The sequence below is a fragment of the Rheinheimera sp. WS51 genome (assembly GCF_050936095.1).
Taxonomy (GTDB): Bacteria; Pseudomonadota; Gammaproteobacteria; order Enterobacterales; family Alteromonadaceae; genus Alishewanella.
On the sequence record NZ_JBOTRC010000002.1, the window covers coordinates 173,015 to 230,685 of the forward strand.

56 protein-coding genes, 1 pseudogene and 1 riboswitch (2 of these 58 running past the window's edge) are annotated in these 57,671 nt (G+C 40.5%); of the genes and pseudogenes, 33 read left to right on the forward strand and 24 right to left on the reverse strand.

What is annotated here, in order from left to right; all coding sequences use genetic code 11:
* From tyrR to ACRCA4_RS04640, 7 genes are all read left to right on the forward strand, one after another.
* A protein-coding gene (gene tyrR / locus ACRCA4_RS04610; protein WP_433184826.1) for a transcriptional regulator TyrR crosses the window boundary here: on the forward strand, positions 1 to 254 show its 3' end. Its footprint begins 1,309 nt before the window's first position; only the last 254 of its 1,563 coding nucleotides appear in the window; its start codon lies off the left edge, out of view; it ends in the stop codon at positions 252 to 254.
* 213 nt (positions 255 to 467) lie between these two features.
* Positions 468 to 1,541: a 4-hydroxyphenylpyruvate dioxygenase gene (gene hppD, locus ACRCA4_RS04615; protein WP_433184829.1), complete on the forward strand. Its 1,074-nt coding sequence runs from the start codon at positions 468 to 470 to the stop codon at positions 1,539 to 1,541.
* Complete coding sequence (locus ACRCA4_RS04620; protein WP_433184832.1) at positions 1,534 to 2,667, forward strand: homogentisate 1,2-dioxygenase; 1,134 nt, start codon at positions 1,534 to 1,536, stop codon at positions 2,665 to 2,667. The genes hppD and ACRCA4_RS04620 overlap by 8 nt, the downstream gene beginning before the upstream one ends.
* Before the next feature lie 21 nt (positions 2,668 to 2,688).
* Complete coding sequence (locus ACRCA4_RS04625) at positions 2,689 to 3,708, forward strand: fumarylacetoacetate hydrolase family protein (protein WP_433184835.1); 1,020 nt, start codon at positions 2,689 to 2,691, stop codon at positions 3,706 to 3,708.
* Between the two features lie 117 nt (positions 3,709 to 3,825).
* The gene (gene maiA, locus ACRCA4_RS04630) at positions 3,826 to 4,464 is read left to right on the forward strand and encodes a maleylacetoacetate isomerase (RefSeq protein ID WP_433184838.1); all 639 of its coding nucleotides are present in this window, start codon (positions 3,826 to 3,828) and stop codon (positions 4,462 to 4,464) included.
* Positions 4,465 to 4,686: 222 nt separating this feature from the next.
* Positions 4,687 to 5,634: a chemotaxis protein CheV gene (locus tag ACRCA4_RS04635; RefSeq protein ID WP_433184841.1), complete on the forward strand. Its 948-nt coding sequence runs from the start codon at positions 4,687 to 4,689 to the stop codon at positions 5,632 to 5,634.
* Positions 5,624 to 5,839, forward strand: coding sequence for a hypothetical protein (locus ACRCA4_RS04640; RefSeq protein WP_433184844.1), 216 nt, complete (start codon positions 5,624 to 5,626; stop codon positions 5,837 to 5,839). Before ACRCA4_RS04635 ends, ACRCA4_RS04640 begins: the two co-directional genes overlap by 11 nt.
* A 14-nt stretch (positions 5,840 to 5,853) precedes the next feature.
* On the opposite strand, the gene ACRCA4_RS04645 is transcribed toward ACRCA4_RS04640, so the two are convergent.
* The 3 genes from ACRCA4_RS04645 to gloB form a co-directional block, all read right to left on the reverse strand.
* Positions 5,854 to 6,333: a hypothetical protein gene (locus ACRCA4_RS04645; protein ID WP_433184846.1), complete on the reverse strand. Its 480-nt coding sequence runs from the start codon at positions 6,331 to 6,333 to the stop codon at positions 5,854 to 5,856.
* A 26-nt stretch (positions 6,334 to 6,359) separates the two neighbouring features.
* A complete protein-coding gene (locus ACRCA4_RS04650; RefSeq protein ID WP_433184849.1) occupies positions 6,360 to 7,952 on the reverse strand; it encodes a LysM peptidoglycan-binding domain-containing protein in 1,593 nt (530 codons plus the stop codon).
* A 61-nt stretch (positions 7,953 to 8,013) separates the two neighbouring features.
* Entirely contained in the window at positions 8,014 to 8,775 is a 762-nt protein-coding gene (gene gloB / locus ACRCA4_RS04655; protein ID WP_433184852.1) for a hydroxyacylglutathione hydrolase, read from the reverse strand.
* Positions 8,776 to 8,814: 39 nt separating this feature from the next.
* On the opposite strand from gloB, the gene ACRCA4_RS04660 reads away from it, so the two are divergent.
* Complete coding sequence (locus ACRCA4_RS04660) at positions 8,815 to 9,582, forward strand: class I SAM-dependent methyltransferase (RefSeq protein ID WP_433184855.1); 768 nt, start codon at positions 8,815 to 8,817, stop codon at positions 9,580 to 9,582.
* Positions 9,583 to 9,822: 240 nt separating this feature from the next.
* Here the strand turns inward: ACRCA4_RS04660 and ACRCA4_RS04665 are convergent, their stop codons facing one another.
* Positions 9,823 to 10,353 carry a DUF2058 domain-containing protein gene (locus ACRCA4_RS04665; RefSeq protein ID WP_433184857.1) on the reverse strand — a complete coding sequence of 177 codons (531 nt, stop codon included), beginning with the start codon at positions 10,351 to 10,353 and terminating at the stop codon, positions 9,823 to 9,825.
* Between the two features lie 155 nt (positions 10,354 to 10,508).
* On the opposite strand from ACRCA4_RS04665, the gene ACRCA4_RS04670 reads away from it, so the two are divergent.
* The 3 genes from ACRCA4_RS04670 to ACRCA4_RS04680 all read left to right on the forward strand — a co-directional run bounded on the left by ACRCA4_RS04670 (position 10,509) and on the right by ACRCA4_RS04680 (position 13,268).
* Entirely contained in the window at positions 10,509 to 11,822 is a 1,314-nt protein-coding gene (locus ACRCA4_RS04670; RefSeq protein ID WP_433184860.1) for a DEAD/DEAH box helicase, read from the forward strand.
* Positions 11,823 to 12,085: 263 nt separating this feature from the next.
* Positions 12,086 to 12,298 carry a cold-shock protein gene (locus ACRCA4_RS04675; protein WP_433184863.1) on the forward strand — a complete coding sequence of 71 codons (213 nt, stop codon included), beginning with the start codon at positions 12,086 to 12,088 and terminating at the stop codon, positions 12,296 to 12,298.
* 250 nt (positions 12,299 to 12,548) lie between these two features.
* Positions 12,549 to 13,268, forward strand: a complete 720-nt coding sequence (locus ACRCA4_RS04680) for a DsbA family protein (RefSeq protein WP_433184866.1) — start codon at positions 12,549 to 12,551, stop codon at positions 13,266 to 13,268.
* A 99-nt stretch (positions 13,269 to 13,367) separates the two neighbouring features.
* Here ACRCA4_RS04680 and dinB read toward each other — a convergent pair whose 3' ends face one another.
* Positions 13,368 to 14,432, reverse strand: coding sequence for a DNA polymerase IV (gene dinB / locus ACRCA4_RS04685; protein WP_433184869.1), 1,065 nt, complete (start codon positions 14,430 to 14,432; stop codon positions 13,368 to 13,370).
* A 261-nt stretch (positions 14,433 to 14,693) separates the two neighbouring features.
* On the opposite strand from dinB, the gene glyA reads away from it, so the two are divergent.
* The 10 genes from glyA to ACRCA4_RS04735 all read left to right on the forward strand — a co-directional run bounded on the left by glyA (position 14,694) and on the right by ACRCA4_RS04735 (position 24,926).
* Entirely contained in the window at positions 14,694 to 15,947 is a 1,254-nt protein-coding gene (gene glyA, locus ACRCA4_RS04690; protein ID WP_433184871.1) for a serine hydroxymethyltransferase, read from the forward strand.
* Positions 15,948 to 16,011: 64 nt separating this feature from the next.
* Complete coding sequence (gene nrdR / locus ACRCA4_RS04695) at positions 16,012 to 16,467, forward strand: transcriptional regulator NrdR (RefSeq protein WP_433184874.1); 456 nt, start codon at positions 16,012 to 16,014, stop codon at positions 16,465 to 16,467.
* Positions 16,467 to 17,585, forward strand: a complete 1,119-nt coding sequence (gene ribD / locus ACRCA4_RS04700) for a bifunctional diaminohydroxyphosphoribosylaminopyrimidine deaminase/5-amino-6-(5-phosphoribosylamino)uracil reductase RibD (RefSeq protein ID WP_433184877.1) — start codon at positions 16,467 to 16,469, stop codon at positions 17,583 to 17,585. Before nrdR ends, ribD begins: the two co-directional genes overlap by 1 nt.
* A 48-nt stretch (positions 17,586 to 17,633) precedes the next feature.
* Positions 17,634 to 18,284 (forward strand): riboflavin synthase, encoded by a 651-nt coding sequence (locus ACRCA4_RS04705; RefSeq protein WP_433184880.1) that lies wholly within the window; start codon positions 17,634 to 17,636, stop codon positions 18,282 to 18,284.
* A 10-nt stretch (positions 18,285 to 18,294) separates the two neighbouring features.
* On the forward strand, positions 18,295 to 19,404 hold the full coding sequence (gene ribBA, locus ACRCA4_RS04710) for a bifunctional 3,4-dihydroxy-2-butanone-4-phosphate synthase/GTP cyclohydrolase II (RefSeq protein ID WP_433184883.1): 1,110 nt from the start codon (positions 18,295 to 18,297) through the stop codon (positions 19,402 to 19,404).
* 77 nt (positions 19,405 to 19,481) lie between these two features.
* Positions 19,482 to 19,946 carry a 6,7-dimethyl-8-ribityllumazine synthase gene (ribH, locus tag ACRCA4_RS04715; protein ID WP_433184886.1) on the forward strand — a complete coding sequence of 155 codons (465 nt, stop codon included), beginning with the start codon at positions 19,482 to 19,484 and terminating at the stop codon, positions 19,944 to 19,946.
* 17 nt (positions 19,947 to 19,963) lie between these two features.
* Positions 19,964 to 20,377, forward strand: coding sequence for a transcription antitermination factor NusB (gene nusB, locus ACRCA4_RS04720; RefSeq protein ID WP_433184889.1), 414 nt, complete (start codon positions 19,964 to 19,966; stop codon positions 20,375 to 20,377).
* A gap of 34 nt (positions 20,378 to 20,411) precedes the next feature.
* Positions 20,412 to 21,374: a thiamine-phosphate kinase gene (gene thiL, locus ACRCA4_RS04725; RefSeq protein ID WP_433184892.1), complete on the forward strand. Its 963-nt coding sequence runs from the start codon at positions 20,412 to 20,414 to the stop codon at positions 21,372 to 21,374.
* On the forward strand, positions 21,371 to 21,850 hold the full coding sequence (locus tag ACRCA4_RS04730) for a phosphatidylglycerophosphatase A family protein (RefSeq protein WP_433184895.1): 480 nt from the start codon (positions 21,371 to 21,373) through the stop codon (positions 21,848 to 21,850). The genes thiL and ACRCA4_RS04730 overlap by 4 nt, the downstream gene beginning before the upstream one ends.
* Positions 21,851 to 21,872: 22 nt before the next feature.
* Positions 21,873 to 24,926 (forward strand): ligand-binding sensor domain-containing protein, encoded by a 3,054-nt coding sequence (locus tag ACRCA4_RS04735; protein ID WP_433184897.1) that lies wholly within the window; start codon positions 21,873 to 21,875, stop codon positions 24,924 to 24,926.
* 70 nt (positions 24,927 to 24,996) lie between these two features.
* On the opposite strand, the gene dxs is transcribed toward ACRCA4_RS04735, so the two are convergent.
* From dxs to xseB, 3 genes are read right to left on the reverse strand one after another with little or no spacing between them, the layout of a single operon-like run.
* The gene (gene dxs, locus ACRCA4_RS04740; protein ID WP_433184900.1) at positions 24,997 to 26,859 is read right to left on the reverse strand and encodes a 1-deoxy-D-xylulose-5-phosphate synthase; all 1,863 of its coding nucleotides are present in this window, start codon (positions 26,857 to 26,859) and stop codon (positions 24,997 to 24,999) included.
* 14 nt (positions 26,860 to 26,873) lie between these two features.
* On the reverse strand, positions 26,874 to 27,761 hold the full coding sequence (gene ispA / locus ACRCA4_RS04745) for a (2E,6E)-farnesyl diphosphate synthase (RefSeq protein ID WP_433184902.1): 888 nt from the start codon (positions 27,759 to 27,761) through the stop codon (positions 26,874 to 26,876).
* A gap of 1 nt (position 27,762) precedes the next feature.
* Positions 27,763 to 28,008, reverse strand: coding sequence for an exodeoxyribonuclease VII small subunit (xseB, locus tag ACRCA4_RS04750; RefSeq protein ID WP_433184905.1), 246 nt, complete (start codon positions 28,006 to 28,008; stop codon positions 27,763 to 27,765).
* Between the two features lie 195 nt (positions 28,009 to 28,203).
* Between xseB and pomA the strand changes: the two genes are divergently transcribed.
* From pomA to thiI, 3 genes are all read left to right on the forward strand, one after another.
* Entirely contained in the window at positions 28,204 to 28,971 is a 768-nt protein-coding gene (gene pomA / locus ACRCA4_RS04755; protein ID WP_433184908.1) for a flagellar motor protein PomA, read from the forward strand.
* A gap of 3 nt (positions 28,972 to 28,974) precedes the next feature.
* Entirely contained in the window at positions 28,975 to 29,907 is a 933-nt protein-coding gene (locus ACRCA4_RS04760) for a flagellar motor protein MotB (protein ID WP_433184911.1), read from the forward strand.
* Between the two features lie 87 nt (positions 29,908 to 29,994).
* Positions 29,995 to 31,452: a tRNA uracil 4-sulfurtransferase ThiI gene (thiI, locus tag ACRCA4_RS04765; protein ID WP_433184914.1), complete on the forward strand. Its 1,458-nt coding sequence runs from the start codon at positions 29,995 to 29,997 to the stop codon at positions 31,450 to 31,452.
* 8 nt (positions 31,453 to 31,460) lie between these two features.
* On the opposite strand, the gene ACRCA4_RS04770 is transcribed toward thiI, so the two are convergent.
* Positions 31,461 to 32,378, reverse strand: coding sequence for a ketopantoate reductase family protein (locus tag ACRCA4_RS04770; RefSeq protein ID WP_433184916.1), 918 nt, complete (start codon positions 32,376 to 32,378; stop codon positions 31,461 to 31,463).
* Positions 32,345 to 32,701 carry a VanZ family protein gene (locus tag ACRCA4_RS04775; RefSeq protein WP_433184919.1) on the reverse strand — a complete coding sequence of 119 codons (357 nt, stop codon included), beginning with the start codon at positions 32,699 to 32,701 and terminating at the stop codon, positions 32,345 to 32,347. Before ACRCA4_RS04775 ends, ACRCA4_RS04770 begins: the two co-directional genes overlap by 34 nt.
* Before the next feature lie 118 nt (positions 32,702 to 32,819).
* Between ACRCA4_RS04775 and ACRCA4_RS04780 the strand changes: the two genes are divergently transcribed.
* Positions 32,820 to 33,302 (forward strand): YajQ family cyclic di-GMP-binding protein, encoded by a 483-nt coding sequence (locus ACRCA4_RS04780; protein ID WP_433184922.1) that lies wholly within the window; start codon positions 32,820 to 32,822, stop codon positions 33,300 to 33,302.
* An 86-nt stretch (positions 33,303 to 33,388) separates the two neighbouring features.
* Positions 33,389 to 33,574: riboswitch (cobalamin riboswitch) on the forward strand.
* 35 nt (positions 33,575 to 33,609) lie between these two features.
* Complete coding sequence (locus ACRCA4_RS04785; protein ID WP_433184925.1) at positions 33,610 to 35,382, forward strand: TonB-dependent receptor domain-containing protein; 1,773 nt, start codon at positions 33,610 to 33,612, stop codon at positions 35,380 to 35,382.
* A gap of 114 nt (positions 35,383 to 35,496) precedes the next feature.
* Here ACRCA4_RS04785 and msrA read toward each other — a convergent pair whose 3' ends face one another.
* The 3 genes and pseudogenes from msrA to ACRCA4_RS04800 all read right to left on the reverse strand — a co-directional run bounded on the left by msrA (position 35,497) and on the right by ACRCA4_RS04800 (position 40,212).
* Positions 35,497 to 36,033 carry a peptide-methionine (S)-S-oxide reductase MsrA gene (gene msrA / locus ACRCA4_RS04790; RefSeq protein ID WP_433184927.1) on the reverse strand — a complete coding sequence of 179 codons (537 nt, stop codon included), beginning with the start codon at positions 36,031 to 36,033 and terminating at the stop codon, positions 35,497 to 35,499.
* A gap of 150 nt (positions 36,034 to 36,183) precedes the next feature.
* Positions 36,184 to 39,312 (reverse strand): efflux RND transporter permease subunit, encoded by a 3,129-nt coding sequence (locus ACRCA4_RS04795; protein ID WP_433184930.1) that lies wholly within the window; start codon positions 39,310 to 39,312, stop codon positions 36,184 to 36,186.
* Position 39,313: 1 nt separating this feature from the next.
* Positions 39,314 to 40,212 (reverse strand): annotated as a pseudogene (locus ACRCA4_RS04800) (efflux RND transporter periplasmic adaptor subunit).
* A 359-nt stretch (positions 40,213 to 40,571) separates the two neighbouring features.
* Between ACRCA4_RS04800 and ACRCA4_RS04805 the strand changes: the two are divergent.
* The 4 genes from ACRCA4_RS04805 to ACRCA4_RS04820 all read left to right on the forward strand — a co-directional run bounded on the left by ACRCA4_RS04805 (position 40,572) and on the right by ACRCA4_RS04820 (position 44,293).
* Positions 40,572 to 41,231 (forward strand): DUF2982 domain-containing protein, encoded by a 660-nt coding sequence (locus ACRCA4_RS04805; RefSeq protein WP_433184933.1) that lies wholly within the window; start codon positions 40,572 to 40,574, stop codon positions 41,229 to 41,231.
* A 75-nt stretch (positions 41,232 to 41,306) separates the two neighbouring features.
* Entirely contained in the window at positions 41,307 to 41,642 is a 336-nt protein-coding gene (locus ACRCA4_RS04810) for a hypothetical protein (RefSeq protein WP_433184935.1), read from the forward strand.
* 123 nt (positions 41,643 to 41,765) lie between these two features.
* A complete protein-coding gene (locus tag ACRCA4_RS04815) occupies positions 41,766 to 43,421 on the forward strand; it encodes a FapA family protein (RefSeq protein ID WP_433184938.1) in 1,656 nt (551 codons plus the stop codon).
* Positions 43,422 to 43,525: 104 nt separating this feature from the next.
* Positions 43,526 to 44,293: a DUF2884 family protein gene (locus tag ACRCA4_RS04820; protein ID WP_433184941.1), complete on the forward strand. Its 768-nt coding sequence runs from the start codon at positions 43,526 to 43,528 to the stop codon at positions 44,291 to 44,293.
* 12 nt (positions 44,294 to 44,305) lie between these two features.
* Here ACRCA4_RS04820 and mgtE read toward each other — a convergent pair whose 3' ends face one another.
* The gene (mgtE, locus tag ACRCA4_RS04825) at positions 44,306 to 45,652 is read right to left on the reverse strand and encodes a magnesium transporter (protein ID WP_433184943.1); all 1,347 of its coding nucleotides are present in this window, start codon (positions 45,650 to 45,652) and stop codon (positions 44,306 to 44,308) included.
* 95 nt (positions 45,653 to 45,747) lie between these two features.
* Complete coding sequence (locus ACRCA4_RS04830) at positions 45,748 to 46,710, reverse strand: magnesium transporter CorA family protein (protein ID WP_433184945.1); 963 nt, start codon at positions 46,708 to 46,710, stop codon at positions 45,748 to 45,750.
* A 184-nt stretch (positions 46,711 to 46,894) separates the two neighbouring features.
* Here ACRCA4_RS04830 and ACRCA4_RS04835 point away from each other — a divergent pair, with 184 nt between their 5' ends.
* Positions 46,895 to 48,760, forward strand: a complete 1,866-nt coding sequence (locus ACRCA4_RS04835; RefSeq protein WP_433184948.1) for an FTR1 family protein — start codon at positions 46,895 to 46,897, stop codon at positions 48,758 to 48,760.
* 58 nt (positions 48,761 to 48,818) lie between these two features.
* Here the strand turns inward: ACRCA4_RS04835 and ACRCA4_RS04840 are convergent, their stop codons facing one another.
* From ACRCA4_RS04840 to ACRCA4_RS04880, 9 genes are all read right to left on the reverse strand, one after another.
* On the reverse strand, positions 48,819 to 49,955 hold the full coding sequence (locus ACRCA4_RS04840; protein WP_433184952.1) for a methyl-accepting chemotaxis protein: 1,137 nt from the start codon (positions 49,953 to 49,955) through the stop codon (positions 48,819 to 48,821).
* A 16-nt stretch (positions 49,956 to 49,971) separates the two neighbouring features.
* Entirely contained in the window at positions 49,972 to 51,459 is a 1,488-nt protein-coding gene (locus tag ACRCA4_RS04845) for a DUF885 domain-containing protein (RefSeq protein ID WP_433184954.1), read from the reverse strand.
* Between the two features lie 119 nt (positions 51,460 to 51,578).
* Positions 51,579 to 52,721: a radical SAM family heme chaperone HemW gene (gene hemW / locus ACRCA4_RS04850; protein WP_433184957.1), complete on the reverse strand. Its 1,143-nt coding sequence runs from the start codon at positions 52,719 to 52,721 to the stop codon at positions 51,579 to 51,581.
* A gap of 27 nt (positions 52,722 to 52,748) precedes the next feature.
* Positions 52,749 to 53,336: an RdgB/HAM1 family non-canonical purine NTP pyrophosphatase gene (gene rdgB / locus ACRCA4_RS04855; RefSeq protein ID WP_433184959.1), complete on the reverse strand. Its 588-nt coding sequence runs from the start codon at positions 53,334 to 53,336 to the stop codon at positions 52,749 to 52,751.
* 20 nt (positions 53,337 to 53,356) lie between these two features.
* Positions 53,357 to 53,782, reverse strand: coding sequence for a DUF4426 domain-containing protein (locus ACRCA4_RS04860; protein WP_433184962.1), 426 nt, complete (start codon positions 53,780 to 53,782; stop codon positions 53,357 to 53,359).
* A gap of 57 nt (positions 53,783 to 53,839) precedes the next feature.
* The gene (locus tag ACRCA4_RS04865; protein ID WP_433184965.1) at positions 53,840 to 54,133 is read right to left on the reverse strand and encodes a DUF167 family protein; all 294 of its coding nucleotides are present in this window, start codon (positions 54,131 to 54,133) and stop codon (positions 53,840 to 53,842) included.
* Entirely contained in the window at positions 54,133 to 54,672 is a 540-nt protein-coding gene (locus tag ACRCA4_RS04870) for a YggT family protein (protein ID WP_433184968.1), read from the reverse strand. The genes ACRCA4_RS04865 and ACRCA4_RS04870 overlap by 1 nt, the downstream gene beginning before the upstream one ends.
* 43 nt (positions 54,673 to 54,715) lie before the next feature.
* Complete coding sequence (gene proC, locus ACRCA4_RS04875; RefSeq protein WP_433184970.1) at positions 54,716 to 55,531, reverse strand: pyrroline-5-carboxylate reductase; 816 nt, start codon at positions 55,529 to 55,531, stop codon at positions 54,716 to 54,718.
* An 8-nt stretch (positions 55,532 to 55,539) separates the two neighbouring features.
* Entirely contained in the window at positions 55,540 to 56,238 is a 699-nt protein-coding gene (locus ACRCA4_RS04880; RefSeq protein ID WP_433184973.1) for a YggS family pyridoxal phosphate-dependent enzyme, read from the reverse strand.
* Between the two features lie 29 nt (positions 56,239 to 56,267).
* Between ACRCA4_RS04880 and ACRCA4_RS04885 the strand changes: the two genes are divergently transcribed.
* Positions 56,268 to 57,320, forward strand: a complete 1,053-nt coding sequence (locus ACRCA4_RS04885) for a type IV pilus twitching motility protein PilT (RefSeq protein ID WP_433184975.1) — start codon at positions 56,268 to 56,270, stop codon at positions 57,318 to 57,320.
* Between the two features lie 6 nt (positions 57,321 to 57,326).
* Positions 57,327 to 57,671, forward strand: partial view of a PilT/PilU family type 4a pilus ATPase gene (locus tag ACRCA4_RS04890; RefSeq protein WP_433184977.1) — the beginning only. It continues 780 nt past the right edge of the window; the window shows 345 of its 1,125 coding nt (coding positions 1–345); its start codon is at positions 57,327 to 57,329; its stop codon lies beyond the right edge, outside the window.

The following is a 57,671-nucleotide window of genomic DNA, read 5'->3' on the forward strand; positions in this document are numbered from 1 at the left end:
TGTTAGATGATGCAGAGTTAGATATAGAGCATTTACAGCTGCCAAGTTACAACAATGATTTTGGTTATTTAGAGCAAGATTTTGATGGCACCCTAGATGAAGCAGTTAAACGCTTTGAAGCAAACTTGCTGCGTAAGCTATTCCCAGCTTACCCAAGCTCGCGTCAATTAGCCAAAAAGTTAGGATTAAGCCACACAGCGGTCGCAAATAAACTTCGCGACTATGGCATAAACCGAAAGAGTGTAAAGATTTAAGTGCGTTCTGTCCGTTAATTTGTACTGTAAAAAGGCCGCTAAAGCGATTAGTTGGCCTTTTTTGTGGATACTAATGACTTAAGAGCTAATTTGTAATGTTTAGTTTACGTGATTGGCCTAAAAGCGCTAAAAAGTAACCTGAGGCTAATGGCTTCCTTTTTATTTTTGCTAGCGCATGATAGGCATATCGTAAACAGAAAATGGAAAAAAATAATGACGACTAATATAAATCCTTTAGGAACTGATGGTTTTGAATTTGTTGAATACACTGCAGCTGATGCTGGCGGCATTGAGAAGTTAAAGCAGTTGTTTCATTCATTAGGTTTTACAGAGGTAGCTAAGCACCGCTCTAAGCAAGCTTGGTTATATAAGCAAGGCGATATCAACTTTATTGTTAATGCTGAGCCTAATTCTCAAGCAGAAGGCTTTGCTGCTAAACATGGTCCTAGTGTTTGTGCTATGGCATTTAGAGTTGAAGATGCTGCTAGCGCGTTAAAGCATGCTTTAGCAAACGGGGCTAAAGAATATAAGAACCAAGTGGGTTCAATGGAGCTTAATATTCCTGCCGTTTATGGTATTGGTAGTAGCTTATTGTACTTTGTTGATCGCTATGGTGCGAACTCAATTTATGAAATCGACTTTAAATTCTATGAAAACTGGCAAGCTAAAATGGCTGAGCACAGTGCTGGCTTAGAAGTGCTTGATCACTTAACGCATAACGTTATGCGCGGCAATATGGCGGTGTGGGCTGGTTTCTATGAAAACATCGGTAACTTCCGTGAAATTCGTTATTTTGATATCGAAGGTAAATTAACCGGCTTAGTATCAAAAGCGATGACAGCGCCTTGTGGCAAAATTCGTATTCCAATTAATGAATCTTCAGATGATAAATCACAAATTGAAGAGTTTATCCGCGAATATAAGGGCGAAGGTATTCAACATATTGCACTTAGTACTGACGATATCTACAAAACAGTGCGTACCTTACGCGAGCGCGGTATGGAGTTTATGTATACTCCTGATACTTACTACAACAAGGTTAACGAGCGCGTAGAAGGCCACACTGAAGATTTAGATCAGTTACAGGAGCTGAAAATCTTAATCGACGGCGCACCGATGAAAGACGGTATCTTATTACAAATATTCACTCAAACCGTGATCGGCCCTGTTTTCTTTGAAATTATTCAACGTAAAGGTAACGAAGGTTTTGGTGAAGGCAACTTTAAAGCGTTATTTGAGTCTATTGAAGAAGACCAAATTAAGCGTGGAGTGATTTCAAATGCGTAAATGGGCATCTTTTCCGTTAAAGGAAGGCGATGTATCACGACAAGCACATGCTGATTTTCCGGAGCAAGCTATTTACGAGCGGGAAACCGGTCGTAGTGGCTTCTTTGGCCCAGCAACACACTTTCATCACCAACATGCGCCAACAGGTTGGGTTGACTGGCAGGGGCCATTACGGCCTCATCTGTTCAACTTTAATGATGTTGACAACAATACAACCAATTCGCCTTGGTCTGTGCCTAATTTATTGTCAAATGCCCATGTGAAAATGCGTACTTGGCGCTTAGATCAGGCTATGACTAAACTAGTGCGTAATGCCGACGGCGATGATTTGTTATTTATTCATGAAGGTAGTGCTGATCTTTATTGTGATTATGGCCATTTAACCGTTCGTGATGGTGACTATGTGGTTATTCCACGGTCAACTATGTGGCGCTTAGAGCCTAAAGAGCCAATGTTTATTTTGTTGATTGAAGCCACGAATGATAGCTATCAATTACCAGAAAAAGGCTTAGTGGGTAATCACGCTATTTTTGATCCTGCAATGTTAGATACGCCAAAAATTAATGCTGAGTTTAAAGCGCAATATAGCGAAAAAACTTGGCAAGTTGATGTGAAACGGCATGGTCAAATATCAACCATTACTTATCCATATAATCCGTTAGATGCAATTGGCTGGCATGGTGATTTGTCGGTAATGCGTATTAACTGGCGTGATATTAGGCCGTTAATGAGCCACCGTTATCATTTGCCGCCATCGGCACATACCACGTTTGTGGCGCAACGTTTTGTGGTTTGTACCTTTGTACCAAGACCAATTGAAAGTGATCCCGGTGCTTTAAAAGTGCCTTTTTATCATAACAATGACGATTATGATGAAGTGTTATTTTATCATGCTGGCGACTTTTTTAGCCGTGATAACATTGAAAAAGGCATGGTTAGCTTCCATCCTGCCGGCTTTACTCATGGTCCGCACCCTAAAGCTTTCGCCGCAGGCCAGCAATATAAGAAAAAGTTTACCGACGAAGTTGCTGTGATGTTAGATACCCGCGATGCGCTGGAAATGTCTGATGCCGCACTTGCGACAGAGAATCCAGAGTACATTAATAGCTGGAAAGTCGAAGGTTAAACATTTACTTAAGGAATTAGAATGAAATTAGCGAGTTTAAAAAATGGTAGCCGCGACGGTTGCTTAGTTGTTGTAAGTCGGGATTTAACGCGCTGTGTAGCTATCCCAGAAGTAGCGAACACTATGCAACAGCTAATTGATAATTGGGCTGAGTTAGCGCCTAAAGCTGAAACGGTTTACCAAGCATTAAACCAAGGCTCGGTTGAGAATAGTCAAGCCTTTAATGCGGCTGATTGTGAGTCTCCATTACCACGTGCTTACCAATGGGCGGACGGTAGTGCATACGTTAACCATGTTGAGTTAGTGCGTAAGGCACGTAATGCAGAAATGCCACCAAGCTTTTGGACTGATCCGCTAATGTATCAAGGTGGTTCAGATGACTTTATTGGCCCAAATGATGATATCTTAATTGAAAGCGAAAGCTATGGTATCGACTTTGAAGGTGAAGTCGCTGTTATTACAGACGATGTTGCTATGGCTTGCTCTGCTGAAGAAGCCTTAAGCAAAGTTCGTTTATTAATGTTAGTAAATGATGTGTCATTACGTGGCTTGATCCCGAATGAATTAGGCAAAGGTTTTGGTTTCTTCCATTCAAAACCGGCTTCAAGCTTTAGTCCAGTGGCGGTTACGCCAGACGAGTTAGGCGATAAATGGCAAGATGGCAAGGTTCACTTACCGTTATTATCAACCTATAACAAAGCATTATTTGGTAAGCCAGATGCGGGCGTTGATATGACATTCAACTTTGGCCAGTTAGTGGCTCATGCTGCTAAAACTCGTAACCTAAGTGCTGGCGCTATTGTTGGCTCAGGTACTGTTTCTAATAAACAAGGCACAGAGTTTGGTACTGCGGTAACTGAGGGCGGCGTAGGCTATAGCTGTATTGCTGAAATACGTATGATTGAAACCATTCGTGATGGTAAGCCAAGTACAGAGTTTATGAAGTTTGGTGATACTATTCGCTTAGAAATGTTAAATGAACAAGGCGAAAGTATTTTTGGTGCCATTGACCAAAAAGTGGTTCAGTACCGAGCTAAATAAATTAAAATTAAGCTACTAAGCGCTAAGCCGCCTTTTAAAAAGCTGTCTGTATGACAGCTTTTTTATAGGTGATTTTAGCTAAACGAGTCTTAAAAAATTTAATAAAGAGGCATTAATATGAAACTCTATGGTTATTGGCGTTCATCAGCAGCATATCGAGTGCGTATAGCGTTAAACTTAAAGCAGCTTAGTTATGACAATATACCGGTTCATCTTGTCAAAAATGGCGGTGAACAACACAGTGCAGATTATAAAGCACTTAATCCTGCTGAGTTAGTGCCAACCTTGCTAGATAATGATCTTAGTTTAAATCAGTCATTAGCGATTATTGAGTATTTAGAACAACAATATCCAGAGCCAAGTGTATTACCTGCTGATGCAGCGACTAAAGCACAAGCAAGAGCCTTAGCCTTAGATATTGCGTGTGATATCCACCCATTGAATAACTTGCGTGTATTGCAATACTTAACCGGGCCTTTAGCTTTGTCTGATAAGCAAAAGCAAGCTTGGATAATTCACTGGCTAGAAGTAGGCTTTAGTAGCTTTGAACAACGTTTAGCGGCTGTTAGTGGAAAATTCTGTGTTGGTGATACAGTGACGCTGGCCGATATTTGTTTAGTACCACAGGTGTATAATGCTAAACGATTTGGCTTAGATATGTCTTTATATCCACGTATTAATGCAATTGTAGAGCAATGCCAACAATTAGACGCATTTAAGTTAGCCGCTCCTGAAGCGCAGCCTGATGCTCAGTAAATATTAGCTTCAGTAGCAACTTTTACAAGGCTGCTAATCCAGCCTTGTTTAATTTAGCTATTATTATAATAATCCCCTTGCTGGGTAAAGCGGCATTGTCTTCAGTTATAGAATTACTGGTTAAAATAAAATTATTGAAAATAAAATCTAGTTATTTATCTCCTTTTTATGTCTGCTCTGGTAATCTGTTTAAATGATAAGTTGATTTAAAGGTATTTAGTTATGAGCAATATGATGAGCTCGGTTAATCAACGTACTAACTTGGTTGGTAATAATCGTTTAGAGTTACTGCTATTTCGATTACATGGTACCCAACTCTTTGGTATTAACGTCTTTAAAGTGCGTGAAGTGCTTCAGTGCCCTGATTTAACAGAAATGCCAGGTGCCAGCCCACATGTTCGAGGAATTGCACATTTACGCGGTGTACCCGTAATGGTGATTGATCTCAATCAAGCTGTAGGTGGCAAACGAATTGAAGATTTATCAACGGCTTTTATTTTAGTGACCGAATATAACCGTCATACACAAGGTTTTTTAGTCAATGGCGTTGACCGAATTGTTAATATGAAGTGGGACCAAATTTTACCACCACCGAAAGGGGCGGGAGCCTCGCATTACTTAACAGCGGTTACAGAAATAGAGAAAAAGTTAGTACAAATTATTGATGTTGAAAAAATATTTTCTGAAATTAGTCCGGTAGATGAGGAAGTCAGTGAGAAAGTAAGAACTCATACAGTTGATCGTGATATTACCAGTATTACTGTTCTTGTAGTTGACGACTCCGCTGTGGCTCGAAATCAAGTTAAACGTGCTTTAACTAGTGCTGGCCTTAGCGTTGAACTAGTTAATGATGGCCGTTCAGCATTAAATTGGCTGCAAAATAAAGCCGCTGAATTAGAGGGTAATCTTGCAGATATCGTCCCTATTGTGATTTCAGATATTGAAATGCCAGAAATGGATGGTTACACCTTAACTGCTGAAATTAAAGCCGATCCTGATTTAAAAGCGATCCATGTGGTATTACATTCATCGTTAAGCGGTATTTTTAATCAGGCTATGGTTAAAAAAGTAGGAGCTGATGACTTTATTGCTAAATTTCATCCTGATGAACTCGTATCTGCTGTACAAAAATGGCTAGTGAATATAGAGGGTGACACAAATGAAGTTTAAAATGCCGAAGCGATTTATTAACCGGTTATTGGTTTTTGCTGGGCTGTTTGGCATTGTATTTCAGTTAGTGGCTTTTGTTTTTGCTTGGTATAAAGGAATGAATTTGCAAGCTAGCTGGATACTGACTTTAGCGGGGCCTTTATTATGTATTTTATCTGGCATAACGCCTGCGTTACAGTTACAAAAAGAGCCTGAAACTAAATAGGATAATTAAGGACACTAGCGTCGCGGTTTATACATTCCTTCAACGCGGATCTCTTTGATGCCCTGTTCGGTAAAGTAAAAATTTATCTGGCCAGGGCCGCGACTAAACTGAAACCGTTCATTATTAACCTGTAGAATATATTTACCTCTGGCTTGGCTTTTATCATCTTTAAAGAGTTGAATTTTATGTTGCTCTAGGTTGAAATCAAAACCTGTTATAGGTTGATTAATAAAGTCGGGCACCCAAACAAACTCTTCATTTTGTAAAATTAATACCAGAGAGTACTTTTTAGGTACTGATGGCACATTGATGCTTTGTCTACCAACAATAAACCGATAAAAACCATCTTGACGAAAATAGCTAAAACCAAAATCGAAACTTTCAGTTCGGCCGTTAGTTAAAACGACCGACCCTGTGCCATCAAGATCAAATTGAGCCATAACAGGCATTGAGGTGAAAAATAATAGAAGTAAACAATAGCGTATAACAAACATTATTTTCCCCTTACTGTTTTACTTATTTAGGCTTGAGTCACTTCAACCACTAACTTTAACTTTTGGCCAGGTTGAATGTAACTGCTTTTATTAATTTGATTCCACTTTACAATGTCAGCAATGCTGATACTAAAACGCTGAGCTATCCGGGCTAAAGAGTCACCTTTACGTACTTTATAAGTCACAGTACGCGTTTTATTGCTAACCATAGTGTCACCAGTTTGCATAATGACAATTTTCTGGCCTAATTTAAGGGTACTATTTTTATTAATGCCGTTCCACTTTGCTATATCATCTACGCTAACTTTATATTCGCGGCTTAAATCCCACAGGCTATCGCCTTGTTTAATACTGTATTCAATTTTATGCTTTAGATCTGATGGACTATCAGTATAGCTGGTTTTAGCGATGGCCGTGTCATCATTAGCCGCCGCTGTTGTAGGAATAAGTAGGTGTTGGCCTAAACGTATAGTATGGCCCTTTAGCTTATTAATGCGCTGAATGGCTGTAACAGCCGTATTATGCTGCTGGGCTATTTTGCCTAAAGTGTCACCCTTTACCACAGTATAGCGCTGCCAGCGTAGCCTATCTTTTTCTGCTGTAGAGGCTAACTTTTGTTGAAATTTTTGCTGGCTATCCAAAGGTAAAACCAAGGTATGAGCGCGATCAGGATCGGTTGCCCATTGCTTAAAACCCGGGTTTAAAGACTGTAACTGAGAAACACTGATGCCAGCCATTTCTGCAGCTATAGTTAAATCAATTTGGCTATCTACTTCAACTAAGGCTAATTGTGGCTCATTAGGAATAAACTTCCAAACAAGATCAAAATCATCTGGTCGTTGTAAAATGTCCACTAAAGCCAGTAGTTTAGGCACATAAGCAGTAGTTTCTGCAGGTAAGTCTAGTGACCAAAAATCGGTAGGTAAGCGGCGTTTCTTGTTGCGTTTAATTGCACGTAGAATACGGCCTTCACCGGAATTATAAGCAGCAATTGCATTTAGCCAATCGCCTTCTAGGGTGTCATGTAAATAGGTTAAATAATCTAAAGCCGCGTTAGTAGAGGCTATAACATCACGACGGCCGTCATACCAAAAATTCTGGGTTAAACCAAAGCGTTTGCCTGTAGCAGGCATAAATTGCCACATGCCTGCTGCTGCAGCATGAGAGTAGGCGTAAGGGTCAAACGCACTTTCAACTATGGGTAATAATGCTAGCTCTAATGGCATATTTCGTTTTTCAAGCTCTTGCACTATATAGTATAAAAAAGGCTGAGCACGGGTAGAAATACGATCAAGATAAGATTGACTTGCGCTATATAAATTTCGTTGTTCTACTATTGGCCGAGTTTGCGGTACGTTAAATGTTAATTGCATTTGAATGCGTTGCCATAAATCTTCTAATTCGGCAGCATCGGGTTGCTCAACATCTGGTGGCATTCCACTTAACCACAATTGATTAGCAATTTGCTCAGCACTGGCAGCATGACGTAAAAAGTCTTGTGTTGGCTGCTTTTTGACGGTGTTTTTTGGCGCGGCAACTGGATCAGTTGTAGTGTGGTTTTGACTGACACAGCCGGCTAACAATACGACACCTGCCAATGTTGATATTTTTTTAAACATGACTTCTTTCCGAGTTTAAAATATAAAGATTACCGACAGGCCATTTTTTGGCTATCTAGCATTAAAATGTATCTTTTGCAGCTCTAATTTTGCTAAATAAATCTAATGCAGAATTAGCTTGCCACTGTTGTTGTAACTTTTTGTTTTCACAACGTAAAAATGGGTTTATTTTCTTCTCGATCGCCATGCTGGAGGGTAGCGTAGGCAGTTGTTTGTGCCTTAACTCCTCACAAGTTTGACGATAATTGGTTGCGGTGATGTTATCAGGTTCAGCGTAAGCGGCAAATGCTAAATTTGCTAAGGTATATTCATGAGTACAATAGATCTGAGTTTCATCAGGTAATGCAGCTAGAGTATTTAATGAATTTAGCATCTGTTTTGGAGTACCTTCAAATAACCTGCCGCAACCGGCGCTGAACAAAGTATCACCACAAAACAAAATGGGTGCTGAATAAAAGGCAATATGGCCTAAAGTATGACCTGGTACCCTTATAACAGAAAAGTTAAGCTGCATATTTTCGATAATCACGGTATCGTTATGCTGAACTAACTCGGTTAAGCCGCTAATTTTGTCTTGTTCAGCACTTGGGCCAATTACCCGCACATTTGGCCAGTCTTGACGTAGAGTGGCGATACCACCGGTGTGGTCATGGTGATGGTGGGTAACCAAAATAGCTGTTAGTTGTTTATTATGCAGCTGTAAAAAAGCTTGAACCGGTTTGGCATCACCAGGATCGACAACGATACAAAAATCATTGTCAGGCTGGCATAAAGCCCAAATATAATTATCCTGAAATGCCATAATAGGGGTAATAGAATACATAAGGCTCACCAAGCTTATTAAATTGAGTGTTAATTTAACATGAAACCAGCACTAAATGAAAAAGATAGCGGTTTACCCACTGATTGGCAGCAGTTTGGCCAAGGGAAGCTTTTGGCAGATAAAATAAATGCATTATTACAGCCTTGGTGGCAAAGGATTTTTGGCTACTATTTATTAAAAGTTGGCGATTTAAGCAGTGCTTTAGATACTAAAGACTGCAAAGTTCAGCATCAAATAACCTTAGGTAATGGCAACAAAGCATCTTATATTCACGCTCATGCCGATGCCTTGCCCATTAGGGCATTAAGTGTCGATGCTGTATTACTTGCCCATAGTTTAGAATTTAATGCCGATCCTCATCATGTTGTTCGCGAAGCGCATCGCGTGCTTATGCCTGATGGGTATTTATTATTAACCGGTATTAACCCTATTAGTATGGTTGGGGCTTTAAGTGCAATTCCTTGGTTACAGGAGAAATATCCGTGGAATGGTCGTTTTTTCTCAGTCGCGAGGGTTAAAGATTGGCTGCACTTAGTCGGTTTTGAAGTCTTGTCAGAACAGCGTTTTTTTTGCTCAACCATGTTAAAAGCCAAAAAGAATGCCGAAAAGCCTGCGCTAAATAAGACCGATACTCTTATACAAGCTTGGGTTGAAAAGTATTTATCGTGGTTTGGCGCAAGTTATTTACTCGTCGCCAGAAAACGTGAACTCCCTTTAACGCCCATTCGACCGAAATGGCAACTTACACCGCAATATGCAAATCAGGTGAAAGGGGTAAGCGCAAGGCAGGGTAGTACTAATCAGTAAATCTTTATATCAGTAACAGTCGAGTTTTATATCAAGGGAGTAGCGAGGTAGAAGGGAGTAGCGAGGTAGCCGCTATAAGAACAGTGCCAAAAAACTAGCAATAAGCCAAGGGAATAGAGACTTTAAGATGGGCATCATTTACTTTTACTTTTTTATAAGCCGTTAAATATTGCGACATCGTTGTAGGCTAATAATCAGCGAATAACGGCTTATTACAGGGAAACTAAGATAAATAATCCATTACCACATTAAATCGTCTGGAACTTGGAATTCCGCGTAAGGATCATCTTCTTCTGGTTGTTGCTGCTTAACATTTAATAGCACAATACTTTCTGGCTGGCGCTGACTAATTTTTTCAGCCACGGCAGCGGGTACCAGTACATAGTTATCATCTTGTTTAGCAATAGCCACTAAGCCACGGCTTAATTCATCATGTAGCTTAGCATTAACATATAACCGCTTAACTAAAGTGCCATCGGTAAAATTATAAGCCACTTCACCTTTAGCGTTAATGGAATGGGTTTCTATTAATTGCTTAACTTGCGCTGCTATTGCTTTTTGCTGTAATAAAGCTTGTTTTTCTTGGTTAAGTTGGCGGTCGCGTTCAACTTGTTGCTGGCGCTTTTGTTCAGCGAGTAAACTTGCTTCGTTTACTACGGCTTTTTTACCCGCTTGCACTTTTTGTTTATGTTTATCTTTTTTAATAGCTTTTAATTTTTTAGCATCAGCTAAACCGGCTTTAAGTAGCTGATCTTTTAATGCATTACTCATGAGAATTCCTATTTAAGTAAGCGGTTAATTTAGCGAAACATGCATAGTATAACTGCTATAGTAACCCAAACTACGAATAAGGATAAATCAAACTAACCGATTTAGAGCAGTATCGGTTATCATATAGCTGTAAAATTAAGGATACGAGGTCCACTTTGCCATTTAAAGATTTATCGTTAGACCCAAGACTGTTGCGCTCGGTGCAACATTTAGGTTTTGTAAAACCAACAGAAATACAAACTGAAGCTATACCGGCTGTAATGGTAGGGCGTGATTTAATCGTGTCATCTAAAACTGGCTCAGGTAAAACCTTAGCTTATTTATTACCAATGATGCAGCGACTATTAAAAAGCAGAGCCTTAACTAAACGCGATGCCAGAGCGTTAATTTTAGCGCCGACCAGAGAGCTAGCAAAACAGGTATATGCTCAATTACGTTTGTTTGTTGCCAATACGCCTATTTCTTCTGTACTGATAGTCGGGGGCGAAAACTTTAATGATCAAGAAAAATTATTAAAGCGTCAGCCAGATGTCATAGTAGCAACCCCTGGTCGTTTTGTTGATCATCTTGAGCATAAATCGGTTTTTATTAACGGCTTAGAAATGCTGATCTTAGATGAAGCTGATCGCATGTTAGACCTTGGTTTTTTAGATCAATTAACGCAGATTAATAAAGCCGCTGATCATCGCTTACGCCAAACATTAATGTTTTCTGCTACGTTAGATCATGCTCAGGTAAATGAGTTAGCTTTGGGCTTATTGCGAAACCCGTTTAGGGTGGCAATTGGCGCCGGTTATGAGCAACACCAAGATATTACCCAACGCTATTATTATGCCGACCACTTAGTGCATAAAGAAGCTTTGTTAAAACACTTTTTAACGGCTGAGCCTATTGATCAAATGATTATCTTTACGGCGACTCGGTCTGATACTGAGCGTTTAGCCGAGTTTTGTCAGCAACTGGGTATTTCTGCCGTAGGCTTAAGTGGCAAGCTAAATCAAAGTGCCCGCAATAGCGTGATGCAAGCATTTATAACAGGCAAGTATAAAGTCTTAGTCACCACAGATTTAGCCGCCCGCGGTTTAGATTTATTAAGCGTATCGCATGTTGTTAATTTTGACTTACCTAAACATGCTGAAGAATATGTTCACCGCATAGGTCGTACTGGGCGTGCAGGGGCTAAAGGCCAAGCAATTTCCTTAGTGGGGCCTAAAGATATTGCTAGTTTACGCCAGATTGAAGCGTTTTTGCGTTTAGAAACGGAGTTTAGCCAAGTGGTGGGCTTAGAAGCCAAATTTGATGGCAAAGAAAAGCCTAAAGCTCAGGTTAAGAAGCCGGTTAAAAAGAGACCCAAAAAAGTACAACCTAACGTTGATGCAGCTGAGCCTAAAAAGCCAACTAAACCGGCACCTAGCTTTTTTCAAGGTGGCGATGATGGCATGTCTCCGCCTAAACGTAAGAAAACTTAATACAAAACTAGCTAACTTACAGCAAGAAAAAATATAACTGCTACACTCAATTTGATAGCGAAACTTGCTATCAGGCATGTTTAGCAAGCACTTGCCGCTAAGCAAAGTCAGTTAGGTAAACTTCCTATGCAGTGAGTTAAGTTGTTACTATGGTTTTAAAACTAATGGTAATGGTTATTGTAAAACTAAACTCGCTGCCTAATTGGCTGGTTATATTTACGTTGCCACTAAGTTGGCAGCTATAGTTAATGTAAGAGAGAGTTATGTCAGATTTAATTACCGGTTCAGTAAAGTGGTTCAATGAAGAAAAAGGTTATGGTTTTCTAGAGCGTGAGGGTGGCAAAGATGTTTTTGTTCATTTTCGTGCTATTAACGGTACTGGCCGTAAAACCTTAATTGAAGGGCAGCGAGTTACTTTTGAAGTAACAGAAGGTCAAAAAGGACCACAAGCAGAAAATGTTACGCCTATTGATTAAACCCGCCATATTTAAAAAAAACCGACAAATGTCGGTTTTTTTATGTCTACCAAACAACCGTATGCCGCTAAATTATCAGGTTAATTTCTAAGTCGGCTTGAGGCTAGGGATAGACACTGATAACGGTTGGCTTTAGTATAAAAGCACTAGGTTATGCTTAGCTTACTATTATTAGCTAAATATTACTTAGATTACAACGGCGTGACTTATGCTGTTAAATTTAGCCTAGTTAAACTGTAAAGGACTTTTTATGAAGATTAAACTTTCGCTACTTATTATCGCTTCTGTGTTTTTTTTATCTGCCTGCTCTAAAGAAAACAGTAGCGAAGCATTAAACAGCGCTAAGCAAGCCGATGTTGAACAAACTGAAACTAAAAGCACCGAGAGCTTAAGTAATAAAACTAGCTCAATGGCTAAGAAACCAAGTATTACTTATAAAGAAAATGTTCATTATAAGGTGGTGAAAAACATTGACATCGCAGATGTTAATCCGCCTATGTTAGTTGAATATTTTTGGCTTGGTTGCCCGCACTGCTATAATTTTGAAGCAATATTAGCGCATTTACACAGTGAGCTTCCTGAGCTTAAAGTATTAAAGAAACCTGCGGCTTTTAATGACCGATGGGCACTAGATGCTAAGGTTTTCCATGCTTTAAAAGAAATGGAGCAATTGCAACATTTATCGGCATTATTTGAGTTGTATCACAGCAATAATAACGCGTTATCAAAGGAAGCATTGAATAACTTTTTACTAGCAAACCAAATTGATTCTGATACGTTTTTTGAATTACTGAAAAATAGCGATGTGATTAATCAGCGAATTGTGCAAAGTATTAATGAGATGCATGAAAATGAAATTAAGGGCGTGCCAGCCGTTGTGGTTAATGGTAAATATTTAATTTTAGCCTCTGACGATATTAGATCTGCTGACGACTACTTAGCCTTAGTTCGTTATTTGCTAGAAAAATAATTTAAACAATAGATACAGTTTTAGCTCAGATTTTAACATCAGCCGTCGTTATGGTTTGTAACGGCGGTTATTTAATAGGGCATAGTCTTGAGATTGTAACTAAAACGGTAACCTAAGCTGTTGCAAATCGCCAATATTAAACCCCACCTGAATACCAACAAGGCGCACACTGTGTTGCTGCCTGCGTTGCCAGGCCTCTTCTAAAAGCGGCAGTAAGTTATCTAAATTTAAGGCTAAGCCCTGTTTTTCAACCGTGGTTTGCCTAAAGTCGCTAAATTTTAATTTAATGCCAATTTTATTAATCGGTGTGTATTTTCCAGCGCTGCTAGCTTGATATTTATCTAAGCGTAAACTCAGTTTAGGAATAAGCTGTGCTAAAGCGTCAGAGCAGGCAGAAAAGTCTGTTAAATCTTGTTCAAGGGTAGTTTCAATACCTAAGGATTTACGTTGTATGTTATGAAAAACTTCACGCTCATCAATTCCTTGGCTACGTTTTAGTAAGGTATCTGCCATGCTACCAAAGTGCTTAATTAAGGTTGCTAGCGGAACAGTTTGAATATCAGCGCAGTTGTGTAAGTTTAATTTAGCTAACCGCTCAGCTGTTTTTGCACCAACCCCCGGCAATTTTTTTAATGGCAAAGTAGCCACAAAAACGTCAACTTGGCTAGGTGGGATAACAAAGATGCCATCGGGTTTATTTTCATCACTGGCAATTTTAGCTAAAAACTTGTTAGGAGCAACACCGGCAGAGGCAGTAAGGCCCGTTTCTTGTTTTATGGTGCGACGTATATCCTCAGCAATTAAAGTGGCGCTGCCAGAAAATAGTTGGCATTCAGTTACGTCTAGATAGGCTTCATCTAAGGATAGTGGTTCAATTTTATCGGTGTAACGCTGAAATATTTGTCTTATTTGTTGGCTAGCTTGACGGTATTTATCCATATTTCCTTTAAGTAAGGTTAAATGTGGACATAATTTTAATGCTTGATGACTAGGCATAGCTGAGCGAACACCAAACACTCTAGCTGGATAATTGCAGGTTGATATCACCCCTCGGGACTGAGCAGAGCCACCTATTGCAATGGGAATATGGCGCAAGGCTGGGTTATCACGCATTTCGACAGCAGCAAAGAAGCAATCCATATCAATATGTATAATTTTGCGCACTTGACTGCCTGGGCTGTTTATATAAACAGTAGTTTAATCTGCAGCTGTTTAAATGTAAAGCAGCGCAGAGCTAGGCCTATTGGTCTTATATTTATGTATTTTGTTAGTATTGTATGTCTAGATAGCTAAAGTTCTGATGCAAAAAGCGGAATTAAGAGGTAGAATAGCAGCGATTTTTAAACTGTAATTTTATTAAAGCTATTGTAGTGTTTACTGAATTTTGTATGACATTAAGCGTGGATGGCCGCGCCAGGAGACAGCATGTTAAAGCGTGATATGAATATTGCCGATTTCGATCCGGAATTATGGCAATCTATTGAAGATGAAACTGCCCGCCAAGAAGCTCATATTGAGTTAATTGCATCTGAAAACTATGTAAGCCCACGTGTGCTTCAGGCTCAAGGTTCACAATTAACGAATAAATATGCTGAAGGTTACCCTCATAAGCGTTATTACGGTGGCTGTGAGTTTGTTGATGTAGCTGAAGACTTAGCTATTTCTCGTGCTAAAGAGTTGTTCGGTGCTGATTACGCTAACGTACAACCGCATTCTGGCTCTCAAGCTAATGCTGCTGTGTTTTTAGCACTACTTAATGCAGGTGATACTATTTTAGGTATGAGCTTAGCCCATGGTGGTCATTTAACTCATGGTTCTACAGTAAGTGCATCAGGTAAGTTATATAACTCTATTCAGTACGGTTTACATCCAGAAACAGGTGTTGTTGATTACGATCAAGTTGAAGCCTTAGCCTTAGAACATAAACCAAAAATGATTATTGCTGGTTTCTCCGCTTACTCAGGTGTGATGGACTGGCAACGTTTTCGTGATATCGCAGATAAAGTGGGTGCTTATTTATTTGTTGATATGGCGCATGTGGCAGGTTTAGTGGCTGCGGGTCTTTATCCAAACCCAGTGCCTATTGCGGATGTGGTAACAACGACAACCCATAAAACATTAGCCGGCCCTCGTGGTGGTTTAATTTTAGCGCGTAGCAATGAAGCTATTGAGAAAAAATTAAACTCAGCGGTATTCCCAGGTACTCAGGGTGGTCCATTAATGCATGTTATTGCAGCTAAAGCGGTTGCATTTAAAGAAGCATTACAGCCAGAGTTTAAACTTTACCAACAACAAGTGTTAAACAACGCTGTTGCTATGTGTGATGAAATTCAAAAACGCGGCTATAAAGTTGTATCAGGTGGCACGCAAAACCATTTGTTTTTATTAGATTTAATTGATAAAGATATTACAGGTAAAGATGCTGACGCGGCTTTAGGCCAAGCGCATATCACTGTAAACAAAAACTCTGTACCTAATGATCCGCGTTCACCTTTTGTGACCAGCGGTTTACGTTTAGGTACACCGGCTATTACTCGTCGTGGTTTTAAAGAAACTGAATCGCGTAAAGTAGCCAGCTTAATTTGCGATATTTTAGATAATATGGGTGATAACAGTGTTATTGAACGCGTTAAAGCTGATGTTGCTAAATTATGTAGTGAGTTCCCAGTTTATGGTTAATTGCTAATAAACTGCTATTATGGCCGCACTAGCGGCCATTTTTCTATCTGGATGAGACTTAATTATGTATTGCCCTTTTTGTAATGCGGATGACACTAAAGTAATTGATTCGCGTCTTGTAGCTGATGGTCATCAAGTTAGGCGACGCAGAGAGTGTTTAGCATGTCATGAGCGTTATACCACCTTTGAAACCGCAGAGCTGGTTATGCCAAGAGTCATTAAACGTGACGGCTCACGCGAGCCCTTTAATGAAGATAAACTTCGTAGTGGCTTATTACGTTCATTAGAAAAACGCCCTGTACCCACCGAACAAATTGAACAGCTTATCCATAAAATTAAATCTCAATTGCGGGCCACCGGTGAGCGTGAAGTGTCAAGCCAGTTGCTTGGTAAGTTGATTATGGATGAATTAGTGGCGGTAGATAAAGTCGCTTATGTGCGCTTTGCCTCTGTTTATCGCTCATTTAAAGATATTCGCGAATTTGGTGAAGAAATCGCCCGCTTAGGTGAGAGTGATTAATGTTCAGTAGCCAAGATGAAAAGTGGATGCTGCGAGCTATTTCGCTAGCCCAGTTAGGCCGCTTTACCACGTCGCCAAACCCGAATGTGGGTGCCGTCATTGTTAAAAATGACACTTGTATTGGTGAAGGTTATCATCGACAAGCGGGGGGGCCACATGCAGAAGTGTTTGCTTTGCAACAAGCCGGAGATAAAGCCAAAGGCGCGACTTGTTATGTTACCCTAGAGCCTTGTAGCCATACAGGACGCACGGCACCTTGTGCAAAGGCGCTAATTGAGGCAGGGGTAAGCCGGGTTGTTGTTGCAATGCAAGATCCTAACCCTAAAGTAGCAGGTAAAGGCATTGCGTTACTTGAAGCAGCAGGAATTCAAGTGGACTTAGGTTTACTCGCAGAGCAAAGCCGAGCGATTAACGTAGGCTTTTTATCGCGAATGGAGCAAAAAAGGCCTTATGTGCAATTAAAATTGGCCGCGAGTTTAGATGGCAGAACCGCGTTAGCTAATGGCGTTAGCAAGTGGCTAACAGGTGCAAAGGCACGCTCTGATGTGCAGCTATATCGGGCGCAAAGCTGCGCAATATTGTCCACAGCAACAACAGTGATAACCGATGATGCCCGGTTGAATATTAGAGAAGAAGAACTGCCTACCAATGTAAGTCGACTAGAGAATAATCAGCTGCGGCAACCGAAAAAAGTTATTCTAGATCGGCAACATTTACTTACGGGGAGCGAAGCCGTTTTTGCTAATAACGCACAAGTAATTCAATGTGTCACTAGGCTTGAAAATAACAGTTCGCTGCCCCATAACGCTAAACAATTGCTAACAAAAGCCGCAAGTGATGGTCGTATTGACTTAGCTAGCTTATTACACAGCTTGGCACAAGAGCATGAAGTTAATCGGCTGTGGGTCGAAGCTGGGGCAACCTTAGCGGGCAGTTTGATTGCTCAGCAGTTAGTTGATGAACTAATTATTTATATTGCACCTAAATTACTGGGCCACTTAGCTCAACCCTTGGCTGTATTAGATAATTTTATTGCGTTAGATCAAGTGCCTAGCTTAACGTGGCACAATATAGAAAAAGTGGGCGAAGATATAAAGCTAACGGCTAAATTTAACTAGGTTAGCCGCTTACTTTGCTCTTTAAGATAACCGTGCTAATGGTGGTTTATGTTTACAGGAATAATTGAGGCGGTAGGTGATATTAGCCAAATTCAGCAGCATGGCACTGATTTATCTATTACTGTTACAAGCCAAGAGTTAGACTTTTCTGATGTAAAATTAGGCGATAGCATTGCCACAAATGGGGTTTGCTTAACCGTTACAAGTAGACAAAACCAAAGTTTTACCGCTGATGTATCGGCTGAAACCATAGCTTATAGTCAGTTTGGTCAGTACCAAGTCGGGCAAAGAGTTAATTTAGAGAAGGCTATGTTAGCCAGCAGTCGCTTTGGTGGCCATATAGTCAGTGGCCATGTTGATGCGGTTACCCAAGTGACTAAAATAGTGCCAGAAGGGCGCGCCCTTCAAGTTTGGTTAGCTATGCCTAGTGAATTAGCGCGCTATATTGCCCATAAAGGCTCGGTAACGGTCGATGGTATAAGCCTTACCGTTAATAGCGTGCAAAACGACAGTTTTCGTCTCACTATAGTGCCGCATACCGCAGCACAAACCACAGTGTCACAGTTAAAAGTAGGCACTAAAGTACATATTGAAGTTGATGTTATCGCCCGTTATTTAGAGCGGTTAACTCAAGCTAGTCACTCAGAGCCTGCGCAAGGTGTGACTAAATCCTTATTGTCCCAACGCGGCTTTATTTAAAAGGTTAATTATGCAACTGAATACCCCAGCTGAAATTATTGAAGATATTCGTCAAGGTAAAATGGTTATTTTGATGGATGACGAAGATCGTGAAAATGAAGGCGACTTAGTGATGGCGGCCGAATATGTTACGCCAGAAGCAGTGAACTTTATGGCAACTCATGGCCGCGGTTTAATTTGTTTAACTTTAACCCAAAAACGTTGCCAGCAGTTAGCATTACCTTTAATGGTTGATGCGAATAAGTCACCGTTCTCAACTAACTTTACCTTATCGATTGAAGCGGCCGAAGGGGTAACTACCGGTATTTCAGCAGCAGACAGAGCGCGCACGGTAAAAGCTGCGGTTGCACGTGATGCGCGCCCTAGCGATATAGTTCAACCTGGCCATATTTTCCCTTTAATGGCAAAAGATGGTGGTGTGTTAGTTAGGGCTGGCCACACTGAAGCTGGCTGTGACTTAGCGCGTTTAGCGGGTCTTGAGCCTGCTGCAATGATAGTCGAAATTCTAAATGAAGATGGCACTATGGCGCGTCGTCCTGATTTAGAAATTTTTGCCAATAAGCATCAAATTAAAATTGGTACAATTGCAGATTTAATTGAGTATCGTAATTTACATGAAACCACGATAGAGCAAGTTGCTACTTGTCAGTTATCTACTGAGGTAGGTGAATTTAAATTAGTTACTTTTAAAGATACCATTGATAATCTAGTGCATTTTGCGTTGGTTAAAGGCGACATTAAACCAGATGAAGCAACCTTAGTAAGAGTACATTTACACGATACCTTTAGTGACTTATTAATGGCTAACCGTGCGGCGAATCGCAGCTTCCCATTGCATACAGCTATGGAGCGAATTGCCAATGAAGGTGGTGTATTAGTGTTATTAAATAAGCATGAGTCAGCCGATACCTTAATTGAAACCGTTCAACATTTTGAAGCCGAAGATAAAGGCGAAAAACCACGGAGTAAACCGACGACGGGGACCTCTCGTACTGTTGGGGTGGGATCACAAATATTAGCAAGTTTAGGCGTGAAAAAAATGCGCTTGTTAAGCCAACCTAAAAAGTATCATGCTTTATCGGGCTTTGGTTTAGAAGTTGTCGACTATGTTTGTGACTAAAGCCTATGCAGATTTAAACCTAGTTGTGTTATTATGCACGGCTATTTTCAGCAGCTATTGATTTTAGAGGACTTGCAATGCAAGTAATTGAAGCGGGACTTTCTGCTAACGGCAACAAATTTGCCATTGTTGTAGCACGTTTTAACAGTTTTATTGTTGAAAGTTTATTAGACGGTGCAGTTGATACATTGCAGCGTATAGGTAATGTTGATGAACAGGATATTACCGTCATTCGTGTGCCAGGTGCCTTTGAGTTGCCATTAGCGGTTCAACGTGTAGCCGCAAGTAAAAAATATGATGGTATTATTGCCTTAGGTGCAGTAATTCGGGGTGGTACACCGCACTTTGAGTATGTTTCAGGTGAATGTACTAAAGGTATAGCTCAAGTATCTATGCAATATGATATTCCCGTTGCATTTGGTGTGTTAACGGTTGATACCATAGAGCAAGCAATTGAACGTGCAGGAACAAAAGCGGGCAACAAGGGCTGTGAAGCAGCTATGTCTACGCTTGAAATGGTTAATTTGCTTGCCCAGTTGTAATTAAAAGAGAAATTTACATGAAACCAAACGCTCGTCGTCAGTCGCGTTCACTTGCAGTTCAAGGGATTTATAGCTGGCATGTTAGTAAAAATCCAATTGCAGAAATTGAACAGCAATTGCTGCTTGAAAACAATGTTAAGCACATAGACGTTGGCTATTTTCAAGATTTAGTTCGCGGTGTTGTTAAAAACCATAGTGTACTAGATGAAATGTTAAAGCCTTACCTTGCACGACCTTTTGAAGAGATAGATTTTGTTGAAAAGGCGATTTTGCGTGTTTCAGCCTATGAGCTTAAATATCGTTTAGACGTACCTTATAAAGTTATTATTAATGAAGCTATTGAGCTAGCTAAAGCTTTTGCAGCTGATGATAGCCATAAGTTTGTTAATGGTATTTTAGATAAAGCGGTACGTGAGTTACGTCCAAGCTAAAAGGAGGCCGACAGTCAGTCGGCTTTTTAATTTTATGGGTGAATTTGAACTCATCGCAGAGTATTTCTCAGCTGTAGGGGCAAGACGTCGTGATGTTATTACCGGTGTAGGTGACGATGGCGCAGTGATCCAAGTTCGAGATGGTCATGATCTGGTGGTAACAACAGATACTATGGTCTCTGGTACTCACTTTTTTGCTAATGATGATCCAAGAGCATTAGGCCATAAACTAGTTACTGTTAATGTCAGTGATTTGGCCGCTATGGGCGCAGAGCCTGCTTGGTTATCGTTAGCGTTAACTATGCCTGAAATTAATCAAACTTGGTTAAAAGCGTTTAGTGCTGGGGTTAATGAGACCGCTGAGTATTATAATTGTCAATTAGTGGGCGGCGATACGACTCGAGGTCCTCTTAGCTTTACTATGATGGCTAAAGGTTTAGTGCCAAGAGGTAAAGCTTTATCGCGAAGTGGCGCTAAAGTGGGTGATTATATCTATGTGACCGGCACCTTAGGTGATGCTGCTTTAGGGCTTAAGTTACAACAAGGCTTACACCAAGTAAGTAAGAAGCATCATACTCATATCTTGCAGCGTTTTCAGTTTCCTTCAGCACGCGTTGCTTTAGGCCAAGCATTACGGAATATTGCTAATAGTGCCATGGACTTATCTGATGGTTTATATAGTGATATTCAGCATATTTTACATCGTTCAAGTGTCGGTGCTAGCATTGATGTTCAAAAGCTGCCTTTATCGCAAGCGTTAAAAGACAGTTGTGATACAGCAACAGCTTATTCTCTAGCCCTTTCAGGTGGTGAAGATTATGAGTTATTGTTTACCGTAGCAGAAAACAAACGGGGCTCCTTAGATGTTTTGTTGTCGCCATATGGAGTTGGGTTAACCTGTATTGGTCGTATCACGGGTGTTGCTGGTAAACTAGAGTTAAAAAATGGTGATCAGCAGTTTCATTATCAACCTCAAGGGTTTAAACACTTCGCATGACAATTCCCCAATTTCGTTTAAGTAAATGGCAACACTTTTTGGCTTTAGGCTTTGGCTCTGGCTTAGCGAGAAAGGCACCCGGCACGGTTGGCACTTTAGTGGCAGTGCCAATAGTTGCTTTACTTATGTGGTTGGGTATGCCGTATTTATTTAGTTTTATTATCTTAGGTAGTATTTTGGGTGTGTATGTCTGTGATGTTACAACGGTAGATATTAACCAGCCTGATCACGCAGCCATTGTGTGGGATGAAATTATTGGCTTTGCTATTACAATGTTTTTAGTGCCATTAACATGGCAATATATTGTACTAGGTTTTATTTTGTTTCGTTTGTTTGATATTGCCAAGCCTTGGCCTATTCGCTTTTTTGATAAAACAGTGCATGGGGGCTTAGGTATTATGCTGGATGATGTTTTAGCAGGCATTGCCGCTTGCGCGAGTTTGCATCTGGTTATTTATATGCTGAGCAGTAGTTAATTAACATCGAGGCGTAATATTCATGAAACGATATCTATTCCTGCTGCTAATAAGTTTCTTTGCCACTTACCTTCACGCCTTTAATCCTCAATCAATGCATGACTTTGATATTAAGCATTGGGGTAATAGTGAAGGTTTATCAAGTAATTCAGTTCGAGCTGTAACTCAAGATAATCAAGGTTACCTTTGGTTTGGCACCCTGTACGGTTTAAATCGCTTCGATGGCAATGAGTTTGAGCACTTTGATACAGGAAGCCACACTACACTGCTTAGCAATAGTATTACTAAGCTATTAAAAGATAGTAATGGTTATATTTGGATTGGCACTAAATTTGGTCTTAATGGCGTTAACCCTGAAACGCTCTTATTTGATCGTTATCAAATTGAATCAGAAATATCGTCATTAATTGAAGTTTCAGCAGGAGAGATCTGGGTAGCTGCTGAATACTTATATCGGGTTAAAAATGATCAAGTTAGCCGAGTAGAAAAAATTAAGGAGCCAGTACATCAGCTAGAAAGGTTGGGAAATAATATCTGGATAACCAGTATGCATTGGCTATACCAGTACGATTTAACTAGTGATACCCTTACTCGTTACGCCTTACCGTTAGAGCTGGTACAAATACCTATTTATGATTTAGCCTGGTTTGAGGGGCAGCTGTATTTAGCTAGTGAATCGGGGTTATTTACTTTAAGCGACAGTGGCGTTATTAGTAAAACCCACTTACCAGATAACACAGACGTAGCGGTTTATAAGTTGTTTCATGATAGTTATGGTAATAATTGGATTTCAGCGAATAGAAAGTTATTTCATCAATATGCCGAAAAAGAGTGGCAATATATTACTGCTGATGAACTAGGTGACTCCCCTTGGTTTAGTGACATTTACGAAGATAGAGAACAAAATATTTGGTTAGCCAGTTATAGTGACGGTGTTTATCGTTCAGCAATTGGCAATATAAACCGAGTGGTTCCTGAGGGGACCAACCCCATTATATGGAATGTATCAGTTTCGCCTTACGACACACTAGTGTTCTCGAGCCCTTCAGAGATAGGTGAGTTATCAAAGAATGGTGATTATAAAAGATTATTGAATACTGAAGGCTTAAGTTTAGGCTCAATTCATGAAGTGTACTGGCCGAACGAGAATGAGTTTTGGCTGGCCACGGCGCAAGGCGTTTATTCTTATGATACCCATGCTAATACCGATATGGTGCGCAGTGTTTTTGCCCAGTTAGACAAAAGTCAGGTTAGAGTGCTACAGCCAGCCCAGCAAGGTGGCGTCTGGGTTGCCGGTGTGATGGGTTTATTTCATTATCAAAATGGTAAACTTGAGCCTTTTAGTTTAATTAATGAATTAGAAACTCGGCATATCACAGTATTGAGACAACAGCATGATGCCATGTGGTTAGGGACTATACGTGGTTTATACCAATATAAAGATAATAAGCTAACTCAGCTAGGTACCGATACAGCGTTAATTAATAGTTATATTACAGATATCTTAGTACTAGATAATGGCAGCCTGTTAGCGAGTACGCTTGATAATGGTCTTTTTATTAAGAATCCTAAGCAAGATTGGTTTCAATTACACCATAGTAATGGTCTATTGCAGAACCCTGTTGTTAGCTTGCAGTATGATAAAGTAAATGAGGTTGTTTGGCTTAGCAGCTTACATGGCATTTTTCGTTATAATAAATCGGATTTAGAGAAACTACCTAACTTAGAATCAGGGCAAAACTTAGTGGCAGATGAGGTATTAAGCCCTTATGATCGACAGCTTGGCACTATTCCTGGTCGGTGTTGTAATGGTGCAGGCCACGACAAGGTGGCTTTTTGGCAACAACGATATTGGTATCCAACTTTAAAAGGTATGGTGTCAGTTCCGGCAAATCTTGATCAGCAAAAACAGCGGCAAATAAAGCCTGTAATTAAACGGATCCAAGCTAATAAAGAATACAATTTAAATACAAAACAAAATCGCTTGTTATTAGAGTTAAATGAGCGAACGCTAACTATTCACTATACCGCCTTAGAGTTTATCAAGCCTAGTGCCCTTGAATTTCGTTATCAGTTACAAGGATTTGAAGATGTCTGGCATGAAGTAGGTGGTAGGCGAGAAGCCATTTATACTAATTTAGGGGCTGGCCGTTTTACCTTTCGTGTGCAGAGTCGGTTTGCTAACCAAGCTTGGCAAACTAAAAATATTACTGAGTTTGAAATAATAGTACCGAAGCGATTTGATGAAACGCTGATATACAGAGGCTTATGGTTATTATTAGCGTTATTTTGTTTGTATGGCATATTGTGGCTACTAAGACGTAACGCTATTAATAAGCAACATCAGCTTGGCCAATTAGTTAAACAACGCACCCAAGAGCTAGAAAATAGTAATTTGAAACTAAATGAGCTAAATGAGCAAATGGCGTTGCTTACTTATAAAGATAACCTAACTGGCCTGCGCAATAGACGGTTTATGTTTGAACAGTTACCTAAAGATATTGAGCATTTTCATCGCAACCGTGAGTCTATGCAAAATCAAGGTAAAGGCGTTGCTTTATTGCTATTAGATTTAGATAACTTTAAACGTATTAATGATCAATACGGCAATTTGGCTGGTGATAATTGTATGCAGCAGGTGGCGTGGTTATTAATTCGTGAAACACGCGGCTCTGACTATGTGGTGCGTTTTTCGGCTAATGAATTTGCTATTGTTTTACGTGATATTCAAATTGATTTAGTTGGACAGTTTTGTAATCAATTAAATGAACAAATTGGCCGTACTATCTTTAGTTTACCCGATGGCAAAAGTACTCAGTTAACTTGTTCTATTGGTTATGCGCTATATCCATTACCTTTATTAGGCGGACAATTAATTAGTTGGGAAATATCGTTACAGCTAGCAGGAATTTCGCTTTCTCACGTTAAACACTCGGGGAAAAATGGCGTAGCCAGTATCGACTTTGATCAACAGGTGGATGCCTTTGAATTTGAAGATTCAGTACAAATTGAAGCCCAAATAGAGCGTTTACTGTCTGCTGGTTTAGCCCATTTTAACTTGTACCGAGCAAGCTAAAATTAAGTAACTTAAATAAAAAAACACTAGCAGGGCTAGTGTTTTTTGTTTGCGGAAGTCTTAACTCGTTCTACTGAGTTTTTGCCTCAATGCTAGCGAGAATGCCAGCACTATCTAAGCCTAACTCTGCATATATTTCTTCTTGAGTGCCATGTTTAATAAACTGATCGGGTAAGCCTAAGTTTATACTGCGCACAGCTAGGTTTTCAGCGGCAATAAATTCATTTACGGCCGAGCCTGCGCCGCCCATAATGGCATTGTCTTCTACTGTAACAAAGACATCGTGTTGCTTTGCAAGCTGTTTAAGTAAAGCTTGATCCAACGGCTTAACAAAGCGCATATCAATTAAGCTGGCATCTAATTGCTCTGCTGCATGCTCACAGGCGCTTAAAAGCGTACCAAAGGCTAGGATAGCAATAGACTTACCCTGACGTACTTGTCGCGCTTTACCTATGGCTAATAGCTGCATAGTGTCTTCTGTAGCTATACCCGTTGCGCTACCTCTTGGGTACCGTACGGCTGCAGGGCCAGAGTATTGATAGCCGGTATACAGCATTTGCCGGCATTCATTTTCATCTGAAGGCGCCATGATAATTAAATTAGGTATACAGCGCATAAAGCTTAAGTCAAAAGCACCTTGGTGGGTTGGGCCATCTGCGCCAACAATGCCGGCTCTATCAATGGCGAATAACACATCTAAGTTTTGCAGAGCAATATCATGGATAACTTGATCATAACCACGCTGTAAGAAGCTAGAGTAAATAGCCACAACCGGTTTTAATCCTTCTATGGCTAAACCTGCCGCTAAGGTAACTGCATGTTGCTCGGCAATGGCGACATCAAAATAACGATTCGGATATGTTTTTGAAAATTTAATTAAATCAGAGCCTTCTCGCATAGCGGGAGTAATGGCTTGTAAGCGCTCATCTTGCTTTGCCATATCACATACCCAGGCTCCGAAAATATTGGAAAAACTCGGTAAGCTGGTTTTTTTAGCCGGTTGTTGTTTATCGTCTGGGTTAAACTTAGAAACAGCATGAAAACCAATGGGGTCGGCTTCTGCTGGTGCATAACCTTTGCCTTTTTTGGTTACAATATGCAGCAGTTGCGGCCCTTGCATATTGCGCATATTGCGGATGGTATCGACTAGGCCAATAACATCATGGCCATCAATGGGGCCGATATAGTTAAAACCTAACTCTTCAAAAAACGTACCCGGTGTGACCATGCCTTTAAAATGTTCTTCAGCCCGGCTAGCTAATTGATGTAAAGGTGGTACACCACTAAGAATTTTTTTGCCGCCTTCACGTAAGCTAGTATAAAAGTTACCAGAAAGAATGCGGGCAAAGTACTGGTTTAAAGCACCAACGTTTTCAGAAATAGACATTTCATTATCGTTTAAAATAACCAGCATGTCGGGGCGAACTTCACCGGCATGATTCATGGCTTCAAATGCCATGCCTGCCGTGATAGCACCATCGCCGATAACAGCAGCGATTTTGCGTTGGTTACGGGCTTGTTTAGCCGCGATAGCCATACCTAAAGCTGCACTAATTGAAGTGCTAGAGTGACCAACTGTTAGTACGTCATACTCGCTTTCTTCACGGTAAGGAAATGGGTGTAAGCCGTCTTTTTTGCGAATAGTTTGCATTCTATCCCTACGCCCAGTAAGAATTTTATGCGGGTAAGCTTGATGGCCAACATCCCAAATTATGCGGTCAAAAGGGGTATTGTAGACATAATGTAGCGCGACAGTTAATTCAACTGTGCCAAGGCCTGAAGCAAAGTGGCCACTACTTTGACTCACTGAATGTAATAAAAAACGCCTTAACTCTTGGCTAAGTGCGGGTAACTTCTCTTGCGGCAACTGTCTGAGTTGCTCAGGAAGATTAGCTTTTGCTAACAGTGGGTAATCGTTAATTTCCAACGCCATATTCTATGCCTGTATTAAAACCTGCGGTCGACTATATATTGCGCAAACTGGCGCAACTCATCGGTATTATAGGGTAATGATGCCAATGCATTAAGGGCATCTTGATAAAGTTGTTGTGCTTTGGCTTTTGCTTGGGGTAAACCAAGTAGTATAGGGTAGGTTGCTTTATTGGCTTTACTATCTGACCCTTGTGGTTTACCTAATGTTTGGCTATCGCTTTCAATGTCGAGGATATCATCTTGAACCTGAAATGCTAGCCCTAGTGCAGAAGCAAATTGCTGTAATTTAGTTAAATCAGCTGGATTTTGTTTTGGGCTACATAACCAAGCTAGCTGCACAGTAAGCTCAATTAAAGCCCCTGTCTTTAAACGGTGCATGCGCTCGAGTTGTGCAACTGTTGTCGCTTGGTTGGTTTGCATAATATCGATAGCTTGGCCACCGCACATACCTGCGTATCCTGATGCGCGACTAAAGTGCTGGATCATTGCGACAATATCTTTTGCTGCAACGTTCTGATAAGGGTGCTGACTAAGTATTTCAAATGCTAAAGTTTGTAAAGCATCACCAGCTAAAATGGCGGTAGCTTCATCAAATGCCTTATGGCAGGTTGGTTTGCCCCGGCGTAAATCATCATCATCCATCGCTGGTAGGTCGTCATGAATTAATGAATAACTATGTAAAGCTTCAATGGCTGCAGCAGGACCATCTAAATCGTTTAAATTAGCACCAAGCATAGTGCCACAACTATAGATTAAAAAAGGTCTAATGCGCTTTCCGCCCATTAATAAACTATAGCTCATCGCGTCTAAAAGCTTAGGCTCTGTCGGCTGATAGGACTGCAAAACCTGTTGTAAATGGCGCTCGACTCGTGTTTGGTATAGCGCTAAATTTTCTGTCGACACCTTAGTCTCCTGTAGGTGCATCAAAAGGTAATAAGTTTTCTTGTTGCTGTTGCTGCATAAGTACCTGTACTTTTTGTTCAGCGGCTTGGAGTAATTGTTGGCTGTGTCTTGCTAACGTAATGCCACGTTCAAATTGTTGCAACGACTGATCAAGTGATAAATCGCCTTGTTCTAATTGCTGTACTATTTGTTCAAGCTCAGACAAAGTCTGTTCGAATTGGCTTAAATCGGCCTTTTTTTTACTCATCGATGCCCCTAAAAATATCGGAAAACCTATTTCAGCGCACTATTATGGTCAATCACAGCGCAGAAGTGAAAGCTTAAATGTATAATTTAATGTATTTTATACTTAATGATTCGTTATTGTTGTCGATATAGCGTTATACACTAAGATAAACTAGCGCAAATTAGGCTGAAGTAGTCACGGGTAAAGGAGATTATAGTGGATATAGCAACCATTGTTGGCATGTTAGGCGCCATAGGTTTTGTGATTTTAGCTATGGTGCTAGGCAGCGCCGGTAATGTCGGTATATTTTATGACACCGTATCAGTATTAATTGTGGTATTAGGCTCAATTTTTGTTGTGGTATCAAAGTTTACCTTAGGCCAGTTTATAGACTCAGGTAAAGCAGCTGCTAAAGCTTTTATGTTTAAAATTGAGCCACCTGAGGAGTTAATTGAAAAAGCGGTGCAATTAGCAGATTCAGCTCGAAAAGGCGGCTTTTTAGCGCTAGAAGAAGCAGAGATCCCCAACGAGTTTATGCAAAAAGGCGTCAATATGTTGGTAGATGGCCATGATGCTGATGTTGTAAGAGCGACTTTGTTAAAAGATATTAGCTTGACCGAAAAACGGCATGAAATTGCTATTGGTGTATTTAAAGGTTTAGGTGATGTTGCTCCTGCGATGGGGATGATTGGTACCTTAGTCGGCTTGGTTGCGATGTTATCGAATATGGATGATCCTAAAGCTATAGGACCTGCGATGGCGGTTGCCTTATTAACCACCTTATATGGTGCTTTTATTGCTAATGTTATTGCTATTCCAATTGCCGATAAATTGTCTGTTAGGAATCAACAAGAAAAACAAAACTATCAGTTAATTGTAGATGCGATTTTGGGTATTCAAGATGGCCAAAACCCGAAAATTATTGAAGGTATTTTACGTAATTACCTAGCACAAGGTAAACGTGAAGAGGCTGTGGTGGAGTAAGTCATGAACGAAGAAGCTGAAGAGTGTAAATGTCCGCCTCCGGGCTTGCCAATGTATATGGGCACCTTTGCTGATTTAATGGCACTTTTAATGTGTTTCTTTGTCTTGTTATTAGCTTTTTCTGAAATGGATGTTTTAAAGTTTAAGCAGATAGCCGGTTCAATGAAATTTGCTTTTGGGGTACAAAATAAAATTGAAGTTGATGATATTCCCAAAGGCACCAGCGTTATTGCGTTAGAGTTTCGCCCAGGCAGACCTGAGCCTACGCCCATTGAAACCTTGCAACAGCAAACCATGGAAATTACTCAGCAGGTTATTGAGTTTCAAGCGGGTGAAGAAGACTCAGCCGGTGGCAGAAAAGAGCAGCGCGATGATATGACCGGCGCAGAATCATCGAGTAATGCCGAGCAAACGGCTGATGCCGAAGCGGCGCAACAAGCAGCTCAAGAGCAGATTAATGACCAAGTAAAGAAATTAGCTGAGCAACTAGAAAAACAAATATTAGATGGCGCTATTGAGCTAGAGTCATTAGGGCAACAAATTATTATACGTATTCGTGAAAATGGCTCTTTTGCCTCAGGCTCATCTTTTTTACAGCCTAGGTTTAAACCCATAGTGCAGCGTATTGGTTTGCTATTGAATGATGTTCCCGGTGAGATAACGGTTACCGGCCATACGGATGATATCCAAGTTTCTAATGAACTGCATACCAATAATTGGGATTTATCGGCTAAACGAGCAGTATCTGTTGCCACCGAGATGGTAAAAGCTCCAGGCTTTGACCGAACTAGGCTGGTTGTTGTCGGCCATGCCGATACTAAGCCTTTAGTGCCTAATAACACAACGGCAGATAGACGCCGAAATAGACGAGTAGAGATATCTATTATGCAGGGTAAGGCTAAAGAGTCGGATATTGTTAGTTTAGAAAATAATTAACATGAACATTTGGTGCGCAGATTAGGTCTTTGCCAAGAGATCCGCTATAATCTGCGCCACTTTTTTCTGCATCAACGTTAGCCACTCATGATTGAATTTATTATAAAGCTACACCCTGAAATTGTTATTAAAAGCAACTCTGTTCGTAAACGGCAAACTAAGTTATTAGAGCGTAATCTAAAAACTATCTTAGTTCAGGTAGAGCCTTCGGTTCGTGTTAATAATAACTTTGATCATCTTACTGTTCGCTGTGAAAGTGATAGTGAGACACTACGGCAAAAACTGATTGATCGCTTAAGCTGTATTCCGGGCATTGTTAACTTTTCTGAAATGCAGTCGAGTAAATTCACTACATTAGATGACATTTATCAGCAAGTTAAAGATGTGTATGCCAGCCAGTTAGAAAATAAAACATTTTCTGTTCGTGTGCGTCGCATGGGTAGCCATGATTTCACGTCAATTGAGGCTGAACGCTATATTGGTGGCGGTTTAAATCAATTAGTCGCAAGTGCAAAGGTTCAGCTAAAAAAGCCAGATATGGTGGTGAATTTAGAGGTTAAGCGCGATTTACTTATCATGGTGCGACACACTCATGCTGGCATGGGGGGCTTTCCGCTGCCGTCACAGTCTGATGTTTTATCATTAATCTCAGGTGGTTATGACTCCGCTGTAGCTAGCTATTTAATGATCCGTAAAGGCTTGCGCACCCATTATGTATTTTTTAACTTAGGTGGTGCTGCACATGAAACGGGTGTGCGTGAGATGGCACATTTAATTTGGCACAAATATAGCCTGTCGCATAAAGTGAAATTTGTCAGCGTTAACTTTGCCCCCGTAGTTGATGAAATTTTAGAAAAAATAGATAACGGTTTAATGGGCGTCGTGTTAAAAAGAATGATGATGCGCGCAGCCTGTAAAGTCGCTGAAAACTTAGGTATTAAAGCCATAGTTACCGGTGAAAGTATCGGCCAAGTTTCTAGCCAAACTATTGCCAACTTAAATGCGATTGACCGCGTAACGGATATGTTGATATTACGCCCGCTTATTTATCATGATAAGCAACAAATTATCGATATTGCTAAACAAATTGGTGCCGAGGACATTGCTAAAAGTATGCCAGAGTACTGTGGCGTTATTTCTCGTAAGCCAACAATTAATGCCGTTTTATCTGACGTGTTAGCCAACGAAGATAACTTCGATTTCGCTGTATTAGATTCGGTAGTTCAGCAGGCCAAAGTGTTAGATATTCGCACTATTGATTATCAAGCAGATCAGCAAGCGCATGTAATAGAACAATTAAGTGAATTACCGCCTAATGCAATAGTGCTGGATATTCGCTCGCCTGAAGAAACGGACTTAAAGCCATTGGCAATAGCAGATAGAGAGATTATTGAATTGCCATTCTTTCGCTTAAGTAGCCAGTTTGCTAATTTAGATCAAAATAAAACCTATTACTTCTATTGTGATCAAGGCGTGATGAGTCGTTTACAGGCCTTAGTTTTACAAGAGCAAGGCTTTACTAATGTGGCGGTTTATCGCCCATAGTTTCTGTACTAGCTATAACTTGCCTGCAGTTGCAACACTTGTTGTTGTAGCTGCAAGTTTAGCGGGGTAGCTTGGTTATAGTGGCTACCTTGGTTAACAATAAAACCAGAAATAGCGTCAATTTCAGTTTTCCTGCGATAAAAAACATCTTGTTGCATTGAGCTAAAGTTAGTGGCTGTTGCTTGCATAACGTGGCGTACCCGTTGCACCGACTCCTCAATAGCCATTTTATAGCCCGCAGCTTGACTAACCGCACAGACTTCGCTGACTATTTGCAAAATAGTCGAGGCAAATTTTTCCTGTAGTAAATCACCATTTGGGCAATTATTAATCGCCGTTAATGGATTAATTACCGCATTAATTAGCAGCTTTTGCCATAAATAAGGCTGAATATCTGGCACTAACTGTAGTGGCCCAAGAGCGATTGCCAGATCTTTTTCTATCGCAGCCAGATGCTGCTTTGCTGCTAGGTTCAGCGGTGCTGCTATTGATTGACCTTGCCCTGTATGCTGTATTGTATTGGCTGATGTTTTCAAAGCACCATGGGTGGTGGTTAAAAACCATAAACCTTGGTTTGGTGTTAGTAAAGAAAGTAAAGGCTCTATCGTTCCCATACCATTATGGCTAATAACAAGCTGAGCATCTGGGCTTAAGTTAGGTAATAACTGTTTAACAGCTGCAATAACATCATAGCTTTTCACCGGAACCAGCACAGTAGAATAGGGGGGCTTAGCGGGTGCAAACTGTAGAGATTGTGCCGGACCAGCAACAGGCGTAAATATAATTTCGATACTGCTAGGCTGACGCAAATGGAGGGCAACAGAGCCTGAGCTAAGGCTTAAGCGCGAGGCAGCTAACAGGCCAATAGCACCTTGGCCCACTATGGTCCAGTTTAAGCCCGACGACGAGGACGAATTCGATGCCATAATGCTCTACATAGATAAAAACTAATAATACCAACAATATCAGCCAAAAAGTCCAGCCAATCACCATTGCGACGAGTAAAATAATGTTGGGCTAATTCAATAGCCGCACCATAGCAGCTTAAAAATAGAAATGCCGAAACCAGTTTAAGCTTAAAGCCTTTCCATAATAAGCCGCTTAATACTGCAAAGATTAAAAAGTGAGCAAGCTTGTCTAAATGCGCTAGTCCCCCAGCTATACGGTAGCCTTGTAACTCAGCTAAAAAGCTAGCGGTTGCCCCAGCAAAACCTAAGATACAAATTATTCGATAAAGTTGTTGCGGCACAAAGACTCCCTTAATTCGGTTTCTATTTTTATTTGTCGATAATAACAGGCTCGGATTGTAGCAGTTTTGTGGTTATAATCGCTAGCAAACAACAAGGCTTAAGTTTAGGAGAAATAGCATGCCGTCATTTGATATTGTGTCTGAGGTTGATCAGCAAGAAGTGCTAAATGCTGTGGATAATGCCAACCGAGAGTTAGCAACTCGTTTTGATTTTCGTGGCGTCAATGCTGAATTTTCTATCAAAGATAAATTGATTACTATGCAAGCTGAAGCTGAGTTTCAGTTACAGCAAATGCTAGAAATATTTTTAGCTAAAGCTATTAAGCGCGGTCTAGATGTACGGTCTTTTAAAGAAGGTGATGTGATTCACTCAGGCAAAACTTATAGCCAGAGCCTAACCTTACAACAGGGTATTGAGACGGTCATGGCGAAAAAGCTGGTTAAATTAATCAAAGATAATAAGTTAAAAGTACAAGCTTCTATTCAAGGTGATCAAGTGCGTGTTACGGGGAAAAAACGTGATGACTTACAGCAAACTATGGCTGTAGTGCGTGGCGCTGAATTAGAACAAGCTTTCCAATTTAATAACTTCCGCGACTAATTATCGATGGCACTTAGTGCCTTGTTTTTGGTTTTAAGTGTTATTGACCCTACAAATATCGCAAGCTAAACTGCGCGCGGCCTCATCAGGAGGCCGATTTTTCTGGTGCTGCAGGAAACTGCAGGTAAACGGGAATCTGGTTAAAATCCAGAGCTGCCCCCGCAACGGTAAACAACTCAATACGCTTAATGGCCACTGTCTTACGATGGGAAGGCAAGCGTAGGCGCAAGCAGGTTGTCAGCCCGGATACCGGCCGAAAAACTCAATTCTAGTTTAATGGTGCGGTGGGCACCCTTTTGGAGTCGACATGTTAAAACCTGCTATTGCAGCTGTGTTAGCTGTATATTCTTGCACGGCCCTTGCCAGTGATCTTGATGTTAAAAATGTGGAGCACATAAGTGTTTTTGCTCATCGCCAAGCTATGGCGCAGCCCAATGTGCTGGCCAGTATTTCAGTGCTGGAGCACGTTGATATTATGGCACGGCAAGCGAATGATTTACCTGAGTTACTCGCTCAGTTAGTTGGCGTTAATTTAGCGAGAGACGGAGGCCGTGGTCAAAATGCCAGTCTTTATATTCGCGGCGGTAACACGGGGCATACCTTAGTTTTAATCGATGGTGTGCGGGTAGGTACTGCAACTTTAGGTTATAAAAGCTTAGCGATGATGCCGTTAGAGTTAATTGAGCGCATCGAGCTTATTCGTGGTCCTAGAGCAGCATTTTATGGCGCAGATGCTTTAGCTGGGGTGATTGCTATTAGTACCCGGCGAAGTCAGACTGTTGCTATTAATGGCAATATAGCAAGCTATGGCCAAATGGGTGCTGATATTAGCATAAGCCACACGCTAGATAACCTTAGCTTATGGGCCACTGTAGGGGTGAATCAGGCTGATGGGTTTAATATTAGACCCGATCTGGATCCTGACAATGATGGTTATAAACAAAAGTTTATTAAATTGTCAGCAGACTATCATTCCCGTTTAGGTTTATGGCAATTAAAAACTGATGTGAATTCGGGCCGCTATCAATTTGATTCCGCTTGGAGTGAACAAGATCAATCAGATACCTTAACTCGTAGTCATCAGTTAGGCTGGCAGCAGCAATTTGGTCAGTGGCAACATCAAGTGCAACTGAGCCAAAGTTTAGATAATGATACCCCTTTTAGTGCCAATTCTCGTTCAGCTTTTATTACGCAACGCGAAGAGTTTAGTTATCAAACCTTAGGCCATATAAATTCTGAGCTGACATTATTGGCAGGATTAAACTGGTACCAAGAAGATGTCGCAAAATCAGCTACGGCCTATGAGCAAACGCAGCGCAATAATAAAGCTGTATTTACCGGCATAAATTATCAGTATCAAGGGCTGCATCTTGACCTAACGGCTAGACGTGATGTGTTTAGGCAATATGGTGCTGAAAATACCTGGCAATTCGCGGCGGGTTATCAGGTATCACAGCATTGGCAACTTAGGGCTAGCCGAGGCACAGCCTTTAAAGTGCCTTCATTTAATGCCCTATATTATCCAGGTTATGCTAATCCAGACTTAAAACCTGAGCAAGCCCGCTCAGATGAAATAGGGCTGCGTTACCATAAACCGCAATTCCAACTTGAACTCAGTTGGTTTAACCGTGATGTTACTAATCTTATTCAAGGTGTAGAGCAAGCGCAAAACGTAAAGCTGGCAGCAATAAGCGGTATTGAATTGAGCCTTGTTAAACAATGGCAGCAAGTATCAACTGAGCTTGCTTACACATGGTTGGATGCTAAAAATCGTAGCACCGGAACTCAGTTAGAGCGTCGTCCTGAAAATACTCTGCATTGGCGCAGCAGCTATCAAGGCGATACTTGGTCTTTATTTATCACAGCAGATCATCAAACTGGGACTTATCAAGGTATATACTCAGCGGTTGAAAATTTACCGAGTTTCACCCTTTGGGGCTTAGGTGCTAGCTATCAGCTGAATACTAATTTAGTCATTCGCAGTGCAGTTAAAAATATGTTTGATAAACAGTATCAAACCAGTGCTGGTTATGCCACCGCTGGCGCTAATATTAACCTGAGCCTTAGCTACAGGCTTTAGGCCCGTTATGAATACTTAATACTGAGTGTTTAATGTTGAGTTGTAGCTTTAAGCCGCTTCGCCAGTTAGCGATGCGGCTTTATTTTATGCTATTTTGCAATAAAAGTTAGGGTATTAGCTTTTAAGTAAATCAGCATATCGTTGGCGAAATTTAGCCATTTTTGGTGCAATAATCACCTGACAATACCCTTGCTCTGGATGCTGCAGGTAATAATTTTGATGCTGCTTTTCTGCAACATAAAAGTTGCTAGCTGGGGTTAAAGCTGTAACGATATCTTGGTTAAAAACAGCTTGCTCGGTTAATTGATTAATCAGTTGTTGGCTAGTTGCTAACTGGTTTTGGCAGTGATAAAAAATGACTGAACGGTACTGGCTGCCAATGTCATTACCTTGTCTATTTAATTGTGTTGGATCATGCAAACTAAAAAAGACCAAACACAGTTGTTCAAAGCTAATTAACTTAGGGTCAAACACCACTTGAACAACTTCTGCATGGCCACTTTGGCCTGAGCAAACAGCTTCATAATGTGCTAAGTCTGCTGGGCCTCCCATATAACCACTTAATGCTTGTTTAACACCAGTTAACTGGTTCATTGCTGCTTCTAAACACCAGAAACAGCCTGCGCCAAAGGTCGCGGTTTGTAATGACATAGTTCCTCTTTCAGCTAAGCTAAGGGTTGAAATACAGTATAGCATTGGGCTTTTGCTAACGAGTTTATTCTGACAATAAAAAAGCGCTCTTGTTTAGAGCGCTTTAAAATAATTAACTAAATTAGCAGTGATAGACAACACCCTTAACGTTTAAGTTGTTGGTGGCACTTCATCTGCAGCATGGGCATCTTTACTTTCTTGCTCTAGCTTAGCTAATTCTTGCGCTAAACGTTTAGGTGAACCGGTGTTGCGAGCAAAGGCCATATAAGTCACGGGCACAACGTAAATTGTCATTAATGTTGCTAAGATTACGCCACAGAAAATCACCATACCAATAACCATACGGCTCTCAGAGCCTGGGCCATTAGCAATAATCAGTGGAATACTACTCATACTGGTTGTAAAGGCCGTCATAACAATAGGGCGCAAACGCTGGGTTGAGGCTTGTTTTACCGCTTGGCTAAATTCAATGCCGGCATCACGTAGTTGGTTAGCAAACTCAACAATTAATATACCGTTTTTAGCCACTAAACCAATAAGCATAACTAAGCCTATTTGGCTGTATATATTTAGCGTCATGCCGCTAAAGTATAAGCCAGATAAAGCGCCGATCAGGCCTAATGGCACTGTAATTAAAATAACCAAAGGATGAATAAAGCTTTCAAACTGAGCAGCTAACACTAGATAGGTAATTAATAAAGCAAGAATAAATACCATTAAGGTTGCATCACCACTTTCTTGGTAAAGCAATGATTCACCTTTGTAATCTATACCTACAGTGTCGTGGATCTCAGTTTTTACGATCCCTTCTAAGTAGTCTAAGGCCTCGCCTAAGCTATAACCCGGTGCTAACCCCCCACTTAAGGTAATAGAGCGCATTCGGTTATAACGGTTTAAGCTAGAAGAGGTTGCTTCTTCTTTTAAGGTCACTAAGTTATCTAAAGAAATAAGTTGACCAGACACAGAAGAGCGTAAGTACACGTTCGATATAGCGCCAGGTTTAGAGAAATCATCATCTTTACCTTCAATGATCACATCATACTCTTTACCCCGATCTAAGAAGGTTGTTACGCGTCGGCCGCCCAACATGGCTTCTAGGGCGCGGCCTATGGCACCAACTGAAATACCTAAATCACCAGCGCGTTCAGTATTAATTTCAACTAACACTTGCGGTACGGTTTCTTTATAGTCGTGATCCAGCATTAGAATATTTGGGTTCTCAGCCGCTTTGTTGATCACAATATCTCGCCAGCGAGCTAGCTCTTCGTAGGTATTACCTTGTAATACTAAGCTTATAGGTCGGCTTCCGCCGCCACCGCCACCTAAGCCGCTGCGCATAAAGGTAAAGGCACGTACATCGGGTAACTGGTTAATTTCTTTACTTACTTCGCCCATTAATTCTTGGGTTTTACGTTTACCGTTGGTCCAGTTTTCAGAGCCAACAATGGCAACACCACCGCTATTGCCCCAACCTGGAACCCGAAGTAATAAGCGATTAAATTCACCCTTTTCATAGTAGGGCATTAATATATCTTCAATTAAACGCATATTCCGGCTGTTACTGGCATAACTGGCGCCTTCAGCTGGGCTCATCATAATAAAGAAGGTACCGCGATCTTCACTAGGTGCTAATTCACTGGGTAAAATTTTCACCAATAAGAAGCTAGCGATAAAACACAATACCACGACTATCATAACTGGCCAGCGGGTGTCACATACTATTTCTAATTGACGTTGATAGGCATTCTCTAGTTTGTTGAATCCCGTGTGTAGCCAAACACCTAACTTACTTTCGCGCTTTCTATGCACTAACAGCTTGCTAGATAACATAGGGGTTAGGGTAAGGGCAGCTACGCTAGAAAAAGCAACAGCCGCAGCTATAGCCAAAGCAAACTCAGTAAAGAGTTTACCTAATTGACCTTGCATAAAAATAAGTGGTACAAAGACTGAAATCAGTACTAGGGTTGTGGCTATAACCGCAAAGCCAACTTCACGGGCGCCACGATATGAAGCCAGTAGCGGGTGTTCGCCACGTTCTATACGGCGATAGATATTTTCAAGCACAACAATAGAGTCATCAACCACTAAGCCTATCGCTAATACCATAGCTAGAAGGGTTAATAAGTTAATTGAAAAATCTAGCGCATATAACACGGTAACTGCTGAAATTAACGCCACAGGCACAGTAACAGCAGGGATAAAGGTGGCGCGGATATTACCTAAAAATAAGAAGATAACCACGACAACCAGCACCATAGCAATGGCGAGGGTGTTGTAAACTTCTTTGATAGATTCAGCGATAAATAATGATGAGTCATAGCCTGGCTCTATTGTAGTGCCATCCGGTAGACTGTCTTTAATTCGCTCCATTTCAGCGCGTGCATTTTTGACCACTTCTAACGTATTGGCTTTAGATTGCTTAATAATGCCAATACCTAGTAGGTTTTTACCATCACCGCGAAATTCACTTTCTTCATTTTCTGCGGTTAATAATACATCGGCAACTTCACCTAAACGAACTAGATAATTATTTTCCCCCCGCTTTATTACTAAGCGACGAAAATCTTCTTGGGTTTTATAGGTGCGGACAACGCGAACGGTAAAGTCTCTTTCTAAAGACTTTATATTACCCGCAGGTAATTCGACGTTTTCATTGCGTAATACGGCTTCAATATCTTGTACTGTAACGCCACGAGAGGCCATAGCATCTTGATCAAGCCAAATTCGCATAGCGTAATCACGAGCACCGCCTAATTGTAAACGGGCAACGCCATCGACCACTGAAAAACGTTCGACAATATATCTGTCGGCGTAATCTGCAAGCTCTAGCGAGGTCATGTTTTCGCTGTTCATTACAAACCAAGCAATAGTACTTTCATCATCACCCGCTTTATACACCTCAGGCGGGTTTGCTTGATCAGGTAAGTTATTTAAAGCTCTAGCAACACGCTCGCGAACGTCGTTAGCCGCAGCATCAATATCACGCTCTACATTGAATTCAATAGTGACATTAGAGCGGCCATTACGGCTGCTTGAGGTAATGTTTTTAATACCCTCAACGCCACTGATGCGATCTTCAATTAACTGCGTAATTTTCGATTCAACAATTTCGGCTGAAGCACCAGGGTAGCTAGTACTTATACTGACGATAGGGGAGTCAATATCAGGAAACTCACGCAGAGGTAGCATGGTAAAACAAACAATACCAAAAACAACTAAGAGTAAGTTAACAACCGTAGCAAAAACAGGGCGTTTAACTGAAGTATCCGATAGCCACATATTATGCTCCAACCCGATTAATTTCAGTGCCTTCGCGTAGCTTTTGGATACCCTCAACAACAATTTCGTCGCCGTTATCTAAGCCTGATAATATTTCTACCCAACCTGGAATACGTTGACCAATTTTTACTTCTTGGCGAGACACCTTGTTTTCTGCATCCACTAAATAGACGAATTGTTTGTCTTGTTGTGGTACTAAGGCTTTTTCTGAAATCTGCATAACTTCACGTTGATTCAATACCAGTTGAACATTAAGCAGCATGCCAGGGCGTAACCGTAAGTCACTATTATCAATACTGCCATGAACAGTGATAGTGCGGGTAACAGGATCTAAGCGGGTGTCTATAGCGCTTACATTACCGGTAAAAGTAATGTCACCATAGGCAGTATTTTTAATTTTAAATGCCATCCCAGTTTAAGCTCAGCTAAGTAATGTTCAGCAACACTAAATTCTACTTTTAAGGTTTCTAAATCGTCTAAGGTTGTAATTACAGTGCCGCTATTTAAATAAGCACCTTGGCTAACCTGACGTAAGCCTAAATAACCAGAAAAGGGGGCGACGATGGTCATTTCAGCTAACTGAGCTTTGGCTATATCTAATTGCGCTATGCTGGTATTAACTCGAGTTTGCTGCTCATCAATTAATGATTGGGCAGTTGCTTGGGTGCTGGCAAGGTTTTTAAGCCGCCCTAATTGCCGCTTTTGATCTGACAAAATGGCCTCAAGCTCAGTGACACGTGCCCGTTCTTGGACATCATGTAAGTGCGCAATCACCGCACCTTTCGCTATAGCTTTACCTTCTTCTATATTTAATTCAGTAATAAAATCATTAGTAGGAGCGATAATTTTAATGGATTGATTAGCGATAGCCGTGCCTAAAGAGGAGACACTTTTAACCATAGGGCTTGTTTTAACTATAGATGTTGTAGCGGCTACTGGAAAATTACCGCCACGACGCTGGTTATCTTGCGCAGAGGGGTTCCAATATAAATAGGCAACAAATACAACTAGGCCAATTAATATTACCCAAATTAATCTCGAATGAACTCTGGTCACAAAAACTCCGCTTATTGTAATTAAAATATCGTCATCGTTATTGTATGTAAAAAACGTATCAAGTGGTTTCCTGTTATCGCACTCGAAATGCTATTGGTCGTATTGTTAATGGCTAGGCGACTAGCTAATTTTTAGCTATTGTAAATAGTGTTAAGCATATATGGTTGTTAAAATGATTATGTATACATTTATTAAGGTTTTATATGAGTAAACAACTTATCGCTAGCACCGCTAGTTATGGCGGTGCTAAATTAATGCTGGTAAGTTGTGCCAGCTTAGTTGTCATTATTCTTGTGAGCATGTGGCTACAGCAGTTTGGTTTAATAACTGGATTAGCGCTTATTGTTGCAGGATTAGGTGTTTTTGCTGGTTGGGCTAAATTAGCAGAACCTGTTTATTTACTTCAGTTGGATGAACAAGGCCTGCGGTACTTTCATCGAAAAGGCAGTTGGCTGTTACCTTGGTCGAGTTTTTTATATAGCGGGGTGCCGGAATTTAATAATAATGATTTGGCTTTTATAGGCTTTAAAGTTACCAATTATGATCAGTTTTTAGCGCACTTACCGTTACGTTTAGCCGTAGCGATTATGACAGAGCAACGGGCTATATACTTAGATGTAGTGCGTCAATCTTGCGCCAATGGACAGTGTGGCAGCGAAGTGTTATCTGAAGTTGATAATTATACCACCGCACAACAGGTGTATACTGGCATTAAAGCTGCTTTTTGTTGGCGAATGCAGCGTTTACAGCAAACTACCCAATTTGATTTGTTTGTTCCTATTACCTTAGATAAAGAGCAAGCATTACAACTTAGTCGAACAATCAATACTGAAAGGCTAGGTTTTTTAAGTGAAAAACCTTAACTTAACAGGAATCTAGACACTCTGCTATGACTGTATCATAATGCAAGAGTTAACAAATTTTAAGCAGGAATAAAAATGAGTAATTATGAAAGAGCGTTTTTAATTAGTGGCCGAAATACGATAATTCATAAAAATAAAAAATTAGATTTAATCGTTATTAATGAAGAAAGCGATCCAGTAGTTATTATTACAAGAAATGGTGTTAAACGATTCACAGGAACAGTACCGTCGAATAGAGCTGAAGCAAAAGAGCAATATATGGAAGTGGTCAATGTATCTAGCTCAGAAGTATTTAGCGAAACGAAAATATTATTATTCGTGCAAGCAATAAATAATAAAGAATATAAAATTGATTATAGTAAAGCAGACTCAGACTTATTTATTCGCATTCACCAAGACAATTATATTTAATAGTTGATTAGACGTTATTATATGAATTTAGCCCTGTTAAATACCATCAAAGCTTGCCTTCTCTGCGGATATTTGCTTCATTAGAGTAAGTAGGTTTGTAGTCATCAAAAGTGGTGAGCCTCAATGCAAATTAGTGAGCATGATAGAAAAATAAAACTAAAAGTGGCTGTAACTAAAGAGGCGCTTTGTGCTGATGATATTCATAATCAGCTTGCTGATGCCGGTTTTGGTCGTTGTCGAGTGTTACCAGATGCAGTTACTAATTTATTGCATGAGTACCAAAGTGCACAGCAAAAAATTAAAGATAAACTTAAGCTAGAGGCTGAATTAAACTATATCATTGCCGAAAAACTTGACGCTGATATCAGTTTTGAAATTGCCGATGAGCAGATGCAAGCTTTTGCGATTATAACGGCAGACTGGGGTGGTCAAGTCATTTCGGCTAATATGCTAGTTAAAGCGGCCCAAGCTAGTGGTGTGGTGTTTGGTTTTAGCAAAGAAAATATTATTAAGTTAATAGCGCATGCTAGTAAAGCGGAACCTGGCGCCAAGTTTAAGCTGGCAATTGCCAAAGGGCGAGCTGTTGAGCATGGTTTAAACTCGCGTTTTGAAGCGAAAATACCCGATATGGCAAGTCGCCGCGATAAGCCCATCATCCTTTCTGATAAAAAAGCCGATTTACGTGACTTCGGTGAAATTCCTGCGGTTAAACAAGGTGATATTATTATGCACCGTCATCCTCCAACTCAAGGCGTTGATGGTATGACCGTTTTAGGTACTGTGCTTCAGGCAATACCTGGCCAAGAGTTAGAGTGGAATCTAGGCGAAGGAGTAGAAGTTAGTTCGACCAATAAAGATTTATTACTAGCAGCGCGTGATGGTTTACCTAGGGTTATCGATGCAGGGGCAACAGTTGATGAGGTCTTTACTGTTAAACAGGTTGATTTAACAACCGGGCATATTAAATTTCGTGGGTCAGTTGTTATTAATGGTGATGTCACTGAAGGCATGAAGGTGATTGCCGGTGGTAATGTTTTTATAAAAGGCTTTGTAGAAGGCACCTTAATAGAGGCAGGCGGCGATATTAAAATTGGTGGCTCTATCATTGGTCATTTAGTACCAACATCTGATAACTCTATTGTTTATAGTACAGAGTTAAAAGCTCAGGGCGATATTCAAAGTAATTTAGCCCAATACGCTAAAATAACTTGCGGTGGCAATTTTTATGTGAATAAGCAGATGATGCATTGCTCTGTTAGTGCCGCTAAAGTTTATGCAGGGCCTGAAGAAAACCCGAGTGGCAAAGTTATAGGTGGTGAGTTTTATTTAGATTATGAGCTTAATACGGGGTGTTTAGGTGCAGCGTCTAGCAGCCATATTTTAATTAAATTGAATCGACTCATTGATCCTATCGCCGATCAACAGCAAGAATTACGAGATCAAATCACAGCGCTTAAACATCAAATGCAGCAAAATAAAGAGCAATTAGAAAAATTCAAAAAAATAAAAGGCAGTGACCAAATTGATTTACGCTGTGCAGAAATAGAGCAAGAGTTTAATAAGCAACGCGATGAAGCGATAGATTTAATTGAACAAGTTAAAACGTTAGAGGCCCAGCGTAAAACTATTTTAGAGCAAACCGTGATTGTTGCAAAACAGCAAGTGTTTGCAGCAGTAGAAGTACATTTTGCTAATGAGCAGTTAAGAACTCGTCGTGAATATGGACCAAGTAAAATTCATTATGTTGAAACGGCCCCTGTTATTGAGCCTTATTTTTAAGCTAAGTGCTGTTATAAAGTTGAGTAGTCAGTCTGCTGCGTTATAGGGTAGTGAATTTTTAATCTTTTCAACTTAAGCTTTAACCGGTTATATAATTTGAGAGAGTGGCATTGAAACGCATTTTTGCAAGTTTATTAGTCTGTTTATCTTCTAGTGCCCTGGCAGCTGAATGCAATATGGCTTTTGCTCATGGTGTTTTAATTGCTCCTGATCATATTCGTATTTTACAAAATAATAGAACTCATGTGCAGATCAATGCTGATACTCAGTTATTTATTCGTGGAGAATTACAAAGCCTAGATGCTGATGAAACCACGCTGTTACGCCAATATAGCCAAGGTTTACGTCGTTTTGTTCCTGAGATTGTGAGTATTGCTGTAGATGGTGTTGAGCTTGGTTTGTCGGGGGTTGAAGCAATGTTTAATGGCATTGGTAGTCAGTCTCAACAAGCGGAATGGCGTGCTCTAGTGCGAGAGACAACGTTTCAGTGGATGTCGCGTTTTGTTCGTTCAAATGAGCATTTCTATTTAGCTCCGCAAAGTTTAAATGAATTAGATTACTTTTTGCATAATGAGTTAAAGCCTCAGTTGGATAGTTTAGCAAGACGAACTGTGGGCGCTGTATGGGGCGCATTACGTGACGCACTACGCTATTCTGATAGTAACTTTGAGCGCAGTGAAAATCAGGATTGGCAGTCAGTGGGTGACTTAGTTGATAAGCTTAATTTAAGTTTAGATGAAAAAGCGGTAGAGCTAGAGCAAAAATCAGCGCTGTTTTGTCAAAGAATGCAAGATATTGAAAAAATAGAAAAACTGCTGCAACAAAGATTACCTGAGCTGCAGCACTATGATGTGGTTAGACTTAAAAAATAATAGGCTAGTTAGTTAAAGTAAAAAGAGTGAGCCTAATCCTAAAAAAGCGAAGAAACCAATAACATCCGTTACTGTTGTTAAAATTACTGAGCCTGATAGCGCCGGATCAATCTTAAACTTCTTTAACCAGATTGGGATCATTACGCCTGATAGCGCGGCAATAATAATGTTAATAACGATAGCCATGCCAATAATGCCGCCAATTACCCAATTGCCAAACCAAAAATAGGTGATAGTAGCAATAACCAATGCCCATAATACACCATTTAGAATGCCTACCCCGAGCTCTTTTCGTAATAAAGTCATATAGGTGCTAGGGGTTATTTGTTCCATGGCTAAACCACGAATAATTAAGGTCAACGTTTGGCTGCCGGCAATTCCACCCATGCTGGCTACAATAGGCATTAACACCGCTAATGCTACAACTTGATGCAAAGTCGCTTCGAACATGCCTATGGTCCACGCAGCTAAAAAGGCGGTCAGTAAATTAATACCTAACCAGAGTGCGCGACGTTTAGAGCTGGCAAGTATAGGGGAGAATAAATCTTCTTCTTCATCTAAACCGGCTGTGTGCATAAACTGACTTTCTAGGTTACGTCTTACAATATCAAAGGCTTTACTAATTGATAGTCTACCGAGTAACTTATTATTATTATCAACAACAGCTAATGCATTATAACCAGAGCGTGAGACCATATCTGATGCTTGCTCTAAAGCCACTTCACCTTCAATCCAAGGAGCGTCTTTATCTATTATTCCGTCTATAGCTTGGTGATCATTTAAACCTAGTAATTGAGTAGCGTGGACCAAACCGATATAACAGCCGTCGCGGTCAACCACAAATAAAGCTTCATGATATTCGGTGTCTAAGGCAAGTTGTCGGAATAGCCTAAGCGCATCACGTACTCTGGCATTTTTATTAATAATAAGCATATCGTGATCAGCAAAACGACCACATTGCTCATCATCATAAGCAAGTGCTGTATCTAACCAACGACGTTGGCTAACATCAAGTCTAGAGCAGGCGTAATCATAAATAGCGGTAGGTAATTCGTCTAATAATTCTATTAAATCATCGACGTCCATCTCTTCAACTAAAGTTTTTAGCTGTTGTTCTGTTAGCTGCTTGAAGACGTTATCACGAGCGTCTACCCGCATATAGGTTAAAGCCGCAATCTGCTCATCAGGTTGTAAGCTTAACCAAGCACTAACACGTTGCTCGACCGGCATCGCTTCTAAGGCGATTGCAACCTCTTCAGGCTCAAGTTGACTTAGCCTATCAGTCAGTTGGATTGCATCCTCACTATTAAAGCTGTCTTTTACAATCTCATCTATATCAAGTTGTTGACTATCGGCCATATAGAGCTTCCTAATTTTTTACTACAAATAAAGCGACTTACTCCATTAAACAAGGCTTCTAAATTGCAATTAATGAATCTGTGCTAGTTAAGGTGTTACCACCAGCCGCGAAATTTAAACCAAGCCAAGCCAAATAGGCCACCTATCGCCATCGCTGCCATAACAATAAAATAACCATTTTCCAGCGCAAGTTCTGGGATATTGACAAAGTTCATACCATAAATACCGGCGATAAAGGTTAATGGTATAAAAATAGTACTTACTATTGTCAGTACTTTCATTCGCTCGTTTATTTGATGTGATGTTGTCGATAAGTAGCTGTCGACCAAGTCACTTAGTTGGTCATAATACATGTCTGTCATACTGTGCGAGCGCTCAAATTTTTCATAATAATCACGTAGCTCTGTACTCCCAAAGTGACGTAATAATGGATTTTGCTGTTCAGTAAGCGCCTCTGAGAAAATATCTTTTTGATAAGCTAAGTTACGGTTAATTTTTCTTAACACTGAGCGATAGCGCATTATTAACGCCATCAATTCATCATTACCTCGTTGTAGCATGGCATCTTCTAAGTCACTTAACTCGTCTTCAAATGAAATAAGCTTTTCTAAGTAACTACTAGAGGTCAACAGGATGATATTATTTACCCAGTCACTAATATTGATTGATTGATTCTGAATAATGCTCGGCTTAAATTGCTCAACCATACTGGCGTTGTGGCTGGTTATTTTACTGATTAATATTTGCCGTGAATAGAGTAAATTAATTTGTGCGCTAGCTGTATATTGACTAAAGTCTTCATCAGCGTAACCTCTTAGGACTAATAACGTGAAGTCTGTTTGCGCTTCGCACTTAGGCGGATGACGCTCTTTGCTAAAATCTTCAACTAAAGTAGGCATTATAGAAAAACGCTGTAGCACTTTTTGTTGCTCTTCAGTTGTTGCGTTGTTTAAGTCTATCCATAGACGAGCATCAGCAGGAATAATTTTAGGTATTAAGCTGATATCACCATGTTGCCATTGGGCAGTTTCAGGTTCAAAGTAACTAAGCTGAATCATAACAATCTCCATTAATCATAATACAGCATAAACTGAGTTGCTAAACAGGTGCAACTTAATAGCATTATCGTTGTTTTATTAAGCAGTTTTATCCGTTTAGTGGGCAAAAGTAATAAAAGTAGTGCATAAGGCAGCTTAAATTAAGTATAATGAGAATGATTCTTTTTATGGTTTAGGTGCTGCGATGTTAAAAAATACACTACTGGCAATGCTAATAATCTTGTTCTCAATGCCAACTCAGGCTTCTGATAAACTTATTCAGTTAATTGAATATATTGGAGCCGACTATCAAAGTGCTGTTGAATCAGGACAGATAATCAATAATGCAGAATACGGTGAAATGCTTGAGTTTGCCCAGTTGATTTCAGCACAACTACCGGAAAATAGCGCTGAATTAGCTAGCCAGGCCGTTGAGCTAGAAAAATTAATTGCAGCGAAGGCAGATGCTGCTGATGTGAAGCAGCTAACAGCAAAAATGCGCCAGATCATTATCGCCGCTATGCCGCAAGTTCCGTTACCAAACAATGTTCCTGACTTACAGCGAGGCAAGACGCTATACGCGAGTCATTGCGCTGCTTGTCATGGTGCTAGCGCAAAAGGTGACGGCCCTGTAGCAAAAAGTCTTGATCCTAGCCCGACTAATTTTCATGAACTTGAACGTTACGAGTCGCGTAGCGTATTCGGCTTGTTTAACACTATTAGCTTAGGTGTTGAAGACACCGGCATGGCTTCATACCGCTATTTAGATGAACAAAGCCGCTGGGATATGGCTTTTTATGTTGGAGCCTTAGCTAGCCATCAGGTAGATAAAAGTAAGGTCGCTGATAGTTTAATTGAAACAGCGTCTATTGCTAACTTGTTAACTTCAACACCGCAAGACCTACAGCAAGAATATGGCGAACAAGGCAAGGCTTTAATGGCTATTTTTCGTCAGCATCCTGAGCGTTTTTTTGCCAATAGCAGCAGTGATCCACTAACTTTAACTAAGGAAACATTGTCGCTGATCCCGCAGCAGCTTGAGCAACAGCAATATGAGCAAGCATATAATTTAGCAGTAACAGCTTATTTAGATGGCTTTGAGTTAATCGAAAATAATTTAGCCGCCGTTGATACTAATTTAAAAAATGAAATAGAAACGAGAATGCTTGGTTTGCGTAAAAATATTCAACAGCAAGCCTCGCAAGCTGAATTATTGTTAGAGCTAGAAGCTATTCAACAGCTTTTAAGCCAAGCTGAAACGGTATTGAGTAAACGTGACTTAGCCGCTGGTGGTGTATTTTGGTTGGCGCTATTAATTTTATTGCGTGAAGGTTTAGAGGCTCTGCTGGTTGTTGCTGCAATTTACACTGTTGCAGTTAAAACTGAGCAGCCAAAGTTAAAACGTAGTGTGCATTATGGTTGGATAACCGCGCTAGCATTAGGCGTACTAACTTGGGTTATTGCCAGTTATGTTATTACTATATCTGGTGCCTCACGTGAACTGACTGAGGGTTATACAGCATTATTAGCCGCAGCTATACTATTTTATATGGGCTTTTGGATGCACAGTAAAACATCGACAATGCAATGGCAGCAGTTTATTAATACCCAAGTAGGCAAAGCATTAAAATCGGGTACCTATTTTGGTCTTGCTACAGTCGTATTTTTAGCGGTTTATCGCGAGATATTTGAAACTATTTTGTTTTATCAATCGCTTTGGTTGCAAGGTGGTTCAAGCCACAAGCTTAGTTTGCTTTTAGGTGTTGCAGCAGCATTATTAATTTTAGCCGCTCTAGGGTTTGCCCTGTTTAAATTCGCAGTGAAGCTGCCGCTGAAAAAGTTCTTTGCTTCAACGGCATGGCTAATGATTTTATTGGCCTTTGTTATGACAGGTAAGGGTATTGCTGCATTACAAGAAGCCGGTAACATAGGTATAAGCCAGCTAAATATGCCTAGCATAAGTTGGTTGGGTATTTATCCTACAACTCAAGGGATCTTTGCTCAAGCACTGGTACTATTGTTAGCAGCTATTTTGGTATTAAAAGAACGAATTGCTAAAAGCAGGATATAGCTAATAATGAACAATAAAAAACGACGCTAAAAGCGTCGTTTTTTATTGAAGGAGTATTTTATTGTTTTATTTTAAATTCGCCAACGACAGTGTTTAGCCCTTTAGCGGCGTTGTTCAGAGCCTTAGCTTCACTTGCTAACTCTTTAGCTTGAGTCGCAGAGCGGTTCATTAGCTCAGTAATTGCAATTAAGCTGTGACTAATCTCTTCTGTTGTAGTTGATTGCTGGCCAGTAGCGGCTGCAATTTGACTATTTTGTTGCTTAACATTATTAATAGCGGTGCCGATATCATTTAAAGCGCTTTGCATGGTTTGAGCACGTTCAGCACTTGTTTGGGTTTGGGTTTGTCCTTGCTGCATGCAGGTTTCTGCTTCACGGGCAATCACTTGGAGTTTCTCAACCATATCCCTAATATCTTTGGTGCTATCTTGGGTACGTGCGGCTAAAGAACGGACTTCATCGGCAACAACTGCAAAACCTCTGCCTTGCTCACCTGCACGAGCTGCTTCTATTGCGGCATTAAGTGCAAGTAAATTAGTTTGCTCGGCAATGCCTTTAATAACATCAACCACAGCGCCAATGTTTTCAGACTCTTTAGCTAAACCTACTACTACAGACAAGGCTTTAGACATATGTTCGGTCAACTTATGCATGTCGTTCAAAGAGTCTATAGATAACTGCTGACCGTGTAGCGCATGTTCTTCTGCTTCATTTGCTGCGCTGCTGGCATGATCTGCATTATTACTTATCTCTTGAGTAGTGGCTGTCATCTCATGAATAGCCGAAGACACATTTTCTAATTGAATATTGCCTTGTTGGATTTCTTTATTAGTAAGCTCTGTAGCGCTTGAGATCACATTACTACTGCTATTAACCGAATTAGCTTGTTCTGCTGTTTGTAATAATAATAATCGTAACTTGGTTATAAACTGATTAAAGTGACCGGCAAGGGTGCCAACCTCATCTTGGCTATCAATATCAATTTTTTGGGTTAAGTCGCCATTGCCACTGGCAATGTTACGCATAGTATCGGTTAGTTGTTGTAGTGGGCGTGTGATCATGCGAGTCATAAACCAAACAACAATTAAAATAATGGCTAAAATAAGCAAAGTAAGAAAGGTTGCCCAGCTAACCGCACTTTGTACAGGGCCATCAATTAATTCTTCTGGTACTAGCAATGCCACAAGCCAGTTCATTGTAGGAAAATCTGAGCTAATAGGCTGGGTATAAGCCAATTTCTTTTGGTAGAAGCTCGGTATATAAGCCCCATCCTTCAATATAAGCAGTATAGCCACCAAAGCGGCGGAACTTAGGCATATCTTCAAGTTCTTGATTAATAGCTAATTGCATATGATGGCCAGGTAAGCCTTCATGATAGGCTAAGGCTTCTAGTTGGTAAGTTGGCATATCTCGCATGTTGTATAAGTTGGCATAATAGGTACCAGGGCGAGAGCCATCCATTGACGGTTGTTGATAAAAGGCTTTACCTGCTGACTTTTCGCGAAATGGCTCTACGGCTTTTACGATAAGATCTGCTTTAGGTTTAACAATAAACAGGCTATCTAAGCGGCCTTTCATATCATCTATTACGCGATTGGCTTCCGCTAGGTAATCTGCTCGGCCTTGTTCTGTGTCTGGGTAATAAAACTGACTATCTTGGCGTAAATGAACAAAAAATTGCTGTAAGTCACCAGCAAAGTTAACTTTCTGCTTTATATCGCGCATTTCTTGATGTATACGGGCAACTTCATCTAAGCCTATTTGATGAATTTGTTCGGCTGTTAATGTCGTGGTAGTTGTTCTATTTAACGCATTTTGATAAAAATCCGCACCGTCTTTAAATCGCCAAACGCCATCATCGGTTCCAGCTTTTTCTGCTAATGTGTGTAAATAACTAATTAAATGTGTATAGGCTGGTTTTACACTATCGACTAAGGCTTTTTTAGCTAGTTCAATCAGTTGCTGTTTGGTTTCTAAGTTAAGATCTAGTTTATCTACTTTCGCCCTAAAGTCTGCAAGTAAGGTGCTATCGGCACCCGTATCAAAAGGAGCGCCAGTTATAATATTTTGGCTAGCTGCAATAGCATGCGGAAACACAAATTTGGGGGCAATAATACCTTGCTCAGCGCGTTGTTCTAATTGCTGCTGTAATTGCTTAAATAGTTTTGGCACCGCATTTAGGCGAGCAATATAAGCTTGGGCATCACTTTGGTTATCAATTATATGTTGATTGATTAATAACGATGGAACCTGCGTATGAGTGCCGAACATTTGGTTGACAGGGTAGCTATATAAGCGCCATTTAGCATCCGCTAAGCTTTGCTCTAAATCTTGTTTCATTAATAAATAGCTAATACGGGTTGCACTGTCTAATTTTGTTTGGTCGATATGGCTTAAGCGTTTTAACTGATCATGCTTTAACATTAACCCTGCTTGATAATGCTGCTCTGATAGATCTTGCCACTTATCATAATCATCTTTAATACCTAAGCGTGTTAATCTAACCGGATCGCGTTGCACGGTTTCCATAAATATTTGTTCAAATAGAGCATTGGCTTTTTCTGATTCAGACTCTGCAGTAATACCTGTGCTGACTGAAGCTGTGTTACTAGGTTCAGTGGTTTTAGGGCCGCAACCGGCTAGTAAGGCTAAGCTAATGGCTAAAGGAACGAGGGCCATTTTATGGTTTTTAAATATCATCAGAAATACCTGCGTTAAGTTATGTACACAATAAAACTTAAGAATTAAGCAATATCGTAAGACTATCACTTAATTCTACGCAGTAGCGACTAGATGGGAAGCGTGCTTATCACAAGAATTTACATAAACAACGTGAGCAAGTCATTAAGGTAACGACTGCCTTTTTCTGTAACTTGCCAATAATGCTCAGTTTCAATTAACAAACCTTGCTCAATAGCTTGGCCAATGGCTGTTTCAATGTAAGTTAAAGCTAAGCCAGTATAAGCGGTAAAATCGGCTTTAGGACAGGGTTCAATTAAGCGAAACCTATTCATAAAAAACTCAAAAGGCCGATCTTCTGGATCCACTTGCTCGCGGTTATCTAAATAACCACGGCTAATATCCATATAGCCCTTGGGGTGTTTTATTTTAACGGTGCGTAAAATAGCATTTTTGGTGGGTAGGGTAATTTTGCCATGAGCACCACAACCAATCCCTAAATAGTCGCCATAGCGCCAGTAATTTAAATTATGCTGGCATTGAAACCCTGGCTGGCAGTAGGCCGATATTTCATATTGTTCATACCCCTGCTGCTGCAAGAGCGCCAAGCCTTGTTGCTGAATATCCCACAAGGTATCATCGGGCGGTAATAAAGGCGGCTTAGAAGCAAAAGCAGTGTTAGGCTCGATAGTTAATTGATACCAAGATAAATGAGGTGGAGTCAGGGCGATAGCTTGTTGTAAATCGGCTAGGGCAGCATCGACATCTTGCTCGGGTAAGCCGTGCATTAAATCTAAATTAAAGCTAGTTAAAGGCAGATTATTGGCTAATTTAGCTGCATGGACTGCTTCTTGGCCATCATGAATACGGCCTAAGGCTTTAAGTTGTGCAGTTTGAAAGCTTTGTACACCAATAGAAAAGCGGTTAACACCAGCTTCAACATAGCCAGCAAAACGGGCCGCTTCAACGGTGCCTGGATTTGCTTCCATTGTTACTTCCATATCAGCAGTACAAGGTAAACGTTGCTTAACGCCTGTAATTATTTGGCCTATTCCTTGGGCACTAAATACGCTAGGGGTGCCACCGCCAATGAAGATGCTGCTTAAGGTTCGCCCAGCGACTAATGTAAGATCTTGGTCTAAGTCTGCTAGTAAATGCGCAATATACTCTTGCTCGGGTATGCCTTTTTTTACTGCATGAGAATTAAAGTCACAGTAAGGGCATTTTTGGATGCACCAAGGAATATGGATATAAAGTGCTAGTGGCGGAAGTGTCAGGCTCAAAAGAGTTCCTTTTAAATAATGTAACGATTAATCTAATAATTGCAGCAGTGTTTTTAACGCTTTGCCGCGATGGCTCAATTGCTGTTTTTGCCTTGGACTAAGTTGAGCAGCACTGCAGTTTTCATTTGCTAACCAAAAAATAGGATCATAACCAAAACCATGCTCACCTACAGCTTGGGTAGCAATTTCACCCTGCCAAATACCATGACAGATTAAAGGCGTTGGATCTTCTGAGTGGCGCATATAAACTAAAACACAGTGAAACTGAGCACCACGCTCTCCTGCAGGAATTGCCTGCATACTAGTTAATAGTTTATCTATATTTAGTTTATCGGTTGCCCCTTCACCTGCATAACGTGCTGAGTAAATACCCGGTGCGCCACCTAAAGCATCAACAGCAAGACCTGAGTCATCGGCTATCGCGGGTAAGCCGGTAACTAAGGCCGCATGACGGGCTTTAATAATGGCATTTTCAACAAAGGTTAAGCCTGTTTCTGCAGCATCTGACACATTAAAATCTGATTGCGGAACAATAGTGATATTACGGTCTGCTAGCATGTGAGACAACTCGGCAATTTTACCTTTATTACTGCTAGCTAAAACAATTTTTCGCATAAGGGGTTTCCGTGAATAAGTTAGTCGACATAAAAGCGTTGCTTAAACTTTAATTGCTGTAGCGTATTTTTTTGATTTAAAGTCAGGGTGAAATCAAACAGTTGCTGATCAGTAAAGGGTAGCTGAGCTAGATAATAAACGGCATCGCCCTCTACAACTTCAGTAAAGCTCAATGCAATTTGTCGGCCTTGAAAATCCTTGGCAATGCCACTGATATCGAGTTTTTGTGCTTGTTTCGACTCAGAGTCTAGTACCGAGATATTAATAACCGCATTATATTTACTGCGTTGAATTCGATATTGCTTCGCTATCTCTGGGGTTAAAATCGGTGCTGGAAAGGCAATGTAGTGAACATCCCATTGTCCTAATTGTTGCATTTGCTCTGCATTTAATTGGCTGCTAGTGGCAAGCAGCAACGTTAAAAATGTAGCTAATAAAAATTTCATTAGAGTACCTTTGTCAATTCGCTCAGTGGTTTTCTATTATAGAGGAACTACCCTAAATTATCTTGTGCTTAACAAGGCGTCTATTAACGGCGGTAAGGCTTTAGGTGAGGCAAATAAAACGACTTTGTGCCGACTTAACTCTCCTTTTTCTAGCACTATGTCTGATTTTGCAACTTTAAAACTTTTGGCTAAAAACGTTAGTAAGTGTTGGTTAGCTTTGCCATCAATAGGGGGCGCGGTAATCGCAACTTTAATAGCGTCATTATAAAGGCCTACCCACTGGTCTTTGCTAGACTTAGGTTGCAAATACAACCTAAGCCTTAAACCGTCTTGCTGTTGCTGAATCGGCATTAAAAACCGCGAAACCATTCGCTAAGTAAGATATTTAAAAACTGCAGGCCAATTAATACCACTAATACCGATAAATCTAAGCCACCCATAGGCGGTAGAATGCGGCGAATAGGGCGTAATAATGGCTCAGTTAATTGATGCATCACTTGTTCTATAGGATTATTTCCTTGGCTAAACCAGCTTAATAATGCCCGGATCACTAAGATCCAAAACAGCAAAGAAAAAGCCTCTTTAACCACCACTATACCAGCCCAAAAGAAGCTGTGCGGTAAGGCGACAGCTTTGATTAAAATAAACTGGATGAGTAACAACTTAACTAAAGCCACTAAGTAAGCTAATAATACGGTTGCTGTATCTATACTGCCAATGCTAGGTATTAGTCGGCGCAGGGGTAGCACGATAGGATTAGTTGCTTTTACAACAAATTGGCTAAAGGGATTATAAAAATCTGCTCGTGCGAGTTGTAGCCAAAAACGTAAAATAACCACCATTAAAAACAAATTAAATACGGTGTTAATTAAAAATTGTAACGCTTGCATAAAGGGCTCCCAACAACACGATTACAGTTTAAGAATATTTAAGTTAAAAACTTTGTGCCATTTCTTGAGCACGTTTTATAGCTGCATACATGGCATCAGAAACCATTTTTTCAAGGCCTTGATTAGCAAAAGTAGTTACAGCTTCGTGGGTTGTGCCACCTTTTGAGGTTACTTGTGCGCGTAAGTCGGCAAAACTATGTTCACTGCCTAACGCCATAGTCGCTGCACCTAATGCGGTTTGGGCAACCATTTTTTTTGCTTGTTCAGCATCAAAACCTAATTCTTCAGCCACTTGTTGCATAGATTGCATAAAGTAGAAGAAATACGCAGGCGAGCTGCCGGTAACAGCAATAATATGATCAATTTTTGCTTCATCGTCTAACCAAACATTTAACCCTGTACCGCTGAACATGTGATCGGTAAAGGCTTTTTCATAATTTGAACAGTCAGAAGCAAAGAGTCCGGTAACACCTAGGCTAACTAAAGAAGGCGTATTAGGCATACTGCGAACAATACGTACATTACCTAACCAGTCTTTATAACGGCTAACTGGAATACCTGCTGCTAAAGTAACAAATAACTTATCGGCTATTTCCGGTGCTTGAGCAATTAAGTTCTCACAAAGTTGCTGCATCATTTGCGGCTTTACAGCTAACACTATGACATCAGCTTGCACAACGGCATGAATATTATCTAATGTGGTTTCAATAGCGTAATCAGCCGCTAAAGCCGTTAATTTCGGTTGACTTCTATTAGCAGCAATAATGTTTTTTGATGGGTAGCCATTGTTAACCATAGCGGCGATAACGCAGCGCGCCATATTTCCTGCACCAATAAAAGCGACTGTATTATCATTCATATTAGATTTCATTCCTCGTTCTTATCCCTTTTGCCAAAAATTACAGTGCCTAATCGTATCATAGTTGCGCCATTTTTCAGAGCAATTGGCCAGTCATTTGACATCCCCATAGACAGCTCGGTTGCATCAGGGTAGTGCTGTTGTAATTGAGTTGATAAATGCTGCATAGCCAGAAAATCAGGGCCAGTTTCTGCATTATCATCTTTGGCTTTAGGTATCGCCATTAAGCCTTTTAATTCAAGCTGAGGTAGTGCTGATATTTGCTCGGCCAATTCTAGCATCATGTCAGGGGCTATACCTGATTTAGACGCTTCCTTACTAATATTTATTTGGATTAAAACCTTTAGCTTGCCCAGAGACTCAGGACGTTGCTCTGCTAAGCGTTTAGCAATTTTCAGCCTATCAATACTGTGAACCCAAGCTGCACTTTGGGCAACGAGGCGGGTTTTATTTGACTGCAGTGGGCCAATAAAGTGCCACTCTATATCCGCTTTTTCAGCCAGTAGTTGTTGCTTATCTGCCAGCTCTTGTGGGTAATTTTCGGCAAATTTGCGTTGTCCTGCTTGATAAGCCGTTAAAATATCTGCCACCGGTTTGGTTTTACTGACGGCGATTAATTGCACAGAGTCGTTAATAATATGCAATTGTTGGCAATTTTGCTTAATGTTCTGATAGGCGAGGCGGAGTTGTTCTGCTATGTTATTCATAAAGTTGGCATCTTGGAGTATAAATTGTCATGGATATTACCGAATTATTAGCCTTTAGTGTGCAACATAAAGCGTCAGATTTACACCTTTCTGCAGGCGTTCCGCCATTAATCCGTGTGGATGGTGATGTTAGAAGACTTAACATTCCGCCTTTAACCCATAAAGAAGTACATGCCTTAGTTTATGAGATAATGACGGATAGGCAACGAAAAGAATACGAAGAAAAGCTTGAGTCAGACTTTTCATTTGAAGTTCCTAATTTAGCTCGGTTCAGGGTCAATGCCTTTGTGCAAAATCGCGGTGCGGCAGCAGTGTTTCGTACCATCCCAAGTGAGGTTTTATCACTTGAAGATTTAGGGGCACCTGATATTTTTAAAAAAATTGCAGATAACCCACGCGGCTTAGTGCTTGTAACAGGCCCTACTGGTTCGGGTAAGTCTACTACTTTAGCGGCAATGGTTGATTATATTAATAGTATGCGTCATGAGCATATTTTAACCATTGAAGATCCAATAGAATTTGTTCATAGCAACAAACAATGTTTAATTAACCAACGTGAAGTGCATCGTGATACGCACAGTTTTAGTAATGCTTTACGCTCTGCTTTGCGTGAAGATCCAGATGTTATCCTAGTCGGTGAGCTACGAGACTTAGAAACTATTCGTTTAGCAATGACAGCTGCAGAAACCGGCCATTTAGTTTTTGGCACCTTGCATACAACTTCGGCACCAAAAACCATTGACCGTATTATTGATGTGTTTCCAGCTGAAGAAAAAGCGATGGTTCGCTCAATGCTATCGGAGTCTTTGCGCGCAGTCATTTCGCAAACCTTATTGAAAAAAGTGGGTGGGGGCCGTATTGCTGCCCATGAGATTATGGTTGGCTTACCGGCAATTCGTAACTTAATACGTGAAGATAAAATTGCCCAAATGTATTCAGTAATTCAAACCGGTGCTTCGCACGGGATGCAAACGATGGATCAATGTTTATTAAATTTAGTCAACCGGGGCATCGTTTCACAACAAGATGCGGCCGCTAAAGCTCAAGATAAAAATACCTTTGGCTCTATGGGTAGGATGTAATTGATTATGGATTTGACCGATTTTTTAGAAAGAATGGCGTCAATGAAGGCGTCAGATATGTTTGTTACTGCTGGTATGCCTGTTGCAGCTAAGATTAATGGTGAGATGACGCCTATTGATGAAACGCCGTTAACCGATGCTGGCTCGTTAAAGCTTGTTTTAGCCGCGATGAATGACAAGCAACAGCAAGAGTTTATGACCACCAAGGAGTGTAACTTTGCTATAGCCAATGAAGCTGGGCGCTTTAGGATCTCAGCTTTTTGGCAGCGTGACTGTGCTGGCATGGTAGTGCGACGCATTATTACCCGCATACCTGAAGTAGAGGAACTGGGGTTACCGCCTATTCTTAAA

Bases quoted from the DNA above. Each gene is read 5' to 3' on its own strand.
- hppD (WP_433184829.1), top strand. From the start codon at position 468: ATGACGACTAATATAAATCCTTTAGGAACTGATGGTTTTGAATTTGTT.
- ACRCA4_RS04620 (WP_433184832.1), top strand. From the start codon at position 1,534: ATGCGTAAATGGGCATCTTTTCCGTTAAAGGAAGGCGATGTATCACGA.
- ACRCA4_RS04625 (WP_433184835.1), top strand. From the start codon at position 2,689: ATGAAATTAGCGAGTTTAAAAAATGGTAGCCGCGACGGTTGCTTAGTT.
- maiA (WP_433184838.1), top strand. From the start codon at position 3,826: ATGAAACTCTATGGTTATTGGCGTTCATCAGCAGCATATCGAGTGCGT.
- ACRCA4_RS04635 (WP_433184841.1), top strand. From the start codon at position 4,687: ATGAGCAATATGATGAGCTCGGTTAATCAACGTACTAACTTGGTTGGT.
- ACRCA4_RS04640 (WP_433184844.1), top strand. From the start codon at position 5,624: ATGAAGTTTAAAATGCCGAAGCGATTTATTAACCGGTTATTGGTTTTT.
- ACRCA4_RS04645 (WP_433184846.1), bottom strand. From the start codon at position 6,333: ATGTTTGTTATACGCTATTGTTTACTTCTATTATTTTTCACCTCAATG.
- ACRCA4_RS04650 (WP_433184849.1), bottom strand. From the start codon at position 7,952: ATGTTTAAAAAAATATCAACATTGGCAGGTGTCGTATTGTTAGCCGGC.
- gloB (WP_433184852.1), bottom strand. From the start codon at position 8,775: ATGTATTCTATTACCCCTATTATGGCATTTCAGGATAATTATATTTGG.
- ACRCA4_RS04660 (WP_433184855.1), top strand. From the start codon at position 8,815: ATGAAACCAGCACTAAATGAAAAAGATAGCGGTTTACCCACTGATTGG.
- ACRCA4_RS04665 (WP_433184857.1), bottom strand. From the start codon at position 10,353: ATGAGTAATGCATTAAAAGATCAGCTACTTAAAGCCGGTTTAGCTGAT.
- ACRCA4_RS04675 (WP_433184863.1), top strand. From the start codon at position 12,086: ATGTCAGATTTAATTACCGGTTCAGTAAAGTGGTTCAATGAAGAAAAA.
- ACRCA4_RS04680 (WP_433184866.1), top strand. From the start codon at position 12,549: ATGAAGATTAAACTTTCGCTACTTATTATCGCTTCTGTGTTTTTTTTA.
- glyA (WP_433184871.1), top strand. From the start codon at position 14,694: ATGTTAAAGCGTGATATGAATATTGCCGATTTCGATCCGGAATTATGG.
- nrdR (WP_433184874.1), top strand. From the start codon at position 16,012: ATGTATTGCCCTTTTTGTAATGCGGATGACACTAAAGTAATTGATTCG.
- ribD (WP_433184877.1), top strand. From the start codon at position 16,467: ATGTTCAGTAGCCAAGATGAAAAGTGGATGCTGCGAGCTATTTCGCTA.
- ACRCA4_RS04705 (WP_433184880.1), top strand. From the start codon at position 17,634: ATGTTTACAGGAATAATTGAGGCGGTAGGTGATATTAGCCAAATTCAG.
- ribBA (WP_433184883.1), top strand. From the start codon at position 18,295: ATGCAACTGAATACCCCAGCTGAAATTATTGAAGATATTCGTCAAGGT.
- ribH (WP_433184886.1), top strand. From the start codon at position 19,482: ATGCAAGTAATTGAAGCGGGACTTTCTGCTAACGGCAACAAATTTGCC.
- nusB (WP_433184889.1), top strand. From the start codon at position 19,964: ATGAAACCAAACGCTCGTCGTCAGTCGCGTTCACTTGCAGTTCAAGGG.
- thiL (WP_433184892.1), top strand. From the start codon at position 20,412: ATGGGTGAATTTGAACTCATCGCAGAGTATTTCTCAGCTGTAGGGGCA.
- ACRCA4_RS04730 (WP_433184895.1), top strand. From the start codon at position 21,371: ATGACAATTCCCCAATTTCGTTTAAGTAAATGGCAACACTTTTTGGCT.
- ACRCA4_RS04735 (WP_433184897.1), top strand. From the start codon at position 21,873: ATGAAACGATATCTATTCCTGCTGCTAATAAGTTTCTTTGCCACTTAC.
- dxs (WP_433184900.1), bottom strand. From the start codon at position 26,859: ATGGCGTTGGAAATTAACGATTACCCACTGTTAGCAAAAGCTAATCTT.
- xseB (WP_433184905.1), bottom strand. From the start codon at position 28,008: ATGAGTAAAAAAAAGGCCGATTTAAGCCAATTCGAACAGACTTTGTCT.
- ACRCA4_RS04760 (WP_433184911.1), top strand. From the start codon at position 28,975: ATGAACGAAGAAGCTGAAGAGTGTAAATGTCCGCCTCCGGGCTTGCCA.
- thiI (WP_433184914.1), top strand. From the start codon at position 29,995: ATGATTGAATTTATTATAAAGCTACACCCTGAAATTGTTATTAAAAGC.
- ACRCA4_RS04770 (WP_433184916.1), bottom strand. From the start codon at position 32,378: ATGGCATCGAATTCGTCCTCGTCGTCGGGCTTAAACTGGACCATAGTG.
- ACRCA4_RS04780 (WP_433184922.1), top strand. From the start codon at position 32,820: ATGCCGTCATTTGATATTGTGTCTGAGGTTGATCAGCAAGAAGTGCTA.
- ACRCA4_RS04785 (WP_433184925.1), top strand. From the start codon at position 33,610: ATGTTAAAACCTGCTATTGCAGCTGTGTTAGCTGTATATTCTTGCACG.
- msrA (WP_433184927.1), bottom strand. From the start codon at position 36,033: ATGTCATTACAAACCGCGACCTTTGGCGCAGGCTGTTTCTGGTGTTTA.
- ACRCA4_RS04795 (WP_433184930.1), bottom strand. From the start codon at position 39,312: ATGTGGCTATCGGATACTTCAGTTAAACGCCCTGTTTTTGCTACGGTT.
- ACRCA4_RS04805 (WP_433184933.1), top strand. From the start codon at position 40,572: ATGAGTAAACAACTTATCGCTAGCACCGCTAGTTATGGCGGTGCTAAA.
- ACRCA4_RS04810 (WP_433184935.1), top strand. From the start codon at position 41,307: ATGAGTAATTATGAAAGAGCGTTTTTAATTAGTGGCCGAAATACGATA.
- ACRCA4_RS04815 (WP_433184938.1), top strand. From the start codon at position 41,766: ATGCAAATTAGTGAGCATGATAGAAAAATAAAACTAAAAGTGGCTGTA.
- mgtE (WP_433184943.1), bottom strand. From the start codon at position 45,652: ATGGCCGATAGTCAACAACTTGATATAGATGAGATTGTAAAAGACAGC.
- ACRCA4_RS04830 (WP_433184945.1), bottom strand. From the start codon at position 46,710: ATGATTCAGCTTAGTTACTTTGAACCTGAAACTGCCCAATGGCAACAT.
- ACRCA4_RS04835 (WP_433184948.1), top strand. From the start codon at position 46,895: ATGTTAAAAAATACACTACTGGCAATGCTAATAATCTTGTTCTCAATG.
- ACRCA4_RS04840 (WP_433184952.1), bottom strand. From the start codon at position 49,955: ATGAACTGGCTTGTGGCATTGCTAGTACCAGAAGAATTAATTGATGGC.
- ACRCA4_RS04845 (WP_433184954.1), bottom strand. From the start codon at position 51,459: ATGATATTTAAAAACCATAAAATGGCCCTCGTTCCTTTAGCCATTAGC.
- rdgB (WP_433184959.1), bottom strand. From the start codon at position 53,336: ATGCGAAAAATTGTTTTAGCTAGCAGTAATAAAGGTAAAATTGCCGAG.
- ACRCA4_RS04860 (WP_433184962.1), bottom strand. From the start codon at position 53,782: ATGAAATTTTTATTAGCTACATTTTTAACGTTGCTGCTTGCCACTAGC.
- ACRCA4_RS04865 (WP_433184965.1), bottom strand. From the start codon at position 54,133: ATGCCGATTCAGCAACAGCAAGACGGTTTAAGGCTTAGGTTGTATTTG.
- ACRCA4_RS04870 (WP_433184968.1), bottom strand. From the start codon at position 54,672: ATGCAAGCGTTACAATTTTTAATTAACACCGTATTTAATTTGTTTTTA.
- proC (WP_433184970.1), bottom strand. From the start codon at position 55,531: ATGAATGATAATACAGTCGCTTTTATTGGTGCAGGAAATATGGCGCGC.
- ACRCA4_RS04880 (WP_433184973.1), bottom strand. From the start codon at position 56,238: ATGAATAACATAGCAGAACAACTCCGCCTCGCCTATCAGAACATTAAG.
- ACRCA4_RS04885 (WP_433184975.1), top strand. From the start codon at position 56,268: ATGGATATTACCGAATTATTAGCCTTTAGTGTGCAACATAAAGCGTCA.